Source organism: Streptomyces brasiliensis (assembly GCF_014647875.1).
Classification (GTDB): domain Bacteria; phylum Actinomycetota; class Actinomycetes; order Streptomycetales; family Streptomycetaceae; genus Streptomyces; species Streptomyces brasiliensis.
In genome coordinates this window covers 1-40430 of record NZ_BMQA01000055.1, presented here as the reverse complement: position 1 = coordinate 40430, position 40430 = coordinate 1, and the positions used below count along the sequence as shown (strand labels likewise).

Genomic DNA, 40430 nt, shown 5'->3' with positions numbered 1-40430 from the left:
GTGCCCGCCCACAATATCTGATCATTTCGGGGCGTCTCACCCGACGATGTCAGAGAGGGGGGCGAGCCGGACAGCGGTGCCCGATGGGCGCCCGGATACCCCACCGATGGTGACGTGTCCGCAGCCAGGCGCTTCCTCGGCACCTGCGCGAACAACGGCGATCCCCAGCCGTTCGGTAACTATGAGATCCGTCGCCGCGAGGACGGCCAGGCGATCGGCGGCCTGGGCTTCCACGGACCCGCGGACGAGAACGGCAGCGTCACGATCGGCTACGGCCTCATCCCGTCAGCACGAGGCAAGGGATACGCCTCCGAAGCCCTGCGCGAACTGCTGCTGTTCGCGCGGGCACGCGGTATCACCCGCGTGAAAGGCGACGCCGACCACGACAACATCGCGTCCCAGCACGTCATGATGGCAGCCGGCATGCGGCCGGCCGGAGAAGACGAACGCGTCAGGTACTTCGAGATCGCCTGGACCAACACGACAGCGATTACCGACCCACGCTCCTAGCGGCCTCTGGAGGGAGCCGCTGACGCCGGGGGGGCGGACGCCTCAGGGAGCGGAATTCCATCGGCACTGGGGCGGTGGCGCGAGGCCGCCGACCACCTGCGCGATGCTCTGGTCCAGTGGCGGAACATCGGCAGGCTCGACGAAGAGGCCTGTGCGCTGTCGAATCTGGGAGAGGCTCTGATCGAACTGGGAGAAACCGAGGAAGCCCGCTCCTGCCTCCGTCAGGCCCTCGCCCTCGGTGACGCGGCCAGACCCAAATTCTTGGAGGCCGCACAGAAGCTCCTGGACTCCCTGCCCACCGAGTGAGGCCCGCTCGCTGCGGACTGGCTGACCAAGCATTACGCGGCAGGCCGGGGTGAGCTGTTACACCGCGATCAGGTCAACAGCACGGAACTTTTCCGACGTAGTCCACACACCCCGGCGGATCACTGCCTGGTTGGGCGGCCTGACAGGCGGACAGAAACCACCTTGTGCGCCATCTGGCGCTGAACTGGGGGAACTTGTGATCGCTTGAAGCGTGGGGCAACGCCTGAGCGGCGAACGAGGAGAAACGCAGCAGCCCGCCCGTATCGAGCGGGCATGCACGCGCCCAGGCACTTCTACGCCTCGGTTCTGCTGGACGCCGGCGAGAACATCAAGGCGTTGAGCAACGGCCTGTTCGAGGGCACCGATCCGGCGCCGGACGGCCCAGAGACGGCCCAGGGCCGATGAGACGCGGTGGGGCCGACGGTCCGCAACCGTCGGCCCCACCCGCCGAATCAGCGGGAAACCCGCCCTGACCTACGCCTACAGCACCGGCAGGTTCTTCCGCAGCTCGAACGCCGTGACCTCGCTGCGGTACTCGTGCCACTCGGCCTGCTTGTTGCGCAGGAAGAAGTCGAAGACGTGCTCGCCCAGCGTTTCCGCGACCAGGTCGCTGCGCTGCATCAGGGTCAGGGCCTCGCCCAGGTTCTGCGGGAGCGGCTCGATGCCCATCGCGCGGCGTTCCGCGTCGGAGAGGGCCCAGACGTCGTCCTCGGCGCCCGGCGGGAGTTCGTAGCCCTCTTCGATGCCCTTGAGGCCCGCGGCGAGGAGGACGGCGTATGCCAGGTACGGGTTCGCGCCCGAGTCCAGGGAGCGGACCTCCACCCGCGCGGAGCCCGTCTTGCCGGGCTTGTACATCGGGACGCGGACGAGGGCACTGCGGTTGTTGTGGCCCCAGCAGATGTACGAGGGGGCCTCGCCGCCCGCGCCCGCCGTGCGCTCGGAGCCGCCCCAGATGCGCTTGTACGAGTTCACCCACTGGTTGGTGACCGCGGAGATCTCGCCCGCGTGCTTGAGCAGGCCCGCGATGAAGGAGCGGCCGACCTTGGAGAGCTGGTACTCGGCGCCCGACTCGTAAAACGCGTTCCGGTCGCCCTCGAACAACGACAGGTGCGTGTGCATGCCGCTGCCCGGGTGCTCGCTGAACGGCTTGGGCATGAACGTCGCCTGCACGCCCTGCTCCAGCGCCACCTGCTTCATGACCAGGCGGAACGTCATGATGTTGTCCGCCGTGGAGAGGGCGTCGGCGTAGCGGAGGTCGATCTCCTGCTGGCCCGGCGCGCCCTCGTGGTGGGAGAACTCGACCGAGATGCCCATCGACTCCAGCATGGTGATCGCCTGGCGGCGGAAGTCCATGCCGACGTTCTGCGGGGTGTGGTCGAAGTAGCCGGAGTTGTCCGCGGGGGTCGGCCGGGTGCCGTCCAGCGGGCGGTCCTTCAGCAGGAAGAACTCGATCTCCGGGTGGGTGTAGAAGGTGAAGCCCAGGTCGGAGGTCTTGGCGAGGGCGCGCTTGAGCACATAGCGCGGGTCCGCGAAGGACGCGGAGCCGTCCGGCATGAGGATGTCGCAGAACATGCGGGCGGTGCCGGGGGTCTCGGCGCGCCAGGGCAGCACCTGGAAGGTGGACGGGTCCGGCTTGGCGATCATGTCGGACTCGTAGACCCGGGCGAAGCCCTCGATCGCGGAGCCGTCGAAGCCGATGCCCTCGTCGAAGGCCTGCTCCAGCTCGGCGGGGGCCACGGCCACGGACTTGAGGAAGCCCAGCACGTCCGTGAACCACAGGCGTACGAACCGGATGTCGCGCTCCTCCAAGGTCCGGAGCACGAACTCCTGCTGCTTGTCCATCTTCCGCTTCCCCATCCTTGCTGGTCAGGCCGCCTGCCCTCGTACACCACGGGAGGCGGTCGGGCACCTGAGCATCCCACCACACCACCGTTTCGTGCGCGTTGCGGACCATGATCGGCCGGCTGACCCGGGTCTGAACGCCCACCTACGGCAGGTGTACCGCTCCGTCGCCCATCTTGCCTGCTCGGACCGGCATCCGTAATGACCGGTCCGGGTCCGTTCGGCTCGGCTGGTCGTGTGGTCTCCAACACTTTAATTTGCATCTCAGATGCAAGTTTAACTAGCGTGCTCATCAGCCGATTCCGAAGGAGTCCCCGATGCTGTCCGAGCAGTCCGCTGCCACCGTCCGTGCCACCCTCCCCGCCGTCGCCGGGTCCCTCGACGTGATCACCGACCGCTTCTACTCCGGGATGTTCGCCGCCCGCCCCGAACTGCTGCGCGACCTGTTCAACCGCGGCAACCAGGCCGCCGGCACCCAGCGCCAGGCCCTGGCCGGGTCCATCGCCGCGTTCGCCACCCACCTGCTGAACCACCCGGACCAGCGCCCGGACGCGATGCTCGGCCGTATCGCGCACAAGCACGCCTCGCTGGGCATCACGCCCGAGCAGTACGCGATCGTCCACGAGCACCTCTTCGCCGCCATCGTGGACGTCCTCGGCGAGGCCGTCACGCCCGAGGTCGCGGCCGCCTGGGACGAGGTCTACTGGCTGATGGCGAACGCCCTGATCGCGCTCGAGAAGCGGCTGTACGAGGAGAGCGGCGGCCACGCCATGCGGCGCTGGGAGGTCGTCGAGCGGGTCACCGAGACCGAGGACGTCGCTTCGTTCCGGCTGCGGCCGGTCGACGGCGGTCCGGTGGCCGGTTTCCGGGCCGGGCAGTACGTCTCCGTGCGCGCCGAACTCCCGGACGGCGCCCGTCAGATACGGCAGTACAGCCTCTCCGGTGCGCCCGGCGAGTCGGTGCGGCAGTTCAGCGTCAAGCGCGTGCGGGGCGAGGACGCGCCCGACGGCGAGGTCTCCAACCACCTCCACGCCAGCGTGCAGGTCGGCAGCGTCCTGGAGCTGTCCGAGCCGTACGGCGACCTCGTCCTCGACAACGCCCCGGGCACCCCGCTGCTGCTGGCCTCCGCGGGCATCGGTGTCACACCCATGATCGCGATGCTGGCCCACCTGGCGGAGACCGGTCACGACGGCCCGGTCACCGTCGTGCACGGCGACCGCTCCCCCGCCGACCACGCGCTGCGGACCGACCACGAGTCGTACACGGAGAAGCTGCCGCAGGCCCGGGCGCACTTCTTCTACGAGCGCGACGCCGAGCCGGGCACCCGCACCGGCCTGGTGGACCTCGACGGCGTCGCGATACCGGCGAACACGCGCGCGTACCTGTGCGGGCCGCTGCCCTTCATGCGCGCGGTGCGCGCCCAGCTGATCTCCCGGGGCGTGGCTCCGGCCGACATCCACTACGAGGTGTTCGGCCCGGACCTCTGGCTGGCGCAGGCGGCCTGAGCGCTCCGCTGGAAGCGCCGCGGCATCCATGAGTGCCGCGACACGCAGTCGATCGTCCGCGGCTCCGCCGCGTGGGCGCGCCCACGCGGCGGAGCCGCATGTCGACACCACCCCGCGCCCCTTCGGGGCGCTCAGTTCCTAAGGGCGCCTGGTGATCCCCAGCAGCAGGGGCCCCGTCGGGGCCGCCGTGACGTCCTCCAGGGTCAGCGTGTCCAGTGAGGCGTAGAACGCCTCCTGGGCCCGCCGCAGAGCGCCGCGCAGCTTGCAGGCGGGGCTCAGGGGGCAGGGGGTGGTGGTGCCGCCCTCGCAGTCGACGACGTCGCCGTCGCCCTCGAAGCGGCGCACCACGGCTCCGACCGAGGCCGTGCGGCCCTTCTCCGTCAGGGAGAGACCGCCGCCCCGGCCGCGCCGGGCGTCGACCAGGCCAAGGTGCTGGAGCTCGGCCACCACCTTCGCGGCATGGGTGTACGGCACGTCCATGTCCTCGGCGACCTGCCGGGTCGTGGGAGTGGACGGGTCCGTGACCGCGAGCCGCATCAGGACCCGCAGTGCCAGATCGGTGGAACGCAGCAGGCGCATACGGGAAGGGTAATAATGCGCATCGCAGACTCCAAATATCGGGTGCATGCCAAGTTCGCGACAACCCGTTGACGTCCGGTTCCCACGGCCTCCCTACGGCAGGACGCCCCCGCCCCCTTACGATCAGTGGGCCCCACCGTCCCCGTCCGTCCCGACGACCCCCAGAAGGACACCGCCATGGGTTCCGGCAAGAAGAGCAACAGCGCGGCACGCAAGGAGCGCATAGAGGAGATGCGGCGCGCCGAGCGTGCCCGCGAACGCCGCAACCGCGCGCTGACCATCGGCGCGAGCGTGGTGGTCGTGGCCGGTCTCGTCGTCGGCGGTGTCGTCCTCGTGCGGTCGCAGTCCGACTCCGACAAGGACAGCGCCGCGAGCGACTCCAAGGGGTCCGGGCACTTCGTCACCGACGCCGACGGCGTGAAGACCTGGTCCGGCGATCTGTCGCGGACCCACGTCACCACGAGCGTGACGTACCCCATGCACCCGCCGGTGGGCGGCAACCACAACCCGGTGTGGCTCAACTGCAACGGCGACGTCTACACCTCCCCCGTCAAGGACGAGAACGCCGTGCACTCGCTGGAGCACGGCGCGGTCTGGGTGACGTACACCGACAAGGCGCCGAAGGCCGACGTGGACGCGCTCGCGGCCAAGGTGAAGCAGACGCCGTACTCGCTGATGAGCCCGTACCAGGACCAGGCGTCGCCGCTCATGCTGTCGGCGTGGGGCCACCAGCTGGCCGTGAAGAGCGCGAGCGACCCGGCCGTGGACAAGTTCTTCTCGACCTACGTCCAGGGCAAGCAGACGCCCGAGCCGGGTGCGTCCTGCACCGGCGGGACGATGAAGTGAGGCGGCACGTCGGCTGGATCGCGGGCGCCGCTGCGGCGGCGCTCGTAGCGGCCGGCGCGATCACCTATGCGGTCGCCGAGGACGGCGGTTCGGGCGCCGGGGTGCCCGCCGCCGACTCCGCGGACGCGGGGTTCGCGCGGGACATGGCGGTCCACCACCAGCAGGCCGTCGAGATGTCGTACATCGTGCGCGACCGCACGAAGGACGAGGAAGTCCGGCGGCTCGCCTACGACATCGCGCAGACGCAGGCCAACCAGCGTGGCATGCTGCTGGGTTGGCTGGACCTGTGGGAACTGCCCAAGGTGTCCGCGAAACCGCCGATGGACTGGATGGGCATGGGCGACATGCCGCCCGGCCAGGACGGCGCGCTGATGCCGGGCATGGCGACGAACGCCGAGCTGAAGAAGCTCGGCACGCTCAGTGACAAGCAGGCGGAGATCTTCTACCTGCAGCTCATGACGGAGCATCACAAGGGCGGCATCCACATGGCCGAGGGATGTGTCGCGAGGTGCACGGTCGGCGTGGAGAAGAAACTCGCCCAAGGGATGGTCGACGCGCAGCAGTCGGAGATCCGGCTGATGTCCGACATGCTCAAGGAGCGCCAGTAGCGCCGCGCTTGTAACACGGCCGTAAGGATGAAAGGCCCAATTCGCCCTGGCCGGCGCTTCTTTGAGGTTCTCTTGACTTTTACGTGCCCCTTGCATGAACGGTTCGTCGTAAGAGTGGCCCTCATCGTGTGATCCATTGCGGGCCACCTGCCGCCGCGGGCCCCCGGTGGATCGGCGACGCCCAACCACTACATGCATGCGAACCGCGATGCAGGGGGTTCTATGAGATCCAACCGTGCCAGAACGCGCGCCGGAGTGAGCCTGGCAGCGACACTGCCGATGCTCGCCGGCGCGCTGGCGTTCGGCATACCCGCAGCGCACGCCTCGGACAGCCCGGCCCGGCACTCGCTCGCGGGCACCAAGCCCGCGTGGGCGACGGCCAAGGCGGACAAGGGCGCCACCTCGGACAAGGCCCGGGTCTCCGCCCGGGTGTACCTGGCCGGCCGGAACGCCTCCGGGCTGGCCGCCTACGCGAAGGCGGTGTCCGACCCGTCCTCGCCGCTGTACGGCAAGTACCTGACCGCCAAGCAGGTGCAGGCGCACTTCGGCGCGACCAAGGCGCAGGTGGCCGCCGTCAAGTCCTGGCTGAACGCGGCCGGGCTGAAGGTCACCGAGGTCACGCAGCACTACGTCGCCGTCACCGGTGACGTGGCCGCCGCCGAGAAGGCGTTCGGCACCCAGCTGCACAACTTCGCCAAGGGTTCGAAGACCTACCGCGCGCCGTCGAAGGCGGCCTCGGTGCCTCAGAGCCTGAAGGGTGCCGTCCTGACCGTGACCGGTCTGGACAGCGCGCCGCACCGGGCGAGCCACCAGGACCAACTGCCGCCGCCGGACGCCGTGTTCAAGAACGCCGGGCCGTTCTCCTCGTACTACGGCTCGAACACCGCGACCACGCTGCCGAGCGCCTACGGCAAGAAGATCCCGTACGCCGTCGAGGGTTACACCGGCAAGCAGCTGCGCGCCGCCTACGGCGCGGGCACGTACACCGGCCGAGGCGTCCGCGTCGCCATCACGGACGCCTATGCCTCGCCGACGATCGCCGTCGACGCGGCCACCTACGCGAACAAGCACGGTGACGCGACCTGGAAGAGCGGTCAGCTGCACCAGGTGCTGCCGAAGAACTACAAGAAGACCGACGAGTGCGGCGCGGCCGGCTGGTACGGCGAGGAGACCCTCGACGTCGAGGCCGTGCACGCGGTCGCGCCGGCCGCGGACGTCACGTACGTGGGCGCCTCGTCCTGCTATGACGACGACCTGCTCGACTCGCTCGGCAAGATCGTCGACAACCACCTGGCCGACATCGTCTCCAACTCCTGGGGCGACATCGAGGCCAACGAGACCCCGGACGTCCAGGCCGCCTACGACCAGGTCTTCCAGCTCGGCGCGGTGGAGGGCATCGGCTTCTACTTCTCCTCCGGCGACAACGGCGACGAGGTCGCCCACACCGGTACGAAGCAGGTCGACACCCCGGCCAACTCGGCGTGGGTGACCGCCGTCGGCGGTACCTCGCTGGCCGTCGGCAAGGGCGACAAGTACCTGTGGGAGACCGGCTGGGGCACCGAGAAGGCGAACCTGTCGGCCGACGGCAAGAGCTGGAACGGTTTCCCGGGCGGGTTCACCTCGGGCGCGGGCGGCGGCACCAGCAGCACGGTGGCCGAGCCGTCGTACCAGAAGGGTGTCGTCCCGAAGGCGCTGGCCACGGCCAACAGCCCGGCCGGCAACCGCGTCGTCCCGGACATCTCGGCGATCGCCGACCCGAACACCGGTTTCAAGGTCGGCCAGACGCAGACCTTCCCGGACGGGTCGCAGCAGTACAGCGAGTACCGGATCGGCGGCACCTCGCTGGCCGCGCCGGTGATCGCGGCCGTCCAGGCCCTGGCGCAGGAGGCTCGCGGCGGCAAGGCCATCGGCTTCGCCAACCCGGTGATCTACGCCAAGTACGGCTCGAAGGCGTACCACGACGTGACGGACAACCCGACGGGCTCCGGCCTGGCGGTCGCCCGCGTCGACTTCGCCAACAGCTTCGACGCCACCGACGGCCTGCTGACCTCGGTCCGCAGCCTCGGCGTCGACAGCTCGCTCAAGGCCGTGACGGGCTACGACGACGTGACCGGCGTGGGTACGCCCGCGAACGGCTACGTCGAGTCGTTCGGACGCCGCTGATCCCCTGGCGGGACTCCTGGGGTGGCGTGGGGTGCACCACACCCCGCGCCACCCCATTGCGTCGCTTTGACGATTACACTGGGCCCGTGCCTCCGTTGAACTTCTGGTCGATCTATCAGCATGGCTTCGCACGCGTCGCAGCGTGTACGGGTCACACCGCCGTCGCGGACCCGCAAGCCAACGCCGAAGCGGTCCTTCGCCACGCGCGCCGGTGCGGCGGGGAGGGGGTCGCCGTCGCCGTCTTCCCGGAGATGGTGCTGTGCGGCTACTCGATCGAGGACCTGCTGCTGCAGGACGCGCTGCTCGATCAGGTCGAGGAGGCGCTCCAAGAGGTGGTGGCCGGGTCGGCGGAGCTGCTGCCGGTCCTCGTCGTCGGCGCCCCGCTGCGCCACCGCAACCGGATCTACAACTGCGCGGTGATCGTGCACCGCGGCCGTGTCCTCGGTGTCGTGCCCAAGTCGTACCCGCCGAACTACCGGGAGTTCTACGAGCGCCGGCAGATCGCCGACGGCGCCGACGAGCGCGGCGGGCCGATCCGTGTCGGCGGCGAGGCCGTACCGTTCGGCGTGGATCTGCTGTTCGCGGCCCAGGACGTTCCCGGTCTCGTGCTGCACGCGGAGATCTGCGAGGACATGTGGGTGCCGGTGCCGCCCAGCGCGGAGGCGGCCCTCGCCGGTGCGACCCTCCTCGTCAATCTTTCGGGCAGTCCGATCACGGTCGGGCGGGCCGAGGACCGCAAGCTGCTGTGCCGCTCGGCGTCCTCCCGCTGCCTCGCCGCGTACGTCTACGCGGCGGCCGGACTGGGCGAGTCGACCACCGACCTGTCCTGGGACGGCCAGACCATGATCTACGAGAACGGCGTGCTGCTGGCCGAGACCGAGCGGTTCCCGCTCGGCGACGAGTACGCGGTGGCCGACGTGGACCTCGACCTCCTGCGGCAGGAGCGGCAGCGGACGGGCACGTTCGACGACAACCGCCGCACTCACCGCGCGCGGACCGACGACTTCCGGACGGTCACGTTCGAGCTCGATCCGCCGCTCACCGACCTGGGGCTGCGCCGTCGCCTGGAGCGTTTCCCGTTCGTGCCGGCCGACCCCGACCGCCTCGCCCTGGACTGCTACGAGGCGTACAACATTCAGGTCGAGGGTCTCCAGCAGCGGTTGGCCGCGATCGGCGGCCCGAAGGTCGTCATCGGGGTGTCCGGCGGCCTCGACTCCACGCACGCCCTGATCGTCGCCGCCCGCGCGATGGACCGAGCCGGCCGCCCGCGCAGCGACATCCTGGCCTTCACGCTGCCCGGCTTCGCCACCAGCGACCACACCAAGGACAACGCCCACAAGCTGATGCGCTCGCTCGGCGTCACCGCGGCCGAGCTGGACATCACGCCCACCGCGCGGCTGATGCTGACGGAGATGGGCCACCCGTTCGCGTCCGGCGAGCCGGTGTACGACGTCACCTTCGAGAACGTGCAGGCCGGGCTGCGCACCGACTACCTGTTCCGGCTGGCCAACCAGCGCGGGGGCATCGTGCTGGGCACCGGAGACCTGTCGGAGCTGGCGCTCGGCTGGTCCACGTACGGCGTGGGCGACCAGATGAGCCACTACAACGTCAACTCGGGCGTGCCGAAGACACTGATCCAGCATCTGATCCGCTGGGTCATCAGCAGCGGTCAGTTCGACGAGGAGACCGGCAAGACGCTCGCCGCGATCCTCGACACCGAAATCAGCCCGGAGCTCGTACCGGGCGAGGAGATGCAGTCCACCGAGTCCAGGATCGGCCCGTACGCGCTGCACGACTTCACGCTCTTCCATGTGCTGCGGTACGGCTTCCGGCCGTCGAAGATCGCCTTCCTGGCTTGGCACGCCTGGCACGATCCGAACGCCGGAGCCTGGCCGCCTGGCTTCCCCGAGGCGAAGCAGGTGGCGTACGACCTGGCGGAGATCCGGCGCTGGCTGGAGGTCTTCTGCCGCCGGTTCTTCGCGTTCGCGCAGTTCAAACGATCGGCCATGCCGAACGGGCCGAAGGTCTCGGCCGGCGGTTCGCTCTCACCGCGCGGCGACTGGCGCGCCCCCTCCGACGGCAACGCACGGGCCTGGCTGCGAGACCTCGCCCGCTTCGACATCCCGGAGGCGGGACGTCACGAGACCGCTTGAGCGACAGTGACGGCGACGACGGCAGGGGGCACCCGATGGTCACCGGGCGCCCCCTCGTCGTGTCCGCGGGTCAGTCGTGCCCCCGGGTCAGTGGGTGAAGCTCTCGGAGTGCTCCGGCAGATGCGTGCAGACCACGCGCTCCCGGCCGGCGTGCTGGACGCCCCGCCGGTCCACGGCGTAGGCCAGGCCGGCCACCGCGAGTCCGAGCACCGCCAGCCCCGCCCCCGCGACCGCCGGTGACGTGACTCCGAAGCCCGCTGCCAGCGCCAGGCCGCCGATCCAGGCGCCGCCCGCGTTGGCGAGGTTGAAGGCCGCCTGGTTGGCGGAGGACGCCAGGGACGGGGCCGCCGATGCCTTTTCCATGACCATCAGCTGGAGCGGCGAACCGGTGATGAACGCCGCCATGCCGAGGAGGGCCACCGCCGGCACCGCGCTCCAGGCGGAGGACATCAGCAGCGGGAACACCGCCAGTACCGCCGCCAGGGACGTCAGGCCGCCGAAGAGGGTACCGCGCATCGAGTGGTCGGCCAGGCGGCCGCCCAGGAGGTTGCCCGCCGTGGCGCCGACGCCGAACAGGGCGAGGAGCAGTGTCACGCTGGTCTCGGCGAAGCCGGCGGCGTCCGTCAGCATCGGCGTGACGTAGCTGTACGCCGCGAACAGGGCGCCGAAACCCGCCACGGTCGTACCGAGCGCGAGCCAGACCGGCAGGGAGCGCAGGGCGGCCAGTTCGCCGCGCAGGCCGACCGTGGGGGCATGGGTGTGGTCGTGGGGGATCAGCAGGGCCAGCGACGCTATCGCCGCGAGGCCGATCACGCTCACCCCGAGGAAGGTCGCCCGCCAGCCCAGGTGCTGGCCGGTGAGGGTGGCGGCCGGGACGCCCGCGATGTTGGCGATCGTCAGGCCCAGGAACATCAGGGAGACCGAGCGGGCCTTGCGCTCGGGCGCGGCCATGCCGGTCGCGACGACCGCGCCGACGCCGAAGAAGGCACCGTGCGGCAGACCGCTCAGGAAGCGGGCGGCGAGCAGCGTCTCGTAGCCGGGGGCGAGCGCGGACAGGGCGTTGCCCGCGACGAACAGGACCATCAGCGAGATGAGGACCGTTCGGCGGGACAGGCGGGCGGTCACGGCCGCGAGCAGCGGGGCGCCGATCACCACGCCCAGCGCGTACGCCGAGACCAGATGACCGGCGGCGGGGATGGAGATGCGCAGGTCGTCCGCGACGTCGGGCAGCAGGCCCATCATCACAAACTCGGTCGTGCCGATGCCGAAGGCGCCGACGGCCAGGGCGAGCAGGGCCAGAGGCATGGAGTGCCTGTGCCTTTCACGGGAGAGCGGAGTCCGTACAGCCTATGTTCAAGTACGGAACAAAGTCTCTCAGGCGCAGTATTCCGGCCGGTTACGGCGACATGTCCGTCAGGACGATGTGTCCACCTTCACACGCGCGGCGATCGGGAGATGGTCGCTGCCCGTCTCGGGCAGGGTCCACGAACTCTCCGGCTCGACACCCTTGACCATGATCTGGTCGATCCGCGCCATCGGGAAGGACGCCGGCCAGCTGAACCCGAAGCCGCTGCCCGCCGCGCCCTGCGTCGAGCGCATCTGGGAGGTCACGGCGTTGAGCGCCCGGTCGTTCATCGTGCCGTTGAGGTCGCCCAGCAGCACGACCTCGTGCAGCCTCTCGTCGGCGATGGCCTCGCCGAGCGCGTCGGCGCTCTTGTCGCGCTGTCGGGCGGTGAACCCGGTCTCCATCTTCACCCGCACCGAGGGAAGGTGGGCGACGTACACCGCGAGCGGTCCGGCCGGGGTCGTCACCGTGGCGCGCATCGCCCGCTTCCAGCCCAGCTTGATGTCGACGGCCCGGACGTCGGTCATCGGGTACTTGCTCCACAGCCCGACCGTGCCGACGACCGCGTGGTACTTGTACGTCGACTTCAGCGCCCGCTCGTAGACCGGCACCGCGGACGCCTGCAGCTCCTCCAGTGCCAGTACGTCCGCGCCGGACGCGGCCACGTCACGGGCCGTACCGGACGGGTCGGGGTTCTCGGCGTTGACGTTGTGGGTGGCCACCATGAGGTTGCCGCCGGAACCGGTCCGGTCCGCGAGCAGCCCGCCGAACAGGTTAAGCCAGACGATCGCGGGCAGCAGCACCGCGATCAGGGCGCTCGCCGACTTCCGGATCAGGCCGAGGACCAGCAGCACCGGGATCAGCAGGCCCAGCCAGGGCAGGAAGGTCTCCGTGAGACTGCCGAGGTTGCCCACGGTGTTGGGGATGCGCGAGTGCAGTCTCAGCACCAGGGCGAGCAGGAGCGCGAGGGCGGCGAGCACGAGGCCCCGGCGCCAGATGCGGGGATCGCCGCGCCAGCCGTCGAGCAGGCGCTTCAGCAGGCGTTTCAGCAGGCGCCGGAGTCTGGAACCCCGGTGCTCGGGCCCCGAGCCGCCGTGGTCCGTCTCCGTCATGTACGCCTGCTGCGCCATACCGTCTGCCTCACTGCCCGCCGTGCACACCGTATCCCCCGGGTCACGACCCTAGGGGATGAACGGTTCCGTTCCGCCGTCGCATGACGGCCGTACGGAAGACCAGGACGATCGAGTCCGCGCCACGGGTTCCGGTTACCGGCCGGACGGGTGGTGGCTGTGACGAAAACCGCACATTCGGGCTACGTCTCCGGGGAGCTGACGGGCCGTAGTCCTTCGAGCACGGTGTCCACGATCTGCTCCGACAGCTCCCCGGGGAGATCGACGTCGGGGCGCATGACGGACCGTACGAGCATGGGGCCGACGAACATGTCGTTGGCCAGCTCGATGTCGACGTCCGTGCGGAGTTCGCCGTTGCGCTGGCCCCGGCGCAGGACCTCGAGGCTCAGGTTGCGCCGGGGCGTTATCACCATCGCGTGGTACGCGGCCCACAGTTTGGGGCTGCTCTTCATCTGCGCCTGGACGTTGTGCAGGATCGCCGACGACCGGTTGACGAGGCCCCGTTGGCGCAGGGATTCGAGCAGCACGACCAGGTCGTCGCGCATCGAGGTGCCGGGGAGTTCGGGGTCGGGGGGTTCGGCGGCGCGCATGACGTCGACGAACAGTTCCTCCTTGCCGCTCCAGCGGCGGTAGATGGTGGCCTTGCCGACGCCGGCCGTGCGCGCGATGCGCTCGATGGAGAGCTCCGAGAGGGGCACGCCCTCCTCCAGGAGTCTCATCGCGCCTTCCAGGATGGCGCGTTCCACGGCCTCGCTGCGCGGGCGGCCCCGGGCGGGACCGCACGGCTGCGGTCGGCTCTCGGCAAGGGTCACGTTTCCCGTCCTTCCACTGTGCTGCGGGAATTGTCCCGCAGCGGCCTCCTTCCCCCGTGACGCCTCTCCGTCCCCGGTCATCGTCAATCGGTGGCGGCGACCAACTCCTGCTCCTGCTTGCCCTCCTGACGCTCCGGCGGCTTGCCCGGCAGGAACAGCGCCGTCACCACGGCGCCGATGATCGCGACGCCGGTCCCGCACAGCGCCGTGACGTGCATGGCGTGCAGGAACGCGTCGTTGGCCGGGCCGACCAGAGCGTTGCCCTGCGGGCCGAGCTTGGCGGCGACACCCAGCGTGGCCTCGATGGACTCGCCCGCGGTGCCCCTCAGGCCCGGCGGCAGCAGGCCGAGCTTGTCCTCGATGCCGGTGCGGTACGAGGTGGCCAGGACCGAGCCCAGCACGGCGATGCCGAGGGCGCCGCCGACCTGGCGGAAGGTGTTGCTGAGTGCGGACGCGGAGCCCGCCTTCTCCCTGGGCAGCGCCTGCATGATGACGACGGACGTCGGCGTCATGATGTGCGCCATGCCGGTGCCCATGAGGAAGAAGACGACCTCGAGGAACCAGATCGGCGTGTCCTTCTCGAAGGTGCCGAAGACCGCCAGGGTCGCTGCGACCAGGATCAGACCGGCGGTCGTGGTGACCTTGTAGCCGAAGCGGTCCACCACCAGACGGGCCCGCGGAGCGAAGATCATCTGTGCGGCGGCCAGCGGCAGCATCAGCAGACCGGACTGCAGCGGCGAGTAGCCGCGCACGCTCTGGGTGTAGAAGACCGAGAAGAAGGTCACGCCCATCAGCGCGAAGAACACGAGCGCGATGGCGCTCATGGCGGCCGAGAAGACCTTGTTCTTGAAATAGGTGACATCGAGCGACGGGTGGGTGCTGCGCTTCTCGAAGATCACGAACCCGGCCAGCACCACAAGACCGGCGGCGATGGTCGCGAGCACCTTGGCGTCCTTGAAGTCGGCCAGCTCGCCACCCTTGATGATGCCGTAGACGAGCAGGACCAGGCCGACGACGGACAGCACCACGCCGACGGGGTCGAGGCGGCCGGGCCTGGGGTCGCGCGAGTCGGGCACGAGCCAGATCATCAGCGCGACGGCGACGATCACGATCGGCACGTTGATCAGGAAGACGGAACCCCACCAGAAGTGGTCGAGCAGCGCGCCGCCGGTGATCGGCCCGATGGCGATGGCGAGACCGACACCGCCCGCCCAGATGCCGATGGCCTTCGGCTGCTCCTCGCGCTCGAAGACGTTCATCAGCACGGCGAGGGTGGCGGGCATGACGAAGGCGGCGCCGAGCGCCATGAGCGCGCGGTAGGCGATGAGCGTGCCCGGGGAGCCGGACTCGGCGGCGAGGGCCGAGCCGACACCGAACACGATCAGACCGCCGAGCAGCACCTTCTTGCGGCCGAGCCGGTCGCCGATGAGACCCGCCGTGAACAAGAGGCCCGCGAAGACGAGGGTGTACGAGTTGATCGCCCACTCGATCTCGCTCTGGGTGGCGCCGAGTCCGGTCGGCGCCGGGGTGGAGATCGTCTTGATCGCGACGTTCAGGATCGAGTTGTCCAGCACGACGATCAGCAGGCTGAGCATGAGGACGCCGAGGATCGCCCAGCGGCGCCGGTGCACCGTTTCGGGTATGCGCCGGGCTGGGGCGGCAGGAGTTGTCATGATGACGACCCTAGGACAATTCCAATACGGCACCGTCTCGTATCTGAATTCCTTTGCCGAGACGTTGCACAGCCCGCCGGCGGCCCACCCGGCGGCGAGCGGGGCACGAGCCCGGTGCGATGGGATGACGTACTGGATCACACGGGGGTCCTCTGGCCCCGACCGGCACGAGGTGCCACCATGGTGGGGATCCGGGGACGCCGTCAGGGCGCCTCGAGATGACCTGAAGGAGCCGTTGCAATGACGCAGCTTTCGGCTGCCCGGACGAAGCCCTCCGACGGCAGCAAGGCGCTGTACGGGGGCAAGGGCACGCGCCGCATCACCGTCCGCGACATCGCCCTCGCCAAGGAGCGGGGCGAGAAGTGGCCCATACTCACCGCGTACGACGCGATGACCGCGTCCGTCTTCGACGAGGCCGGGATCCCGGTGATGCTGGTCGGCGACTCGGCGGGCAACTGCCACCTCGGGTACGAGACGACGGTACCCGTCACCCTCGACGAGATGACCATGCTGTCGGCGGCGGTCGTGCGCGGCACGCAGCGCGCGCTGATCGTCGCCGACCTGCCCTTCGGCTCCTACCAGGAGGGCCCCGTGCAGGCGCTGCGCTCGGCGACCCGGATGGTCAAGGAGGCCGGCGTCGGCGCCGTGAAGCTGGAGGGCGGCGAGCGCTCGCACGACCAGATCCGGCTGCTGGTCGAGTCCGGCATCCCGGTGATGGCCCACATCGGCCTGACCCCGCAGTCCGTCAACGCCATGGGCTACCGGGTCCAGGGGCGTGGCGAGGAGGCGGCCCAGCAGCTGCTGCGCGACGCGAAGGCCGTGCAGGACGCGGGCGCGTTCGCCGTCGTCCTCGAGCTGGTGCCGGCGGAGCTGGCTGCCGAGGTGACGCGCGTGCTGCACATCCCGACGGTCGGCATCGGCGCGGGTCCGCAGACGGACGCGCAGGTGCTGGTGTGGACCGACATGATGGGTCTGACCTCGGGGCGTGTCCCCAAGTTCGTGAAGAAGTACGCCGACCTGCGCGAGGTCATGGGCAACGCGGCGAAGGCCTTCGCGGAGGACGTCGTGGGCGGGACGTTCCCGCTGGAGGAACACTCGGTCCACTGAGCCTGCCGGCTCCCTGAGCCACTGCGGAAACACCACGGACGGCCCGCCGATCTTCCCCCGTCGACGGGCCGTCCCCCTTTTTTGCGCCTGAACCGGCGCCGCTCTCGCGGAGGCGGTTGCTCGCAGTCGCGGTTTCTCGATCGACAGTTGCGGTGCTCGTCGGGGACCCGTCGGCAGCTTGTAGGCCCGTTGTCGGTGGTTTGTCGGTGGGGGGTGGCACCGTCTTGCCCATGACGCGAACCGACAACAACCCAGGCGGCACGAGCCACGCAGTGACCGTGCGGGGGCTGGTCAAGCACTACGGCGAGACCAAGGCACTGGACGGTGTCGATCTGGACGTGCGCGAGGGCACCGTGATGGGTGTGCTCGGGCCGAACGGTGCCGGCAAGACCACCCTCGTACGCATCCTGTCCACCCTCCTCGCCCCGGACGCCGGACAGGCGACCGTGGCCGGATACGACGTCGTACGGCAGCCCAGGCAGCTGCGCCGGGTGATCGGCCTCACCGGGCAGTACGCGTCGGTCGACGAGAAGCTCCCGGGCTGGGAGAACCTGTACCTGATCGGGCGGCTGCTCGACCTGCCGCGCAAGGAGGCCCGCGCCCGGGCCGACGAACTGCTGGAGCGGTTCTCGCTGACCGAGGCCGCGCGGCGCCCGGCGTCCACGTACTCCGGCGGCATGCGGCGACGGCTCGACCTGGCCGCCTCCATGATCGGCCGGCCCCAGGTGCTGTTCCTGGACGAGCCGACCACCGGTCTCGACCCGCGCACCCGCAACGAGGTGTGGGACGAGGTCAAGGCCATGGTCGGGGACGGGGTCACCGTCCTGCTGACCACTCAGTACATGGAGGAGGCCGAACAGCTCGCCTCCGAGCTGACCGTCGTCGACCGAGGCAAGGTCATCGCGGGCGGCCGTATCGAGGAGCTGAAGGCAAAGGTCGGCGGGCGCACGCTGCGGGTACGGCCCACCGATCCGCTGGAGCTGCGCCCGCTCGCCACGATGCTGGACGACCTGGGCATCACCGGGCTCGCCGCCACGACCGTGGACACGGACACCGGCACCCTGCTGGTGCCGGTGCTCAGCGACGAGCAGCTGACCGCGGTGGTCGGCGCTGTCACCGCGCACGGCATCACCATCTCCTCGATCACCACCGAACTGCCCAGCCTGGACGAGGTGTTCCTGTCCCTCACCGGCCACCGGGCCAGTGCCCCGCAGGACGCCACGCCCACCATCGACACCCTCGAAGAGGTCGCCGTATGAGCGCCACCGCCGTGACTCCCACCGACGCCCGTATCCCGCTGCGCGGGCATCTGCGCCACACCGGTGCGCTCATCCGCCGCAATCTGCTGTGGATCCGCCAGGACCCGGAGTCGATGTTCGACGCGCTGCTGATGCCGATCGTGTTCACCCTGCTGTTCGTGTACGTCTTCGGCGGCTCGATCGGCCAGGCGCTGGGCGGCGGTCAGAACCAGTACGTGCAGTACGTCATCCCCGGCATGCTGGCGATGATGAGCATGACGCTGTCCCAGGGCGTCGGCACCGGCTTCAGCCAGGACTTCAACAGCGGTGTCATGGACCGCTTCCGGTCGCTGCCGATCGGGCGCGGCTCGGTGCTGTTCGCGAAGATCGCCGTCGAGCTGGCACGGATGCTGTTCGCGACGGCCGTGCTGATGGTGGTCGCCGTGCTGGTCGGCTTCGACATCACCAACTGGCCGGGCCTGTTCGCGACGGTGGGCCTGTCCGGGCTGTTCGCCTCGTCGATCATGTGGGTGTTCCTCACCCTCGGCGTCGTCCTGAAGAACGCGCAGTCCGTGCAGGCGATGGGCTTCCTGGTGCTGTTCCCGCTGCAGTTCGGCTCGTCGATCTTCGCGCCGACGAACTCGATGCCGAGCTGGCTGCAGCACTTCACCGACTACAACCCGCTGTCCACGCTCGCGGACGCGGCCCGTGGGCTCATGGTGGGCGGCCCGGTGGCCCACGATCTGTGGGTGACGGTGGGCTGGTCGGTGGCGATCACCGCGGTGATGGCTCCCGTGGCGATCCACAAGTTCCGTACCAAGAGCTGACGTTCGGCGCTCCGTGATTCAGACCAGGGCGGTGGCCTCCGCGAGGGAGAGGCCACCGCCCTCGGCGTACGCGGCGTCGTACGCGGCGCCGTCGAGCACGGCCCGCACCCGGGTCTCGGCCCGGTCCCACACCCGGCGTTCGATGGTGGAGACGACGTGGCCGGGCGGCCGCAGGGCCTCGGCGGCGCCCAGGCAGCGCGCGGCGTCGGCGGCGCGGGCCGCGCCGTCGAGGCCGGCCAGGGCCGACGCGGCGACAGTCAGACAGATGGAGTTCAGGTGCGGGGTGATGGCCTGGGACAGCGGGTCGCCGGCGTACCGCAGCGCCGTGCGGATCCGGTCCACGGCGTCCTCGTTACGCCCGTCGAGGGCCTCCACCAGCGCTTCCTGGGCGATGATCATCGCGTCGAAGACGATGAAGTGCGCGATCTTGAACTCCTCGCGCAGCAGCCGGAGTTGTTCGCGCGCATCGGAGAGCCGGCCGGTCAGGGAGAGCCAGCAGGCCAGGAACAGCCGGGCGGCGGGCGTGCCCTCGTTGTGCGTGCCGTCGTTGGCGGCGAGGACCTCGCGCAGCAGGCGCTCGCCGCGCTCGCCCTCGCCGGCCTCGAGGAGCACGGCGCCGAGGCGGGCGCCGAGCACGGCCAGCTGGGCGCGGGCGCCGAGGCGTTCGGCGTGGTCCATGGCGGCTCGGTAGTCGGCGGCGGCCTGCTGGTACTCGCCCTTGCGTTCACGCGACTCACCGCGCGCGGAGAGCGCCTCGGCCGTCCCCCACTCGTCACCGAGGCGGGTGAAGATCTCCAGCGCCTCGTCGGCGTCGCGGGTCGCGTCACCTGCCCAGGCGGTGCGGTTGGCGAGGAGGTTGGCGCGCAGTTGCAGACAGTCGGCCAGCTCCCACTCGTAGCCGGGGGTGTTGCGGCAGGTCTCGACACAGGCGTCGAGGATCTCGTGCAGCCGCTCCGAGCCGCCGGTGAGCATGACGGCGAAGAACCAGACCAGGCCCGGGGACCGGCAGGTCTGCGGCATTCCCGGCTCGTACACCTGGGCGATGACCCGGAGCTTGGTCTGCGCCTCGGGGGTCTGCCACAGCTCCATCTCGGTGTCCATGCAGGCGAGATGGGCGAGATGGACATCGCGCCGGGCCTCGGTGAGGAGTTCGCCGGTGAGCGGGGGCGGGGTGTCGGTGCAGCGCTGCCACACCGGCTCGGCGCGGCGGACCGGCTCGGTGAAGGGGTCCGGGCCGAGGGACATCGCCTCCCGGCACCAGTTGCGGGCCTCGATGCGCAGGTCGCGCATCTGCCAGTACCTGACGAGGGAGAGGACCAGGGACAGCGCCTCCTGTTCGTCGCGCTGGGCGACGGCGTGCCGCAGGGCGGTACGCAGGTTCTCGTACTCCACCTGGAGCCGTTCGACGGCGGCGAGCTGGCCGGGACCGCGCAGCAACGGGTCGGTGGTGCGGGCGAGTTCGCGGAAGTACGTCAGGTGGGCGCGGTCGGCCGCCGTGCGCTGCCCGGACTCGTCGAGGCGATCGGCGGCGTATTCGGCGACGGTCTCCAGGAGCCGGTAGCGCATGGCGCCGTCGGCGGCGGGGGCGGCCACGACGAGGGACTTGTCGACGAGGGAGCCGAGCGTGTCGAGGGCGACCGGGCCACAGACGGCCTCGGCGGCGGGGAGGTCGCAGCCGCCCGCGAAGACCGACAGCCGGCTCAGGACGTCCCGTTCGTCCTCGTCGAGCAGGTCCCAGGACCAGTCGACGACGGCGCGCAGGGTCTGCTGGCGGGGCAGGACGGTGCGGCTGCCGGAGGTGAGCAGCCGGAAGCGGTCGTCGAGCCGGTCGGCGATCTGACGCGGCGTCAGCATGCGTAGCCGGGCGGCGGCCAGCTCGATGCCGAGGGGAAGTCCGTCGAGCCGACGGCAGATCTCGGCGCAGGCCGCGGCGGTCTCCTCGTCGGCCTCGATCCGGAAACCGGGCCGCGCCGCCGCGCCCCGGTCTGCGAGCAGCCGCAGCGCGAACGGCTCGGGCAGCGGCTCCACCGGGCGCAGCAACTCCCCCGGTACGCCGAGGGGTTCGCGGCTCGTGGCCAGCACCGTGAGGCCGGGGCAGCGCTCCAGGAGCCGCTCCACCAGATGAGCCGCCGCGTCCACGACGTGCTCGCAGTTGTCGAGGACGATCAGCATGCGGCGCCGGGCGCAGTGCTCGACGAGCCGCTCCACGGGGTCGTCGTAGCGGTCGGAGACGGCACGCATGCCCTCGGCGCCGGCGCCGTGCAGCACGGTCTCCCGGGCGCCGATCGCGGTGAGCACGGCCTCGGGTACGGCCTCGGGGTCGTCGACGGGCGCCAGCTCGGCCAGCCACACCCCGTCCCTGGCGACGTCCCGCACCCCCTCGGCGACCTCCTGCGACAGCCGCGTCTTCCCGGCACCGCCGGGCCCGAGCAGAGTGACGAGCCGGGCGGCGACCAGATCCTCCCGGATGGCCTCCATGTCGGCCTCCCGGCCCACGAAGGAGGTGAGGCGGGCGCGGAGGTTGGTGGGCCGGGCAGCGGCTCCGGGCTCGGGCCGGGGCCGGGCGGCAGGGTCAGCGGCGGAGGTGAGCAACTCCGCGTGCAGAGAGCGCAGTTCCTGCCCCGGGTCCACGCCGAGCCGGTCCGCGAGCAGGCGGCGTACGTCCTCGTAGGCGGCCAGGGCCTCCGCCGTGCGGCCCGCGTCGCGCAGGGCGCGCAGGCGCAGGGTCTGGAGGGGTTCGTCCAGGGGGTGGCTGTCGCACAGAGCGGTGAGTTCGGGCAGGGCCTGTTCGGCGTGGCCGAGGGCGAGCGCGGCGGTGTGCCGGGCGCGCAGGGCATCGAGGCGGCGCGTGTCCAGGCGGGCGGCCTCGGCCGTGCGGTCGGGCAGGTCGGCGAGGGCGGGACCGTGCCAGAGGGCGAGGGCGTCGTCGAGGACGGTGGCGGCCTTCGCGGGGTCCCCGTCGGCCAGGGCGCGCAGGCCCTCGCCGGTCAGCCGCTCGAAGCGGTGCAGGTCGATGTCGTCCGGGAGGACGGTGAGCCGGTAGCCGCCCTCCGTGGAGGCGACGGCGTCGGCGCCGACAGCCCGGCGCAGCCGTCCGACCAAGGCCTGGAGCGCGGCGGTCGCGTCGACGGGGGTGTCCGCGCCCCACACCTCGTCGACCAGCAGCCCCACCGGCACGGCCCGGCCGGGCCTGAGGGCCAGCACGGTCAGCAGGGCACGCAGCCGTGCCCCGCCCACGGGAACGGCCGTGCCGTCGGGGCGCAGTGCCTGGGTGGTGCCGAGAATGCGATAGCGCACGGGGTCCATTGTCTCCGGTGGTGTCGTGACGGGTCACGGGGTTGCGCGGCGAGGCGTCCCACACCCCCACCCTCCTAGGAACCGAACGCCGGCCGCGAGACGTTTTCAGCGTGCGCCCGGTACGGTCGGGCACGCAGTCCGCGTCCCACCCACAGGAGCCCGCCCCATGACCACCGCCACCACCCGCCGCCAGGGCGACAGCCGGATCAGTCCCGTGTTCATCGGGATCCTGGCGGTCACCGCCGTCGCGGGGTGGGCCACCTGGACCGGGTTCGCCGCGCGGCCGGAGATCGCCGTGTTCCTGTTCGTGACGGCCGCCTGGATCGTATCGCTGTGTCTGCACGAGTACGCGCACGCGCGCACCGCCCTGCACAGCGGGGACATCACGGTCGGCGCCAAGGGCTATCTCACGCTGAACCCGCTGAAGTACACGCACGCCCTGCTCAGCATCGTGCTCCCCGTGATCTTCCTGATCATGGGCGGAATCGGTCTGCCGGGCGGCGCGGTGTTCATCGAGCGCGGTCGCATCCAGGGGCGCTGGCGGCACAGTCTGATCTCGGCTGCGGGGCCCCTGACGAACGTGCTGTTCGCCGCCGTGTGCACCGCGCCGTTCTGGCTGCACGCGCTGGACGGAGTGCCGCTGCAGTTCCGGTTCGCGCTCGCCTTCCTCGCCCTGCTCCAGGTCACGGCGGCGGTCCTGAACTTCCTGCCGGTCCCGGGCCTGGACGGTTACGGCGTGCTCGAGCCGTGGCTGTCGTACAAGGTGAAGCGCCAGGTCGAGCCGTTCGCGCCGTTCGGCCTGCTGTTCGTGTTCGCGCTGCTGTGGCTGCCGTCGGTCAACATCGCGTTCTTCGACCTGATCGACGCGATCCTGCGGGGCCTCGGGGTGAGCGAGCTCGAGACGGCCCTCGGGCGGCAGCTCTACCGGTTCTGGTAGGCGCCCCGGCCGAGCTTGACGTAGTACCACGCCATGTTGGACGACAGCCCCGCGAGCAGCACCCACACGATACCGAGCCAGCTGCCCTGGACGAACGAGACGACGGCCGCGGCGAGCGCGAGGACGCAGACAGCCATTGAGTAGAGGGCGAGGCGGGGCATGTCGGTCGGCTCCTGTCGGGGGACACTGCTGCTTGGCTTGCGGTCACCAGTGTCCCCCATGGGGTCATACGTCCGTGACGCGGAGCCCGGCGTGTGCCTTGTAGCGGCGGTTGACGGAGATCAGGTTCGCGACCAGCGACTCCACCTGGTGCGCGTTGCGCAGCCGGCCGGCGAAGATGCCGCGCATGCCCGGGATGCGTCCGGCCAGCGCCTGGACGGTCTCCACGTCGGCGCGCTCCTCGCCCAGGACCATGACGTCGGTGTCGATCTCCTCGATCTCCGGGTCCTGGAGGAGGACGGCCGACAGATGGTGGAAGGCGGCGGTCACCCGCGAGTCCGGCAGCAGGGCCGCGGCCTGCTCCGCCGCGCTGCCCTCCTCCGGCTTGATCGCGTAGGCGCCCTTCTTGTCGAAGCCGAGCGGGTTGACGCAGTCCACGACGATCTTGCCCGCCAGTTCCTCGCGCAGGGACTCCAGCGTCTTGCCGTGCCCGTCCCAGGGCACGGCGACGATCACCAGGTCGCTGCGGCGCGCGGTCTCGGCGTTGTCGTACCCCTCGACGCCGTGGCCGGTCTCCTCGGCGGCGGCCTGCGCCCGCTCGGCGGCCCGGGAGCCGATGAGCACCTTCTGGCCGGCCCGGGCCAGCCGGTAGGCGAGGCCCTTGCCCTGCGGGCCGGTGCCGCCCAGCACGCCCACGACGAGTCCGGAGACGTCGGGCAGGTCCCAGGGGTCCTTGGCGGGGGCCTTCGCGGGCTGCTGTGCACTGTCACTAGAGGTCATGGGGCGAGCCTACGTCCGCTCCCCAGTCCGCTCAGGTGAGGTACGCCACGGGCACACGGCGGAAGGTGACGGTCTCGTAGGCGCCGAAGTCGCCGGTCTCGTACAGGAGTCCGACGGTGTCCGCGTCCACCCGGGCGAGATCCGAGTAGGCGGCGGGCAGGCCGTCTGCCGTGTGCACCGGACGCCAGGTGGTGCCGCCGTCGGTGGAGGCGCGGATCGTCATCAGGGCGCGGAAGCGGGGGTGGCCGGGACCGGAGTACAGCAGCACGTCGGGGTCGCGGAGCTGGAGGACGCTCGCCTGGCAGACCGGGGCGTCGAGGCCGGCCTGCGGGCGGAAGGGCTTGACCAGCGTCCGGCCGCCGTCCGCCGAGTGGGCGTCGGCCCGGTTGCCGGGGGACCGTGAGTCGGTGCGGGTGTTGAAGTAGACACGGCCGTCGGGGAGTTCGGCGGCAGTGGTCTCGTTGACGTTGACGTATCCGTCGGTGCTGTCGTCGACGTAGCCGAGGTACCAGGTCTCGCCGCGGTCGTCGCTGAGCAGACAGTGGCCGCCGTGGTGGTGGGGTTCGGCGCCGGTGTCGGTGCCGTTGGGCGGCACGGAGTGGTTGCCGGGGACGACGACGCGGCCGGTGCGCAACTGGAGCGTATGGCCGGGGGTGGTGGCGTACCAGCGCCAGCCGGGCCGCTTCACCGACTCGGTGATCTCGCTCGGTGCGGACCAGGTGAGACCGTCGTCGTCACTGTGGCACACCCACACCCGGCGGCCGTCGGCGTCCCCGACCTCGCCGCGCAGGATGGCGGCCTCGGTGGCGTGGCCGGCAGCGCGGACGTGGACGAGCAGGATCCGGCCGGTGTCGAGGACGACGGGGGCGGGGTTCCCGGCGAGGTCGGGGGCACCGGACGCGGCGACCTGGAGCGGGCCCCAGCTACGGCCGCCGTCGGTGGAGCGGCGCAGCACGACGTCGATACGGCCGTGATCCTCGGCGGAGTCGACCCGCCCCTCGCAGAAGGCGAGCAGGGTACCGGCGTGCGAGGCGACGACCGCCGGGATCCGGTAACTGGCGTACCCCTCGTGGCCCGCACGGAAGGGGACGGACACGTCGGTCATGGTGCGACTCTCCTCATCGGTCCTGATCGGTCTCGGATGCTCATAGGTCCCAAGTGACTGCTGTCCCTCCCCGTGCCGGACGAATTCGGGGTGAACTCCGCGTCACGAGTGGCCGGTTGCGGCAATATGCGGTCGTATGGATGCCGTACGGGTCGCGTTGCTGCGCGAAGTGCTCGCCGGGACCGAGTGGTTGGGGGCCACGCGGCGGTTCGCGGGGGTGCTGCGCGGGTCCGTGGTGGCGCACGGGGGCGGGCTGCTGCTCGTGGGCACGCCGGAGTACGAGCCGTGGCACCTGGCGGCGCATCTGGTCGACGAGGCCGCGTGGTCGGGCACACCGGAGCTGGCACCGACTCTCGTACGGCACGACGCGCGCCCCTCGGATCCGGCCCATCTGGCGGTCGGGCCCGGCCGGCTCGGGGCGGCCCGGCGCGGCGAGACGCTGGTGGTCGTGGCCCCCGAGGAACCGGAGCCGCTCCTCGAACGGGTGCATGACGCACGGCGGGCCGGGGTGACGGTGCTGGCCCTGGGCGCGACCGACGGCGATCTCGGCACGATGGCGCACGAGACGCTGGCCGTGCCGGAGGGCGCCGAGCTGGACCTGGACACCGTGCAGCACCTGGTGAGCGCGGCGGCCGGGGAGAACGCGGTGCCGGCCCCGCGGGGCCGGTGGAGCTTCCGGGACCGGCTGTCGAGGCTCGCCGACCAGCTGACCTCTCCCCCGCCGGGAGTCTGGTGACCGGGACGGAGCTTCGGCCGCGCACCCCCGACCACGCGTACTCACGGGAAATGCAGTTGCCCCGCCCCTCCCCCCTCCCGACCATGAACCCTCGTGACGTCCCGTGCTCTCCTTCCCGACCTGGCCCCCTGGCGAGCCTCCGGTGACTTCCGGAAGCTGTGGGTCTCGGGGCTCGTCACCAACTTCGGCAGCTTTCTGACGTTGGTCGCGCTGCCGGTGCAGATGAAGGAGCTGACCGGGTCGGCCGCGGCGGTCGGCGCGATCGGGGCCGTGGAGCTGATCCCGCTGATCGTGTTCGGGCTCTACGGCGGCGCGCTCGCCGACGCGCTCGACAAGCGCAAGCTGATCGTGTGGACGGAGGCCGGGCAGGGCCTGCTGAGCGCCGTCCTGCTCCTGAACGCGCTGCTGCCGCGCCCGCTCGTCTGGCCGCTGTACATCGTCGCCGCCCTCAGCTCTGCCGTCGGCGCGGTCCAGCGTCCCGCGCTCGACTCGCTGTGGCCGCGGATCGTGCCGCACGAACAGCTGCCCGCCGCGGCGGCGCTGAACTCCCTGCGCTGGACGGTCGGCGGCGTGGCGGGCCCGGCCGTCGCCGGTGTCGTGGTGGCGTACGCGGGCCTCGGCTGGGCGTACGCGGCCGATCTGCCGACCTTCGCCGTGTCGGTCGTCCTGATCGTCGGCATCGCGCCCTCCCCCGCCTCCCACGAGGCGGCGAAACCGTCGCTCGGCGCGATCCTCGAAGGCACCCGGTACGCCTGGGGCCGCAAGGAGCTGCTCGGCACGTACGTCGTCGACATCGCGGCGATGCTGCTCGCGATGCCGCTGGCGGTGCTGCCGTTCCTCGCGGACGAACTGCGCGCCGAGTGGTCGCTGGGCCTGATGTACGCCGCCCTGCCGGCCGGGTCCCTGCTGGTGAGCCTGACCAGCGGCTGGGCCTCGCGGGTCCACCGGCACGGGGCCCTGGTCGCCGTCTCGGCCGTGCTGTGGGGGTTGTCGGTGGCCGCGGCGGGCGCCGTCGGGAACGTCTGGCTGGTGCTGCTCTTCCTGACCTTGGCGGGCGGCTTCGACATGGTCAGCGGAATCTTCCGGGCCGCCATGTGGAACCAGACGGTCCCGGACGAGCTGCGCGGGCGGCTCGCCGGGATCGAGCTGCTGTCGTACTCGGCCGGCCCCCAGCTCGGCCAGGTCCGGTCGGGCGGCTTCGCGGCGTGGTTCGGCGTGCGGGCCTCCGTCTGGTCCGGCGGGCTGCTGTGCGCGGGCGCGGTGGGACTGCTGGCGCTGTGCCTGCCGAAGCTGATGACGTACGACGCGCGGACCGACGAGCACGCGGTACGGCTGCGGGAGCGGCGCGCGGCGGCCACGGAGGCCGTGCCTGGCTGATCGGGCCGGCCCGATCGGCGCCGGGCGCCGCCGGCCGCCGTCACTCGTCGTCGGAGTCCCGTGCGGCCGCGTCGTGCCAGCGCGGGTCGTTCTCCCACTCGAGGTTGCGCTCGCGGGCGGTCTGCATCGCGTGCTCGGCCTCCTCACGGGTGGCGTACGGCCCGAAGCGGTCCTTGGCCGGGCACTCCGGGCCCTCCTCGACCTTCTTGTGTTCCAGGCAGTAGTACCACTCGCCCGGCTTGCCGACCGTCCGCTTCTTGAACAAGGGCATGATCCGCTCCTCTCGCCAACGTCATGTTCCCCCATGCCCGGCTGGTTAGACTCGCTGGCATGTCTGGCCAGTCGCTGCTCGTACCAGGGGAGCTGTCTCCCACCCGTTCGGTACCCGGAAACATCCGCCGACCCGAGTACGTCGGCAAGCCCGCGCCGACCCCGTACACCGGTCCGGAGGTGCAGACGCCCGAGACGATCGAGGCGATGCGGGTCGCCGGGCGGATCGCCGCACAAGCGATGGCCGAGGCGGCGAAGATCATCGCGCCGGGGGTCACCACGGACCAGCTGGACAAGGTCGCCCACGACTACATGATCGACCACGGCGCCTACCCGTCCACGCTCGGCTACCGCGGCTTCCCCAAGTCCCTGTGCACCAGCATCAACGAGGTCATCTGCCACGGCATCCCGGACTCGACGGTGCTGCGGGACGGCGACATCGTGAATCTGGACGTCACGGCGTACATCGGCGGGGTGCACGGCGACAACAACGCGACGTACCTGGTCGGAGAAGTGGACGAGGAGTCGCGGCTGCTGGTCGAGCGGACCCGGGAGTCCCTGAACCGCGCGATCAAGGCGGTCCGGCCGGGCCGGCAGATCAACGTCATCGGCCGGGTCATCGAGTCGTACGCCAAGCGCTTCGGCTACGGCGTGGTCCGGGACTTCACCGGGCACGGCATCAACGCGTCGTTCCACTCCGGGCTGATCATCCCGCACTACGACAGCCCGCACGCGACGACCGTGATGCAGCCCGGGATGACGTTCACGATCGAGCCGATGCTGACCCTGGGGACGTACGAGTACGACATGTGGGACGACGGCTGGACGGTCGTGACCAAGGACCGCAGGCGGACGGCCCAGTTCGAGCACACGCTGGTGGTGACGGAGACGGGCGCGGAGATCCTCACGCTGCCGTAGCGCCGCGCTCGCCCGGGCATGGCAAGGGCCCGCTCTCCCCGGAGGGCGGGCCTTCCCCATGCCCGCGACACCTTGCCGACACATTGTCGGTAAACTTGCCGACATCACGTCGGTAAACCGAGGAGAGCCCATGGAGCCGTTCTCGACCCTCATCCGCACCGCCTCCCACGAACAGCACAGGGCGGCGGAGACCTCGACGTTCATGAGCGACCTGCTCGGCGGCCGCCACGGCGTGGCCGCGTACGCGCGCTACACGGAACAGCTGTGGTTCGTGTACGAGGCCCTGGAGGCCGGGACCGCGCGGCTGGCGGCGGACCCGGTGGCCGGCCCCTTCGTGCGGCCCGAGCTGTACCGACTGGCCTCGCTGGAGCGCGACCTGGCACATCTGCGGGGCCCGGACTGGCGGGCGGGACTGAGCGCCCTGCCGGCCACCGAGGCGTACGCGGAACGGGTGCGGGAGTGCGCGGAGCGCTGGCCCGCCGGATACGTCGCGCACCACTACACCCGCTACCTCGGCGATCTCTCGGGCGGGCAGGTCATCCGGGACCGCGCGGAACGCACATGGGGCTTCGTGAACAAGGGCGACGGGGTCCGGTTCTACGTGTTCGAGGAGATCCCCAACCCCGCCGCGTTCAAGCGGGGTTACCGGGAGCTGCTGGACGGGATCAGGGCGGACGACCTGGAGAAGCATCGGATCGTCGCCGAGTGCAGGACCGCGTTCGCCTTGAACACCGGGGTCTTCCGCGCCCTGGGCGACGAGTTCCCGCTGAGCGCCTAGCGTTCCGGCCGGCGCTCCAGCACCACGCGTCCCCCGACCTCCACCCACCCCTCCGGCTGCGGCGCCGTGAGCAGCTGGGAGCCCTTGCCCTGCCGGATGTTGAGCGCGCGGCCCAGGCGGTCCGTGAGGAGCAGGGCCGCCGCGCCCGTGGCCTCGTCCTCGTCGATGCCGTCGTCGCGGCCGGGGAAGGCCCGGGCACGGACGCGGCCCGCGGCCTCGTCCTCCCAGGCCCAGGCGTACACCCACTCGCCCTGCGGCGGCACCGGCAGCGCGTCGACCTCGGCCGCCGTCGGGTACTGGCGCAGGGTGCGCGGCGGGGCCCACTCCGGGCGGGCCTCGATCCAGCTGAACTCACCGTCGAGGCGGGCCCCGACGACACCGGCGGCCGTGACCAGTTCCGGCACGTCGAGGAGCCAGGCCGTGCCGACGCAGGGGTGACCGGCGAAGGGCAGACGCAGGGTGGGCGTGTAGATGTCGATCACGCCGCGCTCGGGGTCGTCAACGAACACGGTCTCGCTGAAGCCGAGTTTCGCCGCGAACTCCTGTCGCGCGTCCCGCTCGGGCAGCACCGAGCCGTCGCGGACGACGCCGAGCTCATTGCCGTAGCCGCCGTTCGGTGCGCAGAAGACGCGCAGTACGTCGTAGTCAGTCACGCGGGCATTCAAACATCGCGGCGGCGGTGCCGGAGGTGAACGACCAACCGGTCGAGGCGTATCCGCAGCCGCGCACCGGGGCCGTCATGGTCTCCCCGAGACGCATCTCTTGACCATCCCTTGACCTGTCCTTGGCGTCTGTTTTGAGCCGTCGCGATCAAGCCGTGCCTGTGATCTTTTCGTGAGAGCTGAATCACGAACCCGGTGGGTATAGGTGAGGCTAGCCTCAGATAAGTTAGGTGAGCCTCACCAGACCGTTCCCGCTTGGAGCATGCATGCGAGCCGTCCGACTCACCGTCACCGCCGCCGCCACGGTGGCTGCCCTGACCGCCCTCTCCGCATGCACGGCCAAGAGCGACGCCAAGGACGGCGACGCCATCCAGGTCACCGCCGCCGACTCGACGTGCGAAACGTCCGCCAAGTCCGTCCCGGCCGGCCAGGTCACGCTGAAGATCGAGAACAAGGGCTCGAAGGCCACCGAGGTCGAGATCCTCTTCCCGGACGACCGGATCGTCTCCGAGAAGGAGAACATCGGCCCGGGCACCAAGTACACGCTGACCGCCGAGGTGAAGGCCGGGTCGTACGAGATCGCCTGCGTGCCCGGCATGAAGGGCCACGGCGTACGGCAGAAGCTGACCGTCACCGGCGGCTCGGCCGCCGCCAAGCGTGACCCGCAGCTGGACAAGGCCGTCGCCGACTACCGCGAGTACGCGCAGGAGCAGGCCGACGCCACGCTGCCGCTCGTCGAGACCTTCGTGAAGGCGATCAAGGACGGCGACCTGGAGGCCGCCAAGAAGGCCTACGCACCCTCGCGCCTGGGCTGGGAACGCACCGAGCCGGTCGCCGAGTCCTTCGGTGACATCGACCCCAAGGTCGACGTCCGCGAGGACGGCCTGGAGGACGGCCAGAAGTGGACCGGCTGGCACCGCCTGGAGAAGTCCCTCTGGCAGGAAAAGAAGATCGGCGCCGAGGAGAAGACCCTCGCCGACCAGCTGTTGACGGACCTGAAGGACTGGCAGGGGCGGGTCGGCAAGGCCGAGATCACCCCGACCTCCATGGCCAACGGCGCCAAGGAGCTGCTGGACGAGGTCGCCACCGGCAAGGTCACCGGCGAGGAGGACCGCTACTCGCACACCGACCTGGTCGACTTCAAGGGCAACGTCGAGGGCGCCCAGAAGGCGTACGAGCTGCTGAAGCCGGTCGCCTCGAAGAACGACTCGGCGCTGACCACCGAGCTGGACAAGCAGTTCGGCGCGCTCGACACGCTGCTCGACAAGTACCGCTCGGACAAGAACTCGTACGAGTTCGTCTCGTACGACAAGGTCACCGAGGACCAGCGCAAGGAGCTGTCGGACGCGGTCAACGCGCTCGCCGAGCCGCTGTCCAAGCTCGCCGCCGCCGTCGTCACGAAGTAGGGCCACCACCATGACCGAGACCCACACAAGCGGTTCGCCCTCGCGCCGCACGCTGATCGGCTGGGGCGGGGCCGGGCTCGCGCTCGGTGCCGCCGTGGCCAGCGGGGCGGTCGCGATGACCGAGGCCGGCAACGACGTGGACCCGGCCGCCGCCGAGACGGGCGGCGCGGTGGAGTTCCACGGCGCCCACCAGGCGGGCATCGCCACCCCGGTGCAGGACCGGCTGCATTTCGCCGCGTTCGACGTGAAGACCGACGACCGCGCCGCGTTCGTGCAGTTGCTGAAGGACTGGACGGCCGCCGCGCGCCGGATGACCGCCGGGCAGGCGGTCGGCGAGGGCGCGTACGGCGGGCTCGCCGAGGCACCGCCGGACGACACCGGTGAGGCCCTCGGGCTCAAGCCGTCGCGGCTGACGCTGACGATCGGCTTCGGACTGTCCCTGTTCGAGAAGTTCGGCCTCGCGGACAAGCGGCCCGAGGCTCTGGTCGACCTGCCCAGGTTCCCCGGCGACAACCTCGACCGGACCCGCACCGGCGGCGATCTGTGCATCCAGGCCTGCGCGGACGACCCACAGGTCGCCGTGCACGCCATCCGCAACCTGGCCCGCATCGGCTTCGGCGAGGTCGCCATCCGCTGGTCCCAGCTCGGCTTCGGCAAGACCTCGTCGACGACACCGGACGCCCAGACCCCGCGCAACCTCATGGGGTTCAAGGACGGCACCCGCAACATCGCGGGCACCGAGACGGACCGGCTGGACAAGTTCGTGTGGGTCGGCGACGGCGACGCGGGCGCGAACTCGGCCTGGATGACCGGTGGTTCGTATCTGGTCGCCCGGCGCATCCGGATGAACATCGAGACCTGGGACCGGACCTCGCTGCAGGAGCAGGAGGACGTCTTCGGCCGCGACAAGGGCGAGGGCGCCCCGGTCGGCAAGGCCAAGGAGCACGACGAGCCGTTCCTCAAGGCGATGAAGCCGGACGCGCACGTGCGGCTCGCGCACCCCGACTCCAACAACGGCATCACGATCCTGCGCCGGGGCTACTCCTTCACCGACGGCACGGACGGCCTCGGCCGGCTCGACGCGGGCCTGTTCTTCCTGGCCTACCAGCGCGACGTCCGCAAGGGCTTCATCCCGCTCCAGCGGCAGCTGTCCGCCAAGGACGCGCTCAACGAGTACATCCAGCACGTGGGTTCGGCCGTGTTCGCCGTCCCGCCCGGCGTCCGCGACAAGGACGACTGGTGGGGGCGCACGCTGATGTCCGAGGAGGCGTAGCCCGTGTTCTCCAACTACCTGATCGGCCTGCGCGAGGGGCTGGAAGCCAGCCTCGTCGTCTGCATCCTGATCGCCTATCTGGTCAAGACGAACCGCAGAGACGCCATCAGGCCCATCTGGATCGGCATCGGCATCGCGATCGCCATCGCGATGGGCTTCGGCTGCGCCCTCGAATTCGGCTCCCAGGAGCTGACGTTCGAGGCGCAGGAGGCACTCGGCGGCTCGCTGTCGATCGTCGCGGTCGGCCTGGTGACCTGGATGGTGTTCTGGATGCGGCGCACCGCCCGGCACCTGAAGTCCGAGCTGCACGGCAAGCTGGACGCCGCGCTGGCGATGGGCACGGGCGCGCTGGTCGCCACCGCGTTCCTCGCCGTGGGCCGAGAGGGTCTGGAGACCGCGCTGTTCGTGTGGGCGTCCGTGCACGCGGCGAGCGACGGCACCCCGCGCCCGCTGATCGGCGTCGCCCTGGGCCTGGCCACCGCGGTCCTGCTGGGCTGGCTGTTCTACCGGGGCGCGCTCAAGATCAACCTGGCCAAGTTCTTCACGTGGACCGGCGGGATGCTGGTCGTCGTGGCGGCGGGCGTGCTGGCGTACGGCTTGCACGACCTGCAGGAGGCCAACTGGGTCCCGGGCATCCGCACCCTGGCCTTCGACATCAGCGACACGATCCCGCCGGACAGCTGGTACGGCACGCTCCTGAAGGGCGTGTTCAACTTCCAGCCCGACCCGACGGTCCTTCAGGTCACGGTGTGGCTGCTGTACTTGATCCCGACGCTCGCCGTCTTCTTCGCCCCGGTAGGGTTCGCCTCCGGGAAGGGGAAGGTGAAGGCTCCTGATGACCAGGGATCGCAGCCCTCGAAGGCTACGTCGGCGTGATCGGAACGCACTGATAGCGGCCTCGATGACCGCTTTGTCACTGACGGCGAGCGGATGTGTGGTGGTGCACGGGGAGCGCGAGGTGCTCCCCGCCACCACCAGGGCCGAGGCCGCGAAGGCCCTTCAGCGGTTCACGGACGCGTACAACGCGGCCGACAAGGCGTACGACAGCTCCCTGGACGAGGACTACGTCACCGGCGCCCTCGCCGACATCGACGGCGCCCGGCTGAAGGCCGGGCACACGAACAACCCCGGCGGCAACAGCGCGCACCAACCGCTGAAACTGTCGGACGCGAAGTTCACCATCCCCAAGAAGGCGGGCTGGCCGCGCTGGTTCCTCGCCGACGCCCACGCCAACAAGGGCGGCGACGCGCGCTGGCTGCTCGTCTTCACCCGCGGCAGCCTGACCGAGCCGTTCCAGGTGGCGTATCTGACGCTGGTCGCCCCGGGCGCCGTACCCGAGTTCACGAAGGACAAGGACGGCTGGGCCGAGGCCGTACCCGCGGCCTCTCCCGAACTGGCCATCCAGCCACGGGACTTGAGCGCGCGCTACACGACCTACCTGAAGAACGGCGGCAGCGGCTTCGCGAAGGGAGCGCACACCAGCGGGTGGCGCGCGCAGCGGACCGAGGACGCCAGCAGGCCGGGGCTGGCCACGCAGTACATCGACGAGCCGCTGACGAACGGCGACTACGCGCCGCTGGCGCTGCGCACGGCGGACGGCGGGGCGCTGGTGTTCTTCACCACGCATCACTACGCGAAACAGACCGCCGCCGCGGGCGCCTCCGTGCCGACCCCGAACCAGGACGTGCAGGCCCTGACGAAGGGCGAGATCAAGCAGTCGCTGACGCTGGAGTTCGTCTCCAACGAGGTCGTCCTGGACCCGAAGCGGGGCACGGGTTCCGGGTCCGACGAGATATCGATGCTGGGGCGTATCCAGGGACTCACGGCCGCCCGGGGCGGATAGCCGTCAGTGGCGCAGGGGCCAGGCCGCCGGTGTGTGGCCGGGTTCCTCACCGGCGTGGCGGGCGCAGGCGTCCGTGAGCGCTTCGAGGAGGCTCAGCGGGTCGGGCAGGGCGTGCTCGGGGCCGCGTACCCAGCGCACCCGCTGGTCGTCGTCGCCGGGGAGCCGGGCGGGCGGTACGAGGACGTACGAGCCGCGGCAGTGCCAGCGCAGGCCGGGGTGCTCGTCCATGGTCTCCGGGTGGCAGTCCAGTTCGCAGGGCCACCACTCGTCCTCGTCCTCGGGTGTGCCCCGGGTGAGGGTGAAGAACAGCAGGCGGCCGTCGTCGCTCTCGGCGACGGGTCCCGTCTCGACCCCGGCGGCGTCGAGCTGCTCCAGGGCCTCGCGGCCGGCCTCCAGCGGGACGTCCAGGACGTCGTGGGTCATGCCGGTCGCGGTGATGAAGTTGGCCTGCGGCTGGTGGCGGGCCCAGCGCTCGATCTGGGCGCGGTCGGTGGTGGACTGCGTCTGCCAGGCGAACGACACCGGGTGCCGGGCCGGGGTGGGACAGCCGACGCGGTCGCAGGAGCAGCGGTACCCGGGAGCGGGATGCGCGGCGGGCGCCAGGGGCAGTCCCGCTTCGGCGGCGGCGAGCAGCAGGGCCTCACGGCCGCCGTCGTCGGCGGCCTCCTGTGGACGGCGTCCGCGCAGCCACTGGGAGAGTCTGCCCTGCCGGCCGTTCCGGCCGCCGAACGTCGCGCTCATCTATCGCCTCGCCTCGCTGTCGTGCGAACACCGTCTCCCATGGTCCCACCATCCTGCGCCCGTACCGACCACGGGCCCGCACCGGGGGCGAGGTCAGCGCGGTGCCAGCCCGTGCAGGGCGTAGTCGACGAGGGTGTCGGTGTACTCGTACGAGATCGGTCCGGTGTGCTGCAGCCAGCGCTGGGCGAGGGGCGAGACGAAGAGTTCGAGGGCGATGCGAGGGTCCACGTCGGGGCGTACGTCCCCCGCATCCTGCGCGGAGCGCAGCCGGTCGACGTACAGCCGGAGCTGGGGTTCGAGGAGCTTGGCCACGAACTCTCGGCCGAGCGGCTCGTTGACCAGCCCCTCGGCGGCCAGGGCGCGGGCCGGGGCCTCGAAGCGGGGGTCGAGCAGCTCGTCGACCGTGGCACGCAGCACGGCCTTGAGGTCGACGGCGAGATCCCCCGTGTCCGGGATCACGTACGGCTCCTGGCCCAGCTCGCGGGCGGTCTGCGCGCCCAGGTCGAGGAAGGCCTCCAGCAGGACGTCCGCCTTGGACGGCCACCAGCGGTAGATGGTCTGCTTCCCGACCCCGGCGCGGGCTGCGATCGCCTCGACGGTGGTCTTCGGATACCCGACCTCGGCGACGAGCGCGAGGGCGGCGTCGTGGATCGCACGACGGGACTTCTCGCTGCGGCGGGTGGCGTCGGGGACGGGCTTGTCGACCATGGGCCGAAGCTATCAGGGGGGTGAGACGGGGCGTCTCGTGACGGAGACGTGGTGGGAGCTACGCGGCCGGGTCCCCGGGCGGCCAGGGGTCGCCCCAGTCCGCGTCCCGCGCGGCCTTGTACAGATCGCCGTGGCGTTTGGTGACCGTCGTGCGGCGCAGCTGCTCGTCGGGCTCGCACAGGTCGAGGAGCACCTGGCCCTTGCGGATCTGCGGGCGCCGGACCACGCGGGCGGGCGCCGGCGTCACCGGCAGGCGGGTGGCGGCGACATAGCTGAACTTCTCGTCCTCGTACGGCAGTGAGCCGCCCTTGACCTGCCGGTGCAGGGAGGAGCGGCTGACCCGCGCGGAGAAGTGGCACCAGTCGGTGCCGGGAACGATCGGGCAGGCGGCGCTGTGCGGGCAGGGGGCGGCGACGTGGAATCCGGCGCGGACCAGCCGGTCGCGGGCCTCGATGACGCGGGCGTAGCCGTCGGGGGTGCCGGCCTCGACGATCACGACGGCCTGCGCGGCGGCCGCGGCGGCGTCGACGAGCGCGGCGCGGTCGGGCTCGGCGAGTTCGTTGAGGACGTAGGAGACCGTGACGAGGTCGGTGGCGTCGAGAGTGAGCGCCGCACCGATCCGGGCGCGCTGCCAGCGGGCGCCGTGCAGGGCCGGGTTGGCGGCGGCGATCTCCCGGCCGAGAGCGAGCGCGGGCTCGGCCCAGTCGAGCACCGTCACCGGGCGGGTGCCGTCCCAGGTGGCACTGACCGCCCAGGTCGCCGCGCCGGTCCCGCCGCCGACGTCCACATGACTGCCCGGCGCCCACCCGGGCACGGCCGCCGCGAACGCGTCCAGCGCCGCGCGCACCGCCTCGAAGGTCGCGGGCATGCGGTAGGCGGCGTAGGCGGCGACGTCGGCACGGTCCCGCAGGATCGGGGCGTCGGTCGGGGTGCGGCCCCGGTAGTTGGCGATCAGCCTCTCGACGGCTCCGGCGGCCTGCTTGGGCGGAAGCCCGTCGAGCAGCCCGGAGAGGGCTGCGCGGAGGTTCTCGGCCGTCGGTACGGGGTCGTTCACCCGAAGATTCTAATATCGGGGCGGTGTGGCGCCCCAAAGGGGCGCGGGGCTGCGTCGATATGCGGCTCCGCCGCGTGGGCGCGACCAGCCACGACGACGCCGCAGCCGCCCGACGACACATGGCGGCACCCCGGATGTCGGCGGCCCCATCAGCAAGGCGTCACCGCCCGCGCCAGTCTCGTCGCCAGTGCCGCCCTCGGCCGGTTGTCCGCCGGCCGTCTCACCGGATGCACCGTGTTGGCCAGGAGGACGAGGAACGTCTGCGTCGTCGGGTCCAGAACCAGGGACGTGCCCGTGAAGCCCGTGTGGCCCGCCGCTCCCCCGCCCGCCAGTTCGCCCATGAACCAGGGCTGGTCCACGGCGAAGCCCAGGCCCGGTGCGGTCAGCAGCAGTTCCACGAAGTCGGGGCCGAGGATGCGCGCGGGGCCGTACGCGCCGCCTCCGAGCAGGGCCCGGCAGAAGACCGCGAGGTCGCGGCCGGTGGAGAACAGGCCCGCGTGACCCGCGACGCCGCCCAGCGCCCACGCGTTCTCGTCGTGGACCACACCCCGCAGCATCCCGCGGTCCGCCTTGGCCCACGGCCGCCGCTGGCACTCCGTGGCGGCCGCGCCGGGGCACGGTCCGAAGCCGGTCACCGTCATCCCGAGCGGCCGCGTGATCCCCTCGTGGACGAGGACATCGAGCGTGCGGCCGGTGGCGCGTTCCAGGACGAACTGGAGCAGCAGCATGTTCAGGTCGGAGTAGAGGTACGTCCCCCGCTCCCTCGTCGGCGCCTCGGACCGCAGCAGCGCGAGCCGCTCCGCGTCGTCCCGGCAGTCGTACAGCGGGAGTTCGGCGCGCAGTCCGGAGGTGTGGGTAAGCACCTGCCGTACGGTGATGCCGTGCACGGCCGCCGCCCGGAACTCCGGCAGGTAGTCGCCGACGAGCGCGTCGATGCCGAGCGTGCGCCGCTCGATCTGCTGCACGGCGGCCACGGACGTGAACAGCTTGGTGAGGGAGGCCAGGTCGAAGGGGGTGTCGACGGTCGTCGGCACCCGGGCCGCGCGCGGCAGTTCGACCCCGGTACCGGTCTCGGGGTCGTACGAGGCGTACCGCACCGCCCAGCCGGCCGCCTCCTGCACGGCGATCACCGGCCCGCGTCCGGCGACCACGACGACGCCCGGCGCCCAAGGGGGCTCACCGGTGGTGAGGTCGTGCGCCTCGCGGACCAGGTGCCGCAGTTCCGTGGGATCGAGCCCGGCCCTCTCCGGTGTGTCGACGCGCAGTCTCGGTGCGCTCAGCTGCCTGCTCCCTCCGCACTCGTACGTGTGTTCCAGGAACGGCACATTCCCATGAAACAGGTCAGCGCCACCAGCGATCCCGCCAGTTGGACGACGGCCATCGGTACGGCGGTGTGCTCACCGGCGACACCGACGAGCGGGGAGGCGATCGCCCCGACGAGGAAGGAGGAGGTGCCGAGGAGCGCGGAGGCGGAGCCGGCCGCGTGCCGGGTGCGCAGCAGGGCGAGCGACTGGGCGTTGGGCAGGGTGACGCCCATCGCCGACACCAGCACGAACAGCGCGGCGGCGACGGGCGCGAGGCCCACATGCCCGAAGGCGCCGGTGGCCATCAGCAGCAGGGCGGTCGCGGCGAGCACGGTGACCACGAGCCCGGCGGCCAGCACCTTGTCCAGGCTCACCCGCCCGACCAGCAGCTTGCCGTTGACCTGCCCGGCGACGACCAGTCCGACCGAGTTCAGCCCGAACAGCAGGCTGAAGGTCTGCGGGGAGGCGCCGTAGATCTCCTGGACCACGAACGGCGAGGCCGCGATGTAGGCGAACAGCGCGGCGAAGGCGAAGCCGCCCGTGAGCATGTAGCCGGTGAAGGGCAGGTCGGCGAGCAGGCCGCGCATGGCGCGCAGGGCCTCGCCGACCCCGCCCACGTGGCGTTCGGCGGGCGGCAGGGTCTCGGGCAGCCGCAGCCAGACGACCGCCGCGAGGACGGCCCCGAGGACGGTCAGGACGACGAACACGCCCCGCCAGTCGGTCACCCGCAGGAGCTGCCCGCCGATCAGCGGGGCCACGATCGGGGCGACGCCGGAGATGAGCATCAGGGTGGAGAAGAAGCGGGCCATCGCCACCCCGTCGTACAGGTCGCGTACGACGGCCCGCGCGATGACGATGCCGGCCGCACCCGCGAGGCCCTGTGCCAGCCGGAAGGCGACCAGGGTCTCGACGTTCGGGGCCAGCGCGCACAGGACGGTGGCGAGCAGGTAGACGGCGAGGCCGGTCAGGAGCGGGCGGCGGCGGCCCCAGCGGTCGCTCATCGGGCCGACCACCAGCTGCCCGAGCGCCATCCCGGCCAGACAGGCGGTGAGCGTGAGCTGGACGGTCGCGGCGGGCGCGTGCAGGGAGCGGGTGACCTCCGGCAGGGACGGGAGGTACATGTCCATCGCGAGCGGGGGTGTGGCGGTGAGCCCGCCGAGGACGAGGGTGACGAGGACGCCGGTACGGCGTGCCGCGCGGCCGGCGGCCCCCCGGGATGCCGATTCCTTCTCCCGTTCCGGTGTCGGCGCCGCCACGTGCTCGGCCATGTGCCCCTCCCCTTCTCGACCGTTTTGTTGAACCGACACCTATGCTCTCAGCTCGTACACAGTGCCGAGGGCACATGAGCGAGGGCGGGCGGGATGGCGGAGCAGAGCATGCGGTGGGGTGTCCTGGCGACGGGCGGGATAGCGGCGGCGTTCGCGGCGGATCTGGTGGATCTGCCGGACGCGGAGATCGTGGCGGTCGCATCGCGGAACCAGGACTCGGCGGACGCGTTCGCGAAGCGGTTCGGGATAGGCCGGGCGTACGGCGACTGGGAGTCGCTGGCACGGGACGAGGACATCGATGTCGTGTACGTCGCCACGCCGCACTCGGCGCACCGGGCGGCGGCCGGTCTGTGTCTGGAGGCCGGGCGGAACGTGCTGTGCGAGAAGGCGTTCACGCTGAACTCGCGCGAGGCCGAGGAACTGGTCGCGCTGGCCAAGGACCACGACAGCTTCCTGATGGAAGCGATGTGGATGTACTGCAACCCCCTGATCCGGCGCCTGAAGTCGCTGACCGAGGACGGCGCGATCGGCGAAGTGCGCACGATCCAGGCCGACTTCGGGCTCGAGGGCCCCTTCCCGTCCGCACACCGGCTGCGCGACCCCGCGCTGGGCGGCGGCGCGCTGCTCGACCTCGGTGTCTACCCGGTGTCGTTCGCACACCTGCTGCTCGGCGAACCGGCGGACGTCACCGCGAGCGCGGTGCTGTCGGATGAGGGCGTCGACCTCCAGACGGGCGCCTTGCTGACGTGGGAGAGCGGGGCGCTGGCCTCTCTGCACTGCTCGGTCGTCGGCGGTACGGGCGTCACCGCGTCGGTGACCGGCTCGCAGGGCCGTATCGACGTGCCGTCCGGCTTCTTCAACCCCGACCGCTTCGTCCTGCACCGCGACGGCCGCGACCCCGAGGAGTTCGCCCTCGACCCGGCCGACGGTCCGCGCCAGACCATGCGGCACGAGGCCGTGGAGGTCATGCGCGCCCTGCGGGCCGGCGAGACCGAGTCGCCGCTCGTCCCGCTGGACGGCACCCTCGCGGTGATGCGCACGCTGGACCGGGTGCGGGAGCGGATCGGGGTGCGCTACCCCGGGGAAGCGTGACCTGAGTCGAGGGGCTCCCTAGTAGGGCTTCGTTAGGTACCCCAACTGCCGTCTAACGGGTAGTGTGTGATCTTGTAT

At 71.1% G+C, this 40430-nt stretch carries 36 protein-coding genes and 2 pseudogenes; 21 read left to right on the top strand and 17 right to left on the bottom strand.

The window, feature by feature from the left end; translation table 11 throughout:
- Positions 1 to 60: 60 nt before the first annotated feature.
- From IEZ19_RS40060 to IEZ19_RS52765, 3 genes and pseudogenes are all read left to right on the top strand, one after another.
- Positions 61 to 510 (top strand): annotated as a pseudogene (locus IEZ19_RS40060) (GNAT family N-acetyltransferase); the annotation flags it as partial.
- 6 nt (positions 511 to 516) lie between these two features.
- Complete coding sequence (locus IEZ19_RS53820; RefSeq protein WP_189316331.1) at positions 517 to 816, top strand: tetratricopeptide repeat protein; 300 nt, start codon at positions 517 to 519, stop codon at positions 814 to 816.
- 222 nt (positions 817 to 1038) lie between these two features.
- A pseudogene (locus IEZ19_RS52765) lies at positions 1039 to 1221 on the top strand (tyrosine-type recombinase/integrase); the annotation flags it as partial.
- A 75-nt stretch (positions 1222 to 1296) separates the two neighbouring features.
- On the opposite strand, the gene glnA2 reads toward IEZ19_RS52765, so the two are convergent.
- A complete protein-coding gene (glnA2, locus tag IEZ19_RS40045; RefSeq protein WP_189316328.1) occupies positions 1297 to 2658 on the bottom strand; it encodes a gamma-glutamylpolyamine synthetase GlnA2 in 1362 nt (453 codons plus the stop codon).
- A 317-nt stretch (positions 2659 to 2975) separates the two neighbouring features.
- Here glnA2 and IEZ19_RS40040 point away from each other — a divergent pair, with 317 nt between their 5' ends.
- A complete protein-coding gene (locus tag IEZ19_RS40040) occupies positions 2976 to 4163 on the top strand; it encodes a globin domain-containing protein (RefSeq protein ID WP_189316327.1) in 1188 nt (395 codons plus the stop codon).
- 138 nt (positions 4164 to 4301) lie between these two features.
- Here IEZ19_RS40040 and IEZ19_RS40035 read toward each other — a convergent pair whose 3' ends face one another.
- Complete coding sequence (locus IEZ19_RS40035; protein WP_189316326.1) at positions 4302 to 4742, bottom strand: RrF2 family transcriptional regulator; 441 nt, start codon at positions 4740 to 4742, stop codon at positions 4302 to 4304.
- A gap of 177 nt (positions 4743 to 4919) precedes the next feature.
- Between IEZ19_RS40035 and IEZ19_RS40030 the strand changes: the two genes are divergently transcribed.
- From IEZ19_RS40030 to IEZ19_RS40015, 4 genes are all read left to right on the top strand, one after another.
- On the top strand, positions 4920 to 5588 hold the full coding sequence (locus tag IEZ19_RS40030; RefSeq protein ID WP_189316325.1) for a thioredoxin-like domain-containing protein: 669 nt from the start codon (positions 4920 to 4922) through the stop codon (positions 5586 to 5588).
- Entirely contained in the window at positions 5585 to 6196 is a 612-nt protein-coding gene (locus IEZ19_RS40025) for a DUF305 domain-containing protein (protein WP_189316324.1), read from the top strand. The genes IEZ19_RS40030 and IEZ19_RS40025 overlap by 4 nt, the downstream gene beginning before the upstream one ends.
- A 222-nt stretch (positions 6197 to 6418) precedes the next feature.
- On the top strand, positions 6419 to 8359 hold the full coding sequence (locus IEZ19_RS40020) for a S53 family peptidase (RefSeq protein WP_189316323.1): 1941 nt from the start codon (positions 6419 to 6421) through the stop codon (positions 8357 to 8359).
- Between the two features lie 86 nt (positions 8360 to 8445).
- A complete protein-coding gene (locus IEZ19_RS40015) occupies positions 8446 to 10512 on the top strand; it encodes an NAD(+) synthase (RefSeq protein WP_229841343.1) in 2067 nt (688 codons plus the stop codon).
- 87 nt (positions 10513 to 10599) lie between these two features.
- Here the strand turns inward: IEZ19_RS40015 and IEZ19_RS40010 are convergent, their stop codons facing one another.
- The 4 genes from IEZ19_RS40010 to IEZ19_RS39995 form a co-directional block, all read right to left on the bottom strand.
- A complete protein-coding gene (locus tag IEZ19_RS40010) occupies positions 10600 to 11817 on the bottom strand; it encodes an MFS transporter (protein WP_189316322.1) in 1218 nt (405 codons plus the stop codon).
- Positions 11818 to 11925: 108 nt separating this feature from the next.
- Positions 11926 to 12987 carry an endonuclease/exonuclease/phosphatase family protein gene (locus IEZ19_RS40005; RefSeq protein ID WP_189316321.1) on the bottom strand — a complete coding sequence of 354 codons (1062 nt, stop codon included), beginning with the start codon at positions 12985 to 12987 and terminating at the stop codon, positions 11926 to 11928.
- A 182-nt stretch (positions 12988 to 13169) separates the two neighbouring features.
- Positions 13170 to 13799 carry a TetR/AcrR family transcriptional regulator gene (locus IEZ19_RS40000; protein WP_189316320.1) on the bottom strand — a complete coding sequence of 210 codons (630 nt, stop codon included), beginning with the start codon at positions 13797 to 13799 and terminating at the stop codon, positions 13170 to 13172.
- A gap of 83 nt (positions 13800 to 13882) precedes the next feature.
- Complete coding sequence (locus IEZ19_RS39995) at positions 13883 to 15472, bottom strand: MFS transporter (RefSeq protein WP_189316319.1); 1590 nt, start codon at positions 15470 to 15472, stop codon at positions 13883 to 13885.
- Positions 15473 to 15712: 240 nt separating this feature from the next.
- Between IEZ19_RS39995 and panB the strand changes: the two genes are divergently transcribed.
- The 3 genes from panB to IEZ19_RS39980 all read left to right on the top strand — a co-directional run bounded on the left by panB (position 15713) and on the right by IEZ19_RS39980 (position 18644).
- Positions 15713 to 16579 carry a 3-methyl-2-oxobutanoate hydroxymethyltransferase gene (gene panB, locus IEZ19_RS39990; RefSeq protein ID WP_189316318.1) on the top strand — a complete coding sequence of 289 codons (867 nt, stop codon included), beginning with the start codon at positions 15713 to 15715 and terminating at the stop codon, positions 16577 to 16579.
- A gap of 230 nt (positions 16580 to 16809) precedes the next feature.
- On the top strand, positions 16810 to 17838 hold the full coding sequence (locus tag IEZ19_RS39985; protein WP_189316317.1) for an ATP-binding cassette domain-containing protein: 1029 nt from the start codon (positions 16810 to 16812) through the stop codon (positions 17836 to 17838).
- The gene (locus IEZ19_RS39980; RefSeq protein ID WP_189316316.1) at positions 17835 to 18644 is read left to right on the top strand and encodes an ABC transporter permease; all 810 of its coding nucleotides are present in this window, start codon (positions 17835 to 17837) and stop codon (positions 18642 to 18644) included. Before IEZ19_RS39985 ends, IEZ19_RS39980 begins: the two co-directional genes overlap by 4 nt.
- 18 nt (positions 18645 to 18662) lie before the next feature.
- On the opposite strand, the gene IEZ19_RS39975 is transcribed toward IEZ19_RS39980, so the two are convergent.
- Complete coding sequence (locus IEZ19_RS39975) at positions 18663 to 21950, bottom strand: AfsR/SARP family transcriptional regulator (RefSeq protein WP_189316315.1); 3288 nt, start codon at positions 21948 to 21950, stop codon at positions 18663 to 18665.
- Positions 21951 to 22107: 157 nt separating this feature from the next.
- Between IEZ19_RS39975 and IEZ19_RS39970 the strand changes: the two genes are divergently transcribed.
- Positions 22108 to 22878, top strand: coding sequence for a site-2 protease family protein (locus IEZ19_RS39970; RefSeq protein WP_189316314.1), 771 nt, complete (start codon positions 22108 to 22110; stop codon positions 22876 to 22878).
- Here the strand turns inward: IEZ19_RS39970 and IEZ19_RS39965 are convergent.
- From IEZ19_RS39965 to IEZ19_RS39955, 3 genes are read right to left on the bottom strand one after another with little or no spacing between them, the layout of a single operon-like run.
- The gene (locus IEZ19_RS39965; protein WP_189316313.1) at positions 22863 to 23099 is read right to left on the bottom strand and encodes a hypothetical protein; all 237 of its coding nucleotides are present in this window, start codon (positions 23097 to 23099) and stop codon (positions 22863 to 22865) included. The two genes, IEZ19_RS39970 and IEZ19_RS39965, sit on opposite strands and share 16 nt — an antisense overlap.
- A 4-nt stretch (positions 23100 to 23103) precedes the next feature.
- On the bottom strand, positions 23104 to 23817 hold the full coding sequence (npdG, locus tag IEZ19_RS39960; RefSeq protein ID WP_189316312.1) for an NADPH-dependent F420 reductase: 714 nt from the start codon (positions 23815 to 23817) through the stop codon (positions 23104 to 23106).
- Positions 23818 to 23848: 31 nt separating this feature from the next.
- Positions 23849 to 24922: a sialidase family protein gene (locus IEZ19_RS39955; protein ID WP_189316311.1), complete on the bottom strand. Its 1074-nt coding sequence runs from the start codon at positions 24920 to 24922 to the stop codon at positions 23849 to 23851.
- Between the two features lie 136 nt (positions 24923 to 25058).
- Between IEZ19_RS39955 and IEZ19_RS39950 the strand changes: the two genes are divergently transcribed.
- Both IEZ19_RS39950 and IEZ19_RS39945 read left to right on the top strand, forming a co-directional pair.
- Positions 25059 to 25658, top strand: a complete 600-nt coding sequence (locus IEZ19_RS39950) for a hypothetical protein (protein ID WP_189316310.1) — start codon at positions 25059 to 25061, stop codon at positions 25656 to 25658.
- Between the two features lie 93 nt (positions 25659 to 25751).
- Positions 25752 to 27035, top strand: coding sequence for an MFS transporter (locus tag IEZ19_RS39945; RefSeq protein ID WP_189316309.1), 1284 nt, complete (start codon positions 25752 to 25754; stop codon positions 27033 to 27035).
- A 40-nt stretch (positions 27036 to 27075) separates the two neighbouring features.
- Here IEZ19_RS39945 and IEZ19_RS39940 read toward each other — a convergent pair whose 3' ends face one another.
- Entirely contained in the window at positions 27076 to 27306 is a 231-nt protein-coding gene (locus tag IEZ19_RS39940; RefSeq protein WP_189316308.1) for a hypothetical protein, read from the bottom strand.
- Positions 27307 to 27365: 59 nt separating this feature from the next.
- Between IEZ19_RS39940 and map the strand changes: the two genes are divergently transcribed.
- The gene (gene map, locus IEZ19_RS39935; RefSeq protein ID WP_189316307.1) at positions 27366 to 28223 is read left to right on the top strand and encodes a type I methionyl aminopeptidase; all 858 of its coding nucleotides are present in this window, start codon (positions 27366 to 27368) and stop codon (positions 28221 to 28223) included.
- A 130-nt stretch (positions 28224 to 28353) separates the two neighbouring features.
- On the top strand, positions 28354 to 29001 hold the full coding sequence (locus IEZ19_RS39930) for a biliverdin-producing heme oxygenase (RefSeq protein ID WP_189316306.1): 648 nt from the start codon (positions 28354 to 28356) through the stop codon (positions 28999 to 29001).
- On the opposite strand, the gene IEZ19_RS39925 is transcribed toward IEZ19_RS39930, so the two are convergent.
- Positions 28998 to 29654 carry a PhzF family phenazine biosynthesis protein gene (locus IEZ19_RS39925; protein ID WP_189316305.1) on the bottom strand — a complete coding sequence of 219 codons (657 nt, stop codon included), beginning with the start codon at positions 29652 to 29654 and terminating at the stop codon, positions 28998 to 29000. The genes IEZ19_RS39930 and IEZ19_RS39925 overlap by 4 nt on opposite strands.
- A gap of 275 nt (positions 29655 to 29929) precedes the next feature.
- Between IEZ19_RS39925 and efeO the strand changes: the two genes are divergently transcribed.
- The 4 genes from efeO to IEZ19_RS39905 are packed head-to-tail and all read left to right on the top strand — an operon-like array spanning position 29930 to position 34185.
- Entirely contained in the window at positions 29930 to 31069 is a 1140-nt protein-coding gene (efeO, locus tag IEZ19_RS39920) for an iron uptake system protein EfeO (RefSeq protein ID WP_189316304.1), read from the top strand.
- Positions 31070 to 31079: 10 nt separating this feature from the next.
- On the top strand, positions 31080 to 32342 hold the full coding sequence (gene efeB, locus IEZ19_RS39915) for an iron uptake transporter deferrochelatase/peroxidase subunit (RefSeq protein ID WP_189316303.1): 1263 nt from the start codon (positions 31080 to 31082) through the stop codon (positions 32340 to 32342).
- Between the two features lie 3 nt (positions 32343 to 32345).
- Positions 32346 to 33218, top strand: coding sequence for an iron uptake transporter permease EfeU (gene efeU / locus IEZ19_RS39910; RefSeq protein WP_189316302.1), 873 nt, complete (start codon positions 32346 to 32348; stop codon positions 33216 to 33218).
- Entirely contained in the window at positions 33178 to 34185 is a 1008-nt protein-coding gene (locus tag IEZ19_RS39905) for an SCO2278 family lipoprotein (protein ID WP_189316301.1), read from the top strand. The genes efeU and IEZ19_RS39905 overlap by 41 nt, the downstream gene beginning before the upstream one ends.
- Positions 34186 to 34188: 3 nt before the next feature.
- Here IEZ19_RS39905 and IEZ19_RS39900 read toward each other — a convergent pair whose 3' ends face one another.
- The 5 genes from IEZ19_RS39900 to IEZ19_RS39880 all read right to left on the bottom strand — a co-directional run bounded on the left by IEZ19_RS39900 (position 34189) and on the right by IEZ19_RS39880 (position 39260).
- Positions 34189 to 34926 carry a bifunctional DNA primase/polymerase gene (locus IEZ19_RS39900; protein ID WP_189316300.1) on the bottom strand — a complete coding sequence of 246 codons (738 nt, stop codon included), beginning with the start codon at positions 34924 to 34926 and terminating at the stop codon, positions 34189 to 34191.
- Positions 34927 to 35019: 93 nt separating this feature from the next.
- Positions 35020 to 35634, bottom strand: a complete 615-nt coding sequence (locus tag IEZ19_RS39895) for a TetR/AcrR family transcriptional regulator (protein ID WP_189316299.1) — start codon at positions 35632 to 35634, stop codon at positions 35020 to 35022.
- A 58-nt stretch (positions 35635 to 35692) separates the two neighbouring features.
- Positions 35693 to 36688 (bottom strand): small ribosomal subunit Rsm22 family protein, encoded by a 996-nt coding sequence (locus IEZ19_RS39890; RefSeq protein WP_189316298.1) that lies wholly within the window; start codon positions 36686 to 36688, stop codon positions 35693 to 35695.
- Between the two features lie 149 nt (positions 36689 to 36837).
- Entirely contained in the window at positions 36838 to 38013 is a 1176-nt protein-coding gene (locus IEZ19_RS39885; RefSeq protein ID WP_189316297.1) for a serine hydrolase domain-containing protein, read from the bottom strand.
- Positions 37965 to 39260: a multidrug effflux MFS transporter gene (locus IEZ19_RS39880; RefSeq protein ID WP_189316296.1), complete on the bottom strand. Its 1296-nt coding sequence runs from the start codon at positions 39258 to 39260 to the stop codon at positions 37965 to 37967. The genes IEZ19_RS39885 and IEZ19_RS39880 overlap by 49 nt, the downstream gene beginning before the upstream one ends.
- A gap of 93 nt (positions 39261 to 39353) precedes the next feature.
- Between IEZ19_RS39880 and IEZ19_RS39875 the strand changes: the two genes are divergently transcribed.
- Positions 39354 to 40352, top strand: coding sequence for a Gfo/Idh/MocA family protein (locus IEZ19_RS39875; protein ID WP_189316295.1), 999 nt, complete (start codon positions 39354 to 39356; stop codon positions 40350 to 40352).
- Positions 40353 to 40430 lie beyond the last annotated feature (78 nt).

What these genes read in the sequence shown, in the direction of transcription:
- glnA2 (WP_189316328.1), bottom strand. Translation starts at nt 2,658, where the DNA reads ATGGACAAGCAGCAGGAGTTCGTGCTCCGGACCTTGGAGGAGCGCGAC.
- IEZ19_RS40040 (WP_189316327.1), top strand. Translation starts at nt 2,976, where the DNA reads ATGCTGTCCGAGCAGTCCGCTGCCACCGTCCGTGCCACCCTCCCCGCC.
- IEZ19_RS40035 (WP_189316326.1), bottom strand. Translation starts at nt 4,742, where the DNA reads ATGCGCCTGCTGCGTTCCACCGATCTGGCACTGCGGGTCCTGATGCGG.
- IEZ19_RS40030 (WP_189316325.1), top strand. Translation starts at nt 4,920, where the DNA reads ATGGGTTCCGGCAAGAAGAGCAACAGCGCGGCACGCAAGGAGCGCATA.
- IEZ19_RS40020 (WP_189316323.1), top strand. Translation starts at nt 6,419, where the DNA reads ATGAGATCCAACCGTGCCAGAACGCGCGCCGGAGTGAGCCTGGCAGCG.
- IEZ19_RS40010 (WP_189316322.1), bottom strand. Translation starts at nt 11,817, where the DNA reads ATGCCTCTGGCCCTGCTCGCCCTGGCCGTCGGCGCCTTCGGCATCGGC.
- IEZ19_RS40005 (WP_189316321.1), bottom strand. Translation starts at nt 12,987, where the DNA reads ATGGCGCAGCAGGCGTACATGACGGAGACGGACCACGGCGGCTCGGGG.
- IEZ19_RS39995 (WP_189316319.1), bottom strand. Translation starts at nt 15,472, where the DNA reads ATGACAACTCCTGCCGCCCCAGCCCGGCGCATACCCGAAACGGTGCAC.
- panB (WP_189316318.1), top strand. Translation starts at nt 15,713, where the DNA reads ATGACGCAGCTTTCGGCTGCCCGGACGAAGCCCTCCGACGGCAGCAAG.
- IEZ19_RS39985 (WP_189316317.1), top strand. Translation starts at nt 16,810, where the DNA reads ATGACGCGAACCGACAACAACCCAGGCGGCACGAGCCACGCAGTGACC.
- IEZ19_RS39980 (WP_189316316.1), top strand. Translation starts at nt 17,835, where the DNA reads ATGAGCGCCACCGCCGTGACTCCCACCGACGCCCGTATCCCGCTGCGC.
- IEZ19_RS39975 (WP_189316315.1), bottom strand. Translation starts at nt 21,950, where the DNA reads ATGGACCCCGTGCGCTATCGCATTCTCGGCACCACCCAGGCACTGCGC.
- IEZ19_RS39970 (WP_189316314.1), top strand. Translation starts at nt 22,108, where the DNA reads ATGACCACCGCCACCACCCGCCGCCAGGGCGACAGCCGGATCAGTCCC.
- IEZ19_RS39965 (WP_189316313.1), bottom strand. Translation starts at nt 23,099, where the DNA reads ATGGGGGACACTGGTGACCGCAAGCCAAGCAGCAGTGTCCCCCGACAG.
- npdG (WP_189316312.1), bottom strand. Translation starts at nt 23,817, where the DNA reads ATGACCTCTAGTGACAGTGCACAGCAGCCCGCGAAGGCCCCCGCCAAG.
- IEZ19_RS39955 (WP_189316311.1), bottom strand. Translation starts at nt 24,922, where the DNA reads ATGACCGACGTGTCCGTCCCCTTCCGTGCGGGCCACGAGGGGTACGCC.
- IEZ19_RS39950 (WP_189316310.1), top strand. Translation starts at nt 25,059, where the DNA reads ATGGATGCCGTACGGGTCGCGTTGCTGCGCGAAGTGCTCGCCGGGACC.
- IEZ19_RS39940 (WP_189316308.1), bottom strand. Translation starts at nt 27,306, where the DNA reads ATGCCCTTGTTCAAGAAGCGGACGGTCGGCAAGCCGGGCGAGTGGTAC.
- map (WP_189316307.1), top strand. Translation starts at nt 27,366, where the DNA reads ATGTCTGGCCAGTCGCTGCTCGTACCAGGGGAGCTGTCTCCCACCCGT.
- IEZ19_RS39930 (WP_189316306.1), top strand. Translation starts at nt 28,354, where the DNA reads ATGGAGCCGTTCTCGACCCTCATCCGCACCGCCTCCCACGAACAGCAC.
- efeO (WP_189316304.1), top strand. Translation starts at nt 29,930, where the DNA reads ATGCGAGCCGTCCGACTCACCGTCACCGCCGCCGCCACGGTGGCTGCC.
- efeB (WP_189316303.1), top strand. Translation starts at nt 31,080, where the DNA reads ATGACCGAGACCCACACAAGCGGTTCGCCCTCGCGCCGCACGCTGATC.
- IEZ19_RS39905 (WP_189316301.1), top strand. Translation starts at nt 33,178, where the DNA reads ATGACCAGGGATCGCAGCCCTCGAAGGCTACGTCGGCGTGATCGGAAC.
- IEZ19_RS39900 (WP_189316300.1), bottom strand. Translation starts at nt 34,926, where the DNA reads ATGAGCGCGACGTTCGGCGGCCGGAACGGCCGGCAGGGCAGACTCTCC.
- IEZ19_RS39895 (WP_189316299.1), bottom strand. Translation starts at nt 35,634, where the DNA reads ATGGTCGACAAGCCCGTCCCCGACGCCACCCGCCGCAGCGAGAAGTCC.
- IEZ19_RS39880 (WP_189316296.1), bottom strand. Translation starts at nt 39,260, where the DNA reads ATGGCCGAGCACGTGGCGGCGCCGACACCGGAACGGGAGAAGGAATCG.
- IEZ19_RS39875 (WP_189316295.1), top strand. Translation starts at nt 39,354, where the DNA reads ATGGCGGAGCAGAGCATGCGGTGGGGTGTCCTGGCGACGGGCGGGATA.